Raw genomic sequence first — 57671 nt, forward strand, 5'->3', positions numbered from 1 at the left:
TTAAGCACTCAAATTCTTCAAAGCGCCCACACAGTTTGTCTTCTCAATTCTTAATGAACCTGCCCCGAAGGCGTGCTGCGTATTCTACTGATTTCAGCTCCAGTGTCAAACACTTTTTGCAATTTTTTCAAAATTTCTGCTTTTATTTTATTTCACATATATAAGGTATAAATTTTCAAAATTTAGTAAGATAAAAACAGTTGTTACGTGATTTACCGACTCCATTATGCAACCCGGTTGTATTTCTGGCTTATGAGTCCTACTCATTAACAGGTTATAGCAGAAGACGAGCACTCTGAATTTTTTAATGTAAGGGTCTCATTACCTAATTAACTTTCCCTGCGATGAAGTGGATGCATCAATCATCATAGTCATCTTTATCCAAACACCACCAAGAATTATCTTGCCTATGAAATCGGACATCCAGTCTATTGGCAATTCCTTCAACCATTTTTTGACATGCCAGCACTTTTTGGCCATTGTCTTCAATTTTGAATATCTTCACCAAGTCAAACCGATAAATTTTCCAGTCATCACCTGATTGATTGGTATGTGCATGGCATTGTTTTTCGTAGTTGTTTACTGTTCCGCTATGGAATTGTACTTTTGGCACTGGATGTTGCGTATTTCGATTTTTAATTTCGTAGTACAAAGAAAAATGAGTGATGTTTTTAATACATATGGCGTATGTGTTCAATGATAGAAACACGCCGAAGAGCATAATGAAATATCGTATTTTTGAATCCATTCATTCAACTACCATGTTTTTTATTTAATAATCACATTACGTTTTTACAATGAATAATTCAAGAAAAACTAATCCAGTTTAGAGTATCAGCCTATTTGATGCCTCAACACTAGCCCCCCACTAACCTTGGACTATTGTATTTTTTCAAACCCGTTTAAAATAAATATTTATCCGAGATCTGGCGCTCTACTTCTTTTTTTGTTACTCTTCGCAATTCAACTATGGTGGCTCTATTGGTCCCCTCGCGACGATAGATTGTGAACCCCGTCAGGCCCGGAAGGGAGCAGCGGTAACGATTGATTCGGGCGCCGAGGTGTGGCTCTTAGAGCTGCCACCCAAATTGTGAAAACCTGTATGAGCTATCTGGCACTTGCCCGTAAATGGCGACCACGCACATTTTCCCAACTGGTTGGCCAGGAACATATTAATAAAGCGCTGATTAATGCGCTGAATCAACAGCGATTGCATCATGCTTATCTATTTACTGGTACCCGCGGTGTGGGTAAAACCAGTGTTGCCCGTATTCTGGCTAAAGCACTTAACTGTGAAACGGGAATCAGTTCAACACCCTGCCTTCAATGCGATGCTTGCAACGCGATTGAACAAGGTCGGTTCATCGATCTTATAGAAATTGATGGCGCATCCAAAACACGAGTCGAAGACACTCGTGATGTACTGGACAATGTGCAGTATGCTCCAACTAATGGCCGTTTTAAAATTTACTTGATTGATGAAGTGCATATGTTATCTCAACACAGTTTCAATGCACTTCTAAAAACACTAGAAGAACCACCCGCTCATGTGAAATTTATTCTGGCAACAACTGATCCACAAAAGTTACCGGTTACCGTTTTATCCCGCTGTTTACAATTTAATTTGAAACATTTGCCTGCTGATTTGATCAGCAAGCATCTGCAGCTCATCCTAAACGATGAACATATCAATTATGAAGTTCAGGCCCTGAATATTCTTGCTCAGGCGGCACACGGGAGTATGCGTGATGCTTTGAGTCTTCTGGATCAAGCAATAACCAGTTGTAATGAGAAACTACTGGCCCATGATGTCAAGCTAATCCTCGGATACACACAACAGGACTACGCGGTCAAACTATTGGATGCTCTGGCAAAACAGGATGGCCCGACCATGCTGACGTTAAGTCAGCAGATCGCTACTGAAGGAGGGCACTTTCAATATGTTATTGATGAACTACTAAATTACCTCCATCAGATTGCCGTATACCAAAACATAGGGGATATGAATCCGTTAATTAGTCCAGCAGATGAAATCAAGAATCTGGCAAAACAATTTTCAAAGGAAGACACTCAATTATTCTATCAGATTACCCTGAAAGGACGTGAAGAAATTCATCTTGCTCCAACATTGGCAATCGGATTTAACATGACCATGTTACGCATGCTAACCTTCAGGCCGGCTCCTGCTGCAACAATTCCACCTATGGCTATTCACCACAGTAATTTGGTAGCGCAGCCTGCTCTAGCGCATCAGGCATCAATAGACGAACCAGTAGAAACAATAGAAAGAACAGAATCAGCAGAACCAATAAAACCAATAGAACCAATTGAAGATAAAAGCTCTTTGATGGAAAACTCATTACCCACTGTAAAATGCAGTGAAGCTCTTACAAAGCCAACTGAAGAAATACAACCAATGATTCCTATTGAAGCCCAAAACTGGGCCAGCATCATTCCCAGACTCAAATTATCTGGTTTTGCACTTAATGCAATCGAAAATGCTGAATTTATTACAAAAGATGATCGAGACATTATTTTGAGAGTAGCTAAAGGTCATGAGTCCTTGTTTACTCCATCAACAACCAGCCGAATTGAAGCAGCATTGTCGGATTATTATCAAAGCCCGGTTAAAATTATTCTGAATAGCAACGAAGCTGTTCAGGCTACGCCAGCACAGCAAAAAGAGAGGGCAGCGCAACAAAAGCAGCAAAAAGCAGAGGCGGCATTACACAATGACCCTCTATTTCAGCAAATTCAGCAAGAATTTTCCGCTGAATTGGTCAAAAATTCTATTGTCCCACTCAAAGATGACTTATAATAGTATACCTAACCATAAATAAACGAGGCAGTGATGGATATTAATCAAAATCTTGGTAATCTGATGAAAGAAGCGCAAAAAATGCAACAACGCATGCAAGAAGCGCAACAACAGCTAAGTCAACTGGTCGTCAGCGGTGAGTCTGGTGGTGGCATGGTTCTGGTTAAAATGAATGGTCGACATGATGTAACAGAAGTTAAAATCAAGCCAACATTGATGGATGAAGATGTTGAAATGTTGGAAGATTTAGTTGCCGCAGCAATAAATGATGCCGTGCGTAAAATTGAAAAAGCATCGAAAGAAAAAATCAGTCAATTAACTGCTGGTCTTAATATTCCTACTGATTTAATGGGTGGAGATAAAGGCGGTAAAGAGGAATAAGCCTGAATATGGATACTCTCGCTCGCCTGGTAGAGGCGCTCCGCTGTCTACCAGGTGTAGGTCCCAAATCAGCACAACGCATGGTGTTTCACCTGCTCCAAAACCAAAGACAGCGGGGTTTGCACCTCGCTTCCTGTCTAGAGCACGCCATGAACCATATCAACCATTGTCAGCGCTGTAATAATTACACCGAACACACTTTATGCTCTTTATGTCAAAATACGAACAGAGACCCGGCCTTACTGTGTGTAGTAGAAAGCCCTGCTGATGTTTCTGCCATTGAACAAAGTAATGCTTTTCAAGGTACGTATTTTGTCCTGATGGGAAAAATATCGCCTCTTGATGGTCTTGGCCCTGATGATATCGGATTGCCCAGACTTAAAAATCTGATCATACAAGAAGGAATTAAAGAAGTAATTATTGCTTTAAGCCCAAGTGTTGAAGGTCAAACAACGGTGCATTTTATACATCAATTATTGAGAAATGAACCAGTTAATATCAGCCAACTGGCACATGGCATTCCCTCAGGTGGGGAGTTGGAATTCCTGGATGGAAATACCATAGGCAGCGCCTTAAGAAATCGAGCAACGATTAATGTTTAGTGCGAACAAACCCCATACTATCCTAAAACAATGTGCCATGATGGTCATCATGTTCATCCTGGCGGGATTAGCTCATGCATCATTCCATAAAAGTTTATGGCCCAAATGGGAAGTTAATAACCCGCTCTCAACTGAAACCATCTCTCACCAAGCCTGGCAAAATTTTCTGGACAAACACGTTGTTACAAACGAAGAGCATATTAATTTGATTGATTATGCTCATCTGAGTCAACAGGATTTAAATTTACTCAAAGAATATGTCAAAGCCATGTCGATGATTGACATCGCTAATTACAACCGTCAAGAGCAACTGGCTTATTGGATCAATGTGTATAACGCCCTAACGGTACAAACAGTTGCAAACTATTATCCCATAGCGAATATTCAGGAGATTAATATTTCGCCCGGGTTATTCAGTGTAGGCCCCTGGGGAGCCAACCTACTGACCATTAATAACACACCATTGACCCTGGACGATATTAATAATCGCATTATTCGACCGGTTTGGAATGACCCACGCACTCATTATGCACTCAATAACGCGACCATTGGCGCACCCAATTTAAGCAAAAAAGCATACCAGGGAGCACAGCTGGAAGAACAATTAAATGAAGCCGCGATAACCTATATCAACTCACTGAGAGGAGTTCAGGTAATTGAGGGAAAACTGATCCTTTCCAAACTCTATGATTGGTATGAGGAGGATTATGGTGGCACTAAACAGGACGTAATAAGACATTTACTTCAGTTTGCTCAGGAGCCATTGCTCAGTCAGTTAAAACACATCAATTCAATTGATAGTTATGTTTATAATTGGCACCTGAACTACCCAGCCCTACAGACGTCATGAAGCGAGAACGCTCAGCACTCTCATACTTCGGACATTTTGTTTTATATAATCTCTGCTTTTTGGGTTTACAACTCGTTCTTATTTACTCACAATCAGAAAGCCTGGTCAGTTCTATTAAGCTTCCTCTAGCTATATACCTTGAATTCGCTGGAACTCTTTGTGTTCATGTTGCCCTTTATATTATTGTATCGTTAATTCAAACCTGGTTATTGATAGGGATTTTAAATCGCTCCTGGCATCATTTTTCAGCAGAACATTGGCTAATTGGCATATGGTCCTTATGTGCTTGTTTCATTATCAGTGCTAATGCCTACTATTTTCCTTTAAGTATATTCAGCAAATTATTTTCACCCCCTATACCTGAATCGTGCTTCAAGATTCTGTATACTCTTTCTTTGTTTTGTTTAGGTTTGTTATTACTGAACCGTCTGTTTTACCGTAGCAGTTCCTTCTTGTTAGTGCTGCCGATTCCGATCCTTGTTTATAGCAGTTTTTTTTATTTCAAAACAATGCCTGCTCCTGTGGCTATTACTCAACCCAACATCATTATTCTAGGAATAGATTCTTTAAGTCCGGAAAGCGTAAAGAAAAAAAACATGCCTTTTCTGTATCAATTACTCAACTCCAGCACTCAGTTCACCAATGCAATCAGTCCCCTCGCCCGAACCTATCCCGCATGGTGTTCCATTCTGACAGGTTTATACTCAGAACATCATCACGCAGATGAGAATCTGGTTGCAAAGACCTCCGTTAACAATCAGGCGAGCATAGTATGGAAACTGAATCAGCTGGGGTATAGCACAGTTTATGCAACGGATGATCGAAGATTTAATAGCCTCGATAAAGACTTTGGATTTCAAAAATTAATAGGCCCCAAATTAGGAGTCAACGACATTATTTTAGGATCGTTCAACGATTTTCCTCTGGGAAATTTGCTCATTAATTTTCGAATCAGTTCCTGGTTATTTCCCTACAATCATTCGAATAGAGCCAGTTTTTTTTCATATTATCCCAGTACCTTTAGTGCCAAACTGGAGAGAGAGTTGGCGCTCATGCCAAGGAATAAACCAGTCTTTCTGGCGGTTCACTTTGCTCTCCCGCATTGGCCTTATGCCTGGGCCAAATCATTACCAGATGAGGTAAACAATGAATTCAGTCTTAACAAACGTAACTCCCTATACCAAAGTGCGCTCAAACGAGTAGACAAACAATTTCATGCTTTTTATACCTATCTGGAACACAATCATTATTTCACGAACAGTCTTGTCATTATCCTGAGCGATCATGGTGAAGCCTTATATTATCCTAATTCAAGACAAACCAATTACCAGAACTATCAAAGCTCGTTGAGCAGCAGGCTGGCAGAGTATTTTAAAAATAAAACAGCAACAGAACTGGATAAAAGCGCGGGCCATGGCTCGGATATATTAAGCCCCAAACAATATCACAGCATATTGGCATTCAAGATATTTAAACAGGGCAAACAGATAACGGATACTGATAAAATCAAAACTCGAGTGGCATTAATTGACCTGGCTCCAACCATACTCTCCTTTTTGAAGGTAAGCCATAAACCCGCTGTAGATGGAATTTCACTGCTGAAATCAGTGTTAAACCCTCAGTCACCACTACCTCAGCGTACGTTTTTTATTGAAAGCGGCATGTACCCCAATCAGGATTTTTCCAAAGAAAAAGCAATTCAAATTGGACATCAAATTTATACAATAAATCCTCAAACAGGAGAACTCGAACTAAAGCCTGATGAGTTAATCAAAATAAACAGGGCCAAACTGTATGGGGTGATCAGAGGCAATTGGATTTTGGCGTTATATCCCGATGAGCAATCATATATACCAGTAATTCAAAATTTGAAGACCGGACAATGGATTGATAATTTGGATAGTGATTTTGCTAAAACAACACCTGCAGCACAATTAGCGAAAGAGATGCAAACCTTTTATGGAAAAAAACTCGCTTTTCCTGTCCCTTAAAAAAATCGCCCATATAAACCGATGAGCACAGAGTCGAGCGCTTATGCGATAAACTCCTGTCTTAATAAATTGAACGTTTAATTATTGTCTTCAATAGAATCAAATAATTTTTCTACCGAATCACTAATGGTAACAGGATCTCGCCCATAAATTGCAATAATCCTGAACACAGCATCTCGATTACGACGACGTGCCTGTACGTATTGTTTCTCCAAATCATAAACATAGGGCTCTGTTGTCACATGCCTGTTTTTTAATTCTACTCGTAAGGCTTCCATGACGCATTGCAAGGCATTAAATACAGATGCAACCGCATTTTTTTCCGATTTGGTCAAAGGTGGAAGCCAATCCAGTTTCTTATCCTGGATTATGGTAAACAAAGTATAAAGTAAGTATCTACTGTCCTTGTTTGCAAAATACCCATACAAATCAAGACAATCGGTTGTGGTTAACTGACGATACAAATAAAGCATTTCTTGATGAAAAACAGAAAATTGTTCCTCATCCGCTACTGAATCGCTCACTAAACGCTGTTGCAATACCATTACAGCATCAATTAATCGATTTGGATTAAACCAGAATTTATAAGCCCTACCCAGATCGTGTAATCGCTCACTGGTTACCTGCTCTTCATTTTCTGGAGAACATTTTACCTTTAGATTTTTAACAGCCAATTGAATGATTTCTCTATAATCTTCATCCACTTCAATAAGAATACCTTGGGGAAGATCATCGCCATGAAATAAATAATCTACTCCAGATTTTAACCCTTTCTGAAATGATACTTGATGTAATTGTTGTTGTAATCGCTCAATAAATTCATGTAAAAAACCTAATCGCATACGAACCGATACCAGCTTTTCCGGGTGAATCAACTCATTAAATAACTTATCTGGAAACAACTTATAGAAAAATATTGCATTAACCAAATTAACTAATTGCGGATCAGAGAAAAAATCAAGTGCCCGTTGTAACTCATCATGATTCCAATCACGAAACAAAACAGACTGTTCAGCACCGTACTGGGTACTGTGGTTCCAATATTCAACTAATGAAGACAACCATGACTTAAAATGAGTACAGAGAAACAATTGGTTCAATTCGTCAGAACAGCCTTTGGGCTCAATCACAGTACTACGATTGAGTGAAGAAGAGAGAGTCATTGAAACAGTACACTGATGATATAAAGAGGCGATTTCAATTATGAGTCTCGATTCTTCTTCCTGAGCAGCCATTTTGGATAATCGTGCCTTTAACTGAGAAATAATCGACATGTATTCGACCCAATTTATTGGTTTAATTTCATCACCGGCGGTATTGAACGTGTAATGGGATTGCGGATCACGCAGTTTTAAATAATCAAGGTATTTTTGAGCCAGTTGGGCACATATTATCCGTACTTCTTCATGACAATAATCCTGCTCATTAGGAACATCCAGATATTTATGGAGACGACTTTCCAAATGTTTCAGTTCATATTTGAGTTGAGCTTTGGCTCGATAATCGTCCGTAAGAAACCAATGCGACAAACCAGGTGTATTTTGAGTCATCCATTTCTCCTCAAGCATCATTCTGAAGCTCGAACTTTAACAATAGCACTGAAATAAGAAATATGTAACTCCCGGCATCGCACGGCTGTCCCATTAAAAATGTGACGTCTTTCCGAGCGTAGCGAGGAATCTCCTGCAAATTGGCACAATCTGAATTAATGCATTAATTATCATTACCCTTTAAACTCTTTGTTTTTACAAGGAATTTAATGTTGTCATCAGAAAATGCACCTGGATTTTTATATCATTTCGACACACTCGAAGATCCAAGAATTGATAGAAAGAAATTGTATCCTTTAACGGAACTATTATTTGTTGTTATCTGCGCTAACATATGTGGAGCTCAGAGTTGAGCGTGATTTTGTAACATTCGGAGAAGAACAATTAGATTATTTACGCCGATTTTTACCTTTTGAGGATGGCATTCCATCTAAAAATACATAGGCTCGTGTATTTTCGATTTTAAATCCGGATGAATTTAAGAAGTGCTTTATTTCCTGGATTCAATCATTCCAACAAGCATTGGGTAATTTGATAGCCATTGATGGCAAAACATTAAAGAAATTTAAGGATATGAGCATTAGGCGCCTGCAGAAAAAGGCTGGCTGGGGAGACTCGACTCTTGATATGATTTTAATGGCCGCATTTTAATGGAATCGTGCAATCTTGCAGGAGATTCCTCGCTACGCTCGGAAAGACGTCATTTTTTTAATGAGACAGCCGTGCCCGGCATCGCCAGAATGGCTTTTTAGCTTATTTCCTTTAAAAAATGCAAATGACTGAATTAAAATGAACTATTCTTATTAAATGCACAAAAATAATTGCAAGAAGAAGATAATCTTGCCAAAATTAGAGCATATTTTTTTTAACCTTCAGGAGCAAATTGATGTCCCAGAGCCACTGTTTGCTCGTTATTGACACTACACCAGTCAGTAATGAGCTGAAGGATTATTTTGCAAAGTTTAATCTGGACATAGTACAACAAAAAAGCCTTTATCCGATTCATATCGAGCAGGGAATGCCTGCTGCCATCTTGATTCATTGGTCTATTTTAAAAAATGAGCCAGATACGATTAAACAATTTTATAACAACTATCCGGTTCCTCTCATTATTATAAACGACTCCCCTGATGAGGAGGTTAGCATTGCCATGCTTGAAACGGGTGCGGATGATGTCATGACCAAACCGCTGTATCCCCGCGAACTGCATGCACGAATAACGGCTATAGCCCGTCGAGTCATTCGCGCCCAGCAAAAAATGGCACATGGAAAAGATGTATTAATGTTTACAAACTGGCGTCTCTACCCAGCAGCCAGACAGGTATTTGGAGAGAACAATCAGGAATTACAATTAAGCGCCGGTGAGTATGACTTGCTCTTAACTTTCGTTCAGCAACCGCAACGAGTTTTGGATCGAGAATTTTTACTTCAAATCACCAAAAACACCGATTTAACCCCATTTGATAGAAGGATTGATGTACAAATCAGTCGATTACGCCAAAAAATAGAAGTCGATGCAAAAAAACCCGCCTTGATAAAAACCATTCGCAACGGCGGCTACATGTTCACAGCTAGAGTTGTCACGCTGAAAGAGAGTGATGTCGAATAAAACTCATTAATTTGTGATAGAATACACCAAATGTAAAAAAAATATGCAAGAGAGAGCTGATGCCTGTCTATTTAGAAAAGAACATCTACGATATTAATTGTCCTGTTGTTGACTGGAACGGTCATCTTCTACCTGAGTGGTTGTTTTACATACCTAAAATAAAAGACACCTTTATATCTCCTGCCGCCCAATTCAAGCCTGTAGCCGCTCTTTCTGGCTCTCCATGGCAAACGACCACAACACCAAAGCAACAAAAACTGGCAAAAACACTAATCATTGATACCCATTTTTATATAAACGGGCTGCAAGAACAGGACTTAATTGCCCAAATTGAATGGTTCAAACTCCAAGAGATAACGGTTTATTTATGCATAGAACGAGATGGATTAAAATCACTGGTTTCATGCAATGAACCAAATCAGAATTTTGAAGCCTATATTGAGTTCCTTGGCCAATTCGATGAAACAACAGATTATGAGCAACTGACGGCCAGCAACAATCTTGTCCGAGATACAACAGCGGTACTCAATGTTGAGCGCAGTCAACAAATGTTTGCGTGCATGAATCAGCAAAAAAGACACATTGTCTCAAATCACCGCGGCTCCGATGACGGTTCGGCGACCTCCACTCCAGAATACAGATTTTACGATGAATCAGCTTATGCCATTCATATACCCTATGCGATTCTCGCACAAAACAAAGCAATGAAAGCCGCAGATTATCCCATTTGTCTGAATCCACCGGCGGACTGTGCCGATGGTAATGATTTAATCCATTTAATAACCCAATATCCCTATCTTACCCATAAACTGCTTGAACAGAATAAAGATCTGATCACCCATGAACTGGTTTCGGCGTTCTATCACAAACTGCCTGAGTTAAGAGCGGTTATTATTCCCTACTGTTATGATCTGATAGGTCAATCACCTATAATAGATATTGATTATTATATCCTTTTAAAGGATAAACTCGATCTGCACCAAATACCTCTTGAACACTTCAAATTAAATTACTCTCTGTTCAAATGGGCTTGTCCAAATCTTGAAGAGCGATTCGATGCCCTGCTGCATACTGGTTTTAACGCAAAATCATTGCTTAAAGTTTTTCCACATAGGGCGCATGAAATTTTCAGCCATTTCCCTCCAAAAGACCTTTATGACTTAAAGGATTATATTACAGCAGTGCCAGAAGATGCTGACAGTATTATTCAATCTCATCAATCGCTTCTGGTAAATGCAACAAACTCGAAGTTTTTCCTAATACAAATAAGGTATTTTTGGACTGTCTTTAAAAATGCAAAAACAACTAAAGCTCTATTAAATGATCTAATTCAACCTCATCTAGACTCCATGGATATAATCGTTGACTATCTTGCTTGCGAGCCACCGGAAGTTGAGGCTTTCCTTAAAAAGAACAACCTGTTCACTGGATTATCAAAGCACTTCATTATAAGTCTTGCTAATAAAAATCCCCAAATGGCTGCTTATCTTTTTAAATATCTAAACACCCCATTAACTTTTATTGATCTAGAATGTGTAACCAATAAAGACTTAAAACTAAGCCTTTATGAAAGATACCAACCCCAAGTGAGTTCAATCAAAGATTTGATAATTTTATTGTCACTGTATCCGGAACAATTCGATCGTCTCATAGATGAATATCAATTCTTATTAGAAAACTCAGGCTCATTTAGGGTTGATCACTTGCCCCCAAAACTCGCATTAACATTAATCCAACTTTTTCCTGATAAAGCTCAAATTAATGAAGTTAATACACCATCCATCAATCCCTTATGGCAAAAGCCTCCATTTATTAATCACATACTAAATCAAATAAGCAGAAAGAATATTGATATAAATTCATTAATCTCATATTACGACCAACTTGCCTTTCTAGGTCGAGATTTGGCAGAGCAGATTATTGCGGAGCAGATTCTTATAAGTACAGAAAAATTCTCGCTCCCGGCTCTTGATTCCAGAAAAACCAAAGGGGATATAATCCTCTTTGAAACAAGCCCCATAATAGAAATAATGGCTCAAGTGACATACTCTAGTATGCAAATGCTTGTTTATACCCCTTCATTTTCACATCCTGAACACCCCCCTCAATACAACGAGTGTACCGCATTAACCATTGGAATGCTGGAAGATGCCCTTGAAGTTGATTTGAGAAAGTTCCCTAATTTAATTTCTTTAAAAATTAATCTTTGTACTGCCAGTCCTTTTAAAATCCAACAATTCTTTGATGAACTCAACCAATATTGTCCTAAATTAACTCATTTAAGCGCTCCTGAATCCCTAGCCCCAAAATCATGTCACCTCCCTTATAAAATTAACTACCAAAAAGAAAAAAAGTTAAAAGAATCAATAACGTCCAGCATCAATATGGTCAATACAATAATGAGGGAAATTAAAGCATACTCATTGCAAGATGGCGCTTCATCATCCCATGACTTACCTCCTGTTGATAAACAAGCTATTAATTTATTTCAACGAACTGATAATTCAACAGCCAAATCCTCATCATCAATATTTGTGGCAAATAATACTCTATCTCATTCAACCCTGTCGCCCAATACAAGTCATTCGTTTATAATGGTAAAAACCGGTGAGTTACTTAATGGGCAAGGAAAAGAACCGCATCGTTTACGAACAGGAATTATTGAGCTTAATGACGATTTGAGTAGGCAACACACTCAAATCCCTGAGTTTATTTTACGCCCTCTACCTCAAAAATTAACACCTGAATTAATTAATGTATGCCGATTGGGAGATGATGGTTTTTACTATCTTCTGACGCTAAAGACATCTGCCAATCAAACTGTTCGCTTACTCTCGGCAGACGCACAAGAAGAGTTAATCGCCCTTGATTCTCAAGGTGTCGAAACAAAACTCATGAGGGGTTCTGACGATTTTTACTATGTACTATTGGATAAAGAATGTACCCTGAGTTACGTCATAAAAGCTCCTGAACCGCAAAAATCGCTAAGAAGTTATAGACATCTCAAAGCGGATGATCCTATTAAAGAGATTTTGGATAGATACTTAAATCTGCCAAACTATACACCTGAAAGTACACGATTCGAATCCAAGCGAGTTTGCGAAACCTTCCCTGAATGGTTTGAACGTCTCTATACTATTGGACAAGGAAGTTGTCAGGAACGTTGTTGTGCAGTATGGTTTCAAATAGCTAAAAATCCAATTATCAAGGATCGAGCTCGACTGGTGGATATTGAAAATAACCACGTACGACTGGAAATCAAGGATCTTGAAGGGCGATGGATACAAGTGGATTTAGGCGGAATCAGGGCAAATCACTGTTATGACAATCGCAATTCCTATAAGGCACATACTCTTTCATCTGCCCAAGATATTCAGAACCGTCATGCCTTAAATAAGAATCACATACCCAATGTTCAGGCTAGCTCATCGAGCTCCACTTCCTGTGCGCCAAGTCAATCCCACTTTTACGAACAGAAAGAGAAATGGAATTGTATTGAGACTTTTGTTCAGCTGGAAACGCTAATAAGCAACCATCAAATCCCCAAGATAGTGAGTCATTTGGATCAAGTATTTGACTACGAACAGTTCCCGGTACTATTAATTCATCAAAACCGAGAGGTGTGTGCACAACAATTTTTACATCAGGCAAAATTACACAATCGACCGGTCTTTTTTTTACATGACCCGAATCAAGTAAAAGTGGGAAAAGAGCAGATCCATCTTGAATCCGATTCGCCCACCATATCGACAGAAGATGCTCTTGATTTATTCAAAAAACGAAATCGTGGAAATCCCGACGCAACGATACTGATAGACTGGGCTGCATTTAGTCCACAACAACGAGTAGCGCTTAATAGTATTATTGATAAAAAACACAGTTTATATAACAAAAAATTAAAATTCAAAATTTACAGTCTGTGTTCTGAATTACCAAAAGACAGCTCCTTTGTATCAAGGCACCCACATTTAATCAAACCATTACTGCCCATACCTGCAGTGCATACACTTCAGGCTGCTCGACAATGTACCATTGATTTAAAAGGCTTAGGAGATTGGCAAGAAACCTTATTTGGCCCCATAATATTAAATAACAATCAATTAGAATGGCAGAAATCTGAATTTGTTTTAACCTTGGAAGAAAATGATCCTCAGCCATTATTAATGATTCTGAGTAATATTCCCACACACGCCAGGAAGGAACTGAATACTTTATTACAAAGAGCCAAGGCACAAGGTTACCTGGAGTATCACCACGCCCAAATACCCCTAACAGAACAAGTTCAGTTTAAATTAGACTGTACTGAATTTAATGTTACAAAATTTCAGCCGGTGCATTTGATAAAAAACATAGAAAGCTCACAATTACCACCAGATTTCAGGTCATCAATACCGAACTCTTTGATTTTTTATTAACCAATAAAAAAGTAGATCAAGGCCAATACCAAATAATGCCGGGCTGGCTAGAACAAGCCAAAGATAGCAGACTTACTCTGTTTATCACTTCAGAGTTATCTGACCATCAATGGTATTGTTTATTAGAGCATGCTCAATTTTATCGGGTTGAATTAACATTGCTTTGCGCCAAGGGAGTGAGCATCCCTCATAAAATAAATGTAAATCAGGGAGCGGAACCAGAAGTTAACAGAGCCATCTCCTTTGATGAGCCGTTAATTTATTTAAGCAACCAACCCAAAAAATGCGTGACAACAGAAGAACAGGCCTTGTGTTTTGCAATTGAGGATTATAATTATCAAGATCTGATAACCTGGGTTAATTATCTGTATCAAAATAACCAGTTTACTGATTTTAATGAACAGACAAGTGATGTCTTCAGTGCCCTGAAACAAGGAAGAACCGTAGTACTTTATGGTGAATTCTCCTCTTCATTACTGTATGCATTACAACCGCTTATCTTGTCGCAAACATTTCTCGATGATAAAGCATGGCCGGGTCGTTTGATTTTATCAATTGATAAAAAGTGTCGTCCTGATCTGCGTTTTTTACCACAACAATGTGTTCAATCAATAGAATTTATAGCCTCACATGAAATTAAACCCAAAATCATCTATAAAGAATTAGCCGATGACAGTACGGACTTAAGTGATTCAGAACAAAAAGCAGAGCGTTATCTGGTTGATCGATTGATTGTTCTAACTGATGCAATAAGAAATTACCCCATATGTACTATGATAGGAAAAACCGGGGTAGGGAAAACATTTTTAATCAGAGAAATTAAAAAACGTTATCCAGAGCAATACCAGGTCTATCATGAGCTGGAACATTTTGAAGAATTTGCTTTAGATGGCGGTGATAAAGTCAAAGTACTGTTTTTAGATGAAGTCAATATTGCCAACAAACACTTAACCATGTTTGAACCTTTGAAGGAAGGAGGAAATGCCCGCATCCTGTATCAAGGGCGTATTTATGAACTCACAGCAAAACACCGGATTGTATGCGCCGCCAATCCTCTTCATTATGGCGGTGGGAGAGTAAAGCAAAAACTGTTTACAGGACAGGATGTACCCGAACTTCATTTGGCAGAAATGCCCACTTATTCTATTTATGAGTACCTTTTAAAACCGATATATCATACTGTTGCACCCTATATGAATGAGCAGGATTTTAAAACCAAATGCCTGCATTTTTTAGCTCAATACAAACAAAGCCAGCTCAATAAAGAAAATAAACTCTGCATTCGAAATTTACAGGAATGGGTCATTTCTTTTGCTATGGAATTATTGAAACATCAACCTGAAACCTTTCTTAAGAAAAGGAAAATTCATATTGATGCGCATGTGACCGATATTATTATTACGGACTCAATGAATTCCTTACATAAAATCTTACGTCGTAGTATTGAAATACGAAAACAAAGATATCTTGAGCGTAGAGGCAGTATTTGGGGTTTAAACGGATGTTTAATAGAAGGCCGTCCTGGTATGGGAAAATCAGAATTAATCAGATTTCGTCTTGCCAAATCAGGATATATACAAGCAAAACCTGGAAAGGATGCGCCTGAAAACACGTTAACCTACATCAAAATTGATGCCAGCCTCTCAGATGAATCAAAAAAGGATTTTATCCGTAAAGCATTCAATCAAGGTCAAATCGTTTGGCTTGATGAAGTAAACAGCATCCTTGATGAAGGATTTGAACATTGGATGAATGCTTTTCTTTCTGGATTTGATCCAGATACCCACCTCAAAGCCCAAGTTCCAGGATTCATGCTTCTGGTAACAGCAAATAGCATTGGCATGGAAGGACGCAGCTTAATTGGGCCTGCCTTTAGAGGGCGCTTAACTCAGTTAACCATGCCCGAACCAACAATCAAAGATTTCGAGATGATCATTGAAAATAAATTACCCTGTCAGTTAGAAGAAAAACAACGCCACACTATGGCAAGCGAGTTAGTAGTGTTGATGGAAAAAAATAAAAATCTCACATTACGCGAGATTACGCCTAAACTTGAATTAATATCCCGAATTTATAGGGATAGCCCGGAAGTAGATAATGCCCTAAGCATATGATGAGCGAGATACGGTATGGTGAAACAAATACTCTTTGTCGCAATGATTATTCTGGGAGGCGTACTGCTCTTAATGTATGTCTTTCAGAGGCATTTAATTTATTTTCCGGATAGACATAAACCCAGCTTAAACACATTTCATGCCCAGGATATGGCTTTAGTTACTTTACATACTGCAGATAATTTAAAATTAAAATCCTGGTACAAGCCTGCAGAAAATAAGCAACCAACTATCTTTTATTTACATGGAAATGCAGGTCATATAGGCTACAGAATGCCCCTGGCTCGACAATTTCTTGATTCAGGCATGGGACTGCTTTTATTGGAGTATCGAGGTTATGGCGGCAATATTGGAAGTCCTACAGAACAAGGGTTTTACAAGGATGGAGAGGCCGCGTTAAATTATTTACTCCAGCAAGGGGTTCCACCTCAAAAAATCATCCTGTTTGGAGAATCCTTAGGTACTGGGGTTGCCACTAAATTAGCAACTGAGCATCAGTTTTGCGCTATTATTCTCCAATCCCCTTTTACTTCTCTTGTAAACTTGTCCCGATATCATTACCCATGGTTATTCATTAGCCCCTGGGATAAATACGAATCAATAAAACGCATTTCAAAAATTAAAGCCCCCTTACTCATTGTACATGGAACACGAGATCAGATAGTACCCTATTCTGAAGGTTTAAAACTGTATAATGAAGCGGTTGAACCTAAAAAAATACTCACAGTCCATGGCTATGATCATAATAATTTATGGAGCAGCCCAGAGTTTTCAAAAGAAATTATTCACTTTATTAAGGAGTATTGCCATCACTAAATCAAGCGGTTCTAGTCAGGTGATGGTTCACTCAATATAAATGGTCTTGCCTATCTTAATGCGTAATAAACCATTTCATAATAGTCTTTAATGGGAATGAATGAAATTCACACCAGCGCTGAATGATATAACGATCCAATTCTTGTGGGATCCCATGAATCCCATTCGTCATTTTATTTTGCAAGAACATTAATGAAGCCAAATTATGGATATAAAACTCAGGATCGATGTATTTAATAGGAGTTGGATCTTGAAGAATAAAATTCACCGGTTTTTTATTATTCAATACGTCTTCTGCGCTAAATTGATCTCCAAACTCATCATAAATCCCCATATTGGCTAATATTTTTCCTGAAAACCATTCACGTGGAAAACCACTCATAATCGACTTTCGTCCTGTGGCAGTAACAATAATATCTGCCGAGATGATCGCTTTTTTTAAATTGAGAATATCGGTCGGGTCAATTGTAGGGATATTCAATTCATGAGCCGCATTTCTTTGTTCGGCGCATAAATCAGCCACAGCAACTGGTGTGTGATTTTGAGTACAAAAATAGGCCAATCCTCTGCCTATTTTTCCAAACCCAAAAATGAGCCAAGACAACTTCGCAGGATTAATGTTCTTTTCCTGAGCAACAGCCAAATTAATGCTTTCCGCACATCCAAACACTGTCTCCAGCTGCTTCGTCAGAGTAAGATCAATACTGATAACAGGAAAATCAAGTGATTGACAACGATAAAACTGATCACCAGATCCTGTTAACTCAACAGCCCCTATATTAGGCTTTCCCAAGGCCTGATAAAGCTCTGCTCCACAATCAAAATAAACATCAAAATGCTCTCCTAGCATCGTACTCATGTCCTCGACATAACGAACTCCGGCTAAACCCAAAGAGAAAACAACATTCGGATCAGCCAACATAAACGAAGAGGGATTAGTCACTGTAACCTCAGCGCCAGCGGCAAGCAAACACGCTATTTTTAATACCGTATTAGTAACAAGAGGGACATGATGAATCACCCTCAATCCATTCAATGGGCGGGTACTCATCCAAAGTCCAAGTTGCTCGTGCATAAAAGGGGCTGTTAATTGTGGGTAAGCCAGAAAATATTTTGTGAGCTCGGGATGCATATTATCTAGCATAAGGGAGAAGTTGATCTATAGTAAATAATTCATTCTCCCCACACAACAGAATAAAATATATATTCCATTCAATTTGGCTTAGACAACACATAGTGTAAACCTGGCGCGAGTTACCCAACAACAAAATCCTCACCTACGCCCGGGATTCTTGTCCATTCACAAACGGCGCCATGATAACTTAAAGCAGTAATATCCGGTTGCGCAGGGCCTTTTGCAGTAATCACAAAGACACAAGCTCTGGACTCAAAAGACGGGGCCTGTTTTACAGCAGTAAGCGTGTAAGCAATGTCAAAATCAGCATCTTTGGAAAACCCAAACCCATAGACAAATGCAGACTCTGGACCAAGTTCCGTGCTGTGAATTGAATTGCATAAGGAATCAGAAAAAGAACCCTCCTGGCTTATAGATTGTAAAGTAAGTTTCCATTGCCCGTCTTTGGAAGCCACATTATGCCAGGTATGAATGCCAGGACAGTAAGGTGATGCATTAATTTGCCCGGCAAATAGAAGCATCAGTGTAACCAGTATTTTTTTCATCCTTTATTCCCTTATAACCCATTCAATTTAGTATCCGAGGGAACACTATAAGTCTAAAATAATGTTCAATGCAATGAAAAAATTACTGATTTAAATCATTCACCGCATCAAGAACTGTTTCAAGATTACCCGACATTTCGCTTGTAAATCCCTGATGATTTATCAAATCCAATTGCGTCATAGAAGGAGTTGACTAATACCATAACTATTTTCGCTTTTTACCAATTTTAACCATTTTCACTGTTTTAATTGTATTATCACTGACTCGCAAAATTTCGATCCGATAATTTTCTATGGTTAAGCAGGACTCTGAAGGCGGGATATATCCCAAATATTCTATGATTAAGCCACTTAAAGTTCTTGGACCTATAGAAGGCAAACTCCAACTCATCATCCTGTTTAAATGTCTAAGCGTTAAACTCGCATCTACAATCACTGTTCCATCATCCTGAGGAATAATATCCCGGCTCAATGCAGCAATATCCGTTGTAAATTCACCAACAATTTCTTCAAGGATGTCCTCCATGGTAACCAGCCCCAGGATGTCACCATACTCATCAACGACAAAACAACTTCTTCGTTTCATTTTCCTGAAATTTAAAATTTGCACATTCAAAGGAGTCGCTTCGGGAATATAATAAGGAGTATCCGCTGAATTTAATAAGCTATCCAGATCCAATTTATCTTCTAACGCCAGATTCAATACATTTCTCGCATGGATCATCCCAACAAGATTATCGATGGAACCACGATATATAGGTAATCGAGTGTGTTGTGCCGTTTCTAGTTGTTCCAAAAGTTGCAACCAGGGTTGATCCAGATCAATTCCAACAATATCAGCCTTGGGTACCATAATGTCTTCAACAGTCGCCTGTTCAAGATCGAGCAGACTAATCAACATACTTTTATGCTCTACAGGCAATAGCCCTCCTGCTTCATGCACTACTGAACGCAACTCTTCACCAGTTAACGCTTCCTTTTGAATGCGATTTATTGATATTCCAAAAATACGCAATATTCCATTTGAAAAAAAACTGATCACCTGTACCAAAGGAGCAAAAAGCCATTGCAAAATGTATAAGAACAATGAAGAAGAAAAAGCGACTTGCTGGGGATATATCGCTGCTAAAGTTTTCGGTGTCATTTCCGAAAATACCAGAATAATTAAAGTAAGGAGAATGGTAGCGGCAGCTACACCAGCATCACCATAATAACGCTGTCCAATAAGAGTGGCGATTGTCGATGCGACGATGTTCGCCAGAGTATTGCCAATCAATACGACACTTAATAATTTGTCGGGCCTGGCCAGCATTTGATTGACTCGAATGGCTTGCTTATTTCTCTTTTTTACCAAATGCCTCAATTTATACCGGTTAATGGACATCATCCCTATTTCAGAACCAGAAAAAAAAGCAGAAAGAATAATCAATGAAACCAGCATGATTAATAAAGAGGATATATGGATTTGCACTGGGTTTCCTTAAGCTATAGCGCTGAATTAAGAATTCACATAAATAATCGTAAGATTATTTTAGGCGATTTGCAGGTATAGTCCAAGGAATATAAACAAACGAAACAGAAGGCGTCATTAATAATGAATCAGCAGTTAGATGTTGAGTGTGCATCCTTTAAATGGATTTGACAAACAGGTCGACTGCCGCTCACAAAAACGAAGCACAAATATAGATTGCGCATCGAAGCACGAAAGTCAACCTGTTTGTCCAGGATAATATAACAGGATTGGCTGGTTTTATTTTTTAGCCTGATTAAAACGCTCTACACTGGATATTATTTCTTTGCGAGCGTCCTCTGGTCCAACCCAGCCATCGATTTTAACCCATTTACCTTCTTCCAAATCTTTATAATGATTGAAAAAATGCTCCAATGACAAGAGCAAATGCTTGGGTAAATCGTTATAGGTCGCTATGGATTGATACATTTTACTCAGCTTGGTGGTTGGCACAGCCAGTAATTTAGCATCAACGCCCGATTCATCGGTCATCTTTAACATTCCGACAACACGACATGGAATTACCGCTCCACTGATTAATGGAACCGGTGTCACCACCAGAACGTCTACTGGATCCCCATCCTCAGAAAGAGTATTCGGAATATATCCATAATTTGTTGGATAAAACATGGCTGTAGACATAAATCGATCAACAAAAAGAGCTCCAGTCTCCTTATCCACTTCATATTTAACCGGTTCACCGTGCATAGGAATTTCGATAATTACATTAATTTCATTTGGCACATCACGACCGCTTTTAATCTCCATTAAACTCATTTATGGACCCTTATACTAAGAAAAACCGCTATTATGCGAAAAATCGCACCAAAAGGCAAAGACAAGCTGTCGCAATCTAATAAAGGAAATGTATAATATCATTTTTACCCGTTTGATTGATGACCTATGAATTGCTTGTTTTGTAAAATTGCTCAGGGAGAAATTCCGGCCACAGTTTTATTTGAAGACAATGAAATTATCGCTTTTAGGGATATTAGACCACAAGCACCCACTCATATATTAATTATACCCAAAAAACATATTGCCACTATTAATGACACCAGCGAAGACGATGAGCAACTGCTTGGAAAAATGGTGTTAAAGGCAAAAAAATTGGCCGAAAGTGAAGGGCTTAGCGAAGTGGGTTATCGATTAGTATTTAATATAAATTCTGGTGGCGGGCAGGAGGTTTACCACATTCATTTACATTTACTGGGCGGACGTCAAATGACTTGGCCGCCAGGTTAGGAGTTCTTGCTATGGAACAACTGTATAAAAAACTAATAGAAGAAGTTGGTGAAGACGTACAACGGGAGGGATTGGTAGATACTCCCGCGCGTGCAGCTAATGCGATGCGTTATTTAACCAAAGGCTATCATGAAAGCTTGGACGACATAATAAATAATGCGCTGTTTGACTCAGACATGAGTGAAATGGTCATAGTAAAGGATATTGAGCTCTATTCGTTATGCGAACACCACTTATTACCGTTCATTGGTAAATGTCATGTTGGATATCTACCCAGTGGAAAAGTTATTGGCCTGTCCAAAATTGCGCGTATCGTTGACTTTTATGCGCGACGCTTACAAATTCAGGAACGAATGACAGGTGAAATAGCCCATTGTATTGAAGACATCACTGGAGCTCGTGGGGTAGCTGTCGTAATCGAAGCCAAACATCTATGTATGATGATGCGTGGTGTAGAAAAGCAAAATTCGGTCATGACCACATCCGTGATGCTGGGTGAAATGCAGCATAACTCAAACTCTCGTATGGAGTTTTTGAATCTGGTTCGATAATGGTTCACTTAGCTTGATACATTGGTTGAACTCTATTCTGAGGTAGATGCCACTACCTCAATTAAGTTAAATACGTTATACAACGTCCATCAACATGGCTTCAACAAAAAAGCCCGCAAAACAATCGAATTGCGGGCTTATTTTTTATTTAATCACTGCTTTAATCGGTGTTTATCATTCGAACAAGGAATGTTTCTATCGCCTCAACACATCAAACTGAGGCGATAGTTCATAATCACTCTTCTTCTGAATTACCGTTTACATCGACTACTTCATCCTGCTCTTCAGCAACAACAGGAGCTGGAGTAGCTGCTTCAGTTTTTGCTTCTGATTGAGGCTTATCTTTCCATTCCAGTTTTACACGGCCTTGTTTATCAACTCCGGCAACAAAAACTTCAATATCCTGACCTTCTTTAAGAACATCCTCAACCTTTTGTGATCTGTCATTACATATTTGAGAAATATGCAGCAATCCATCCTTACCAGGAAGCAGATTGATAAAGGCTCCAAAATCAACGATTTTACTTACTTTACCCTGATAGGTTTGTCCAACCTCTACTTCGGCGATTAGCGCCTTAATTTGGCGTTGGGCCTCTTCTAATGCCATCATATCAGGTGAAAACAGTTGCACCACGCCACTGTCATCTATATCAATAGAAACACCTGTGCTTTCAATCAAACCCTTGATGGTTGCGCCGCCTTTACCAATAATAGTACGAATTTTATCTTCAGCTACTTTCATTGTGGTAATTCTTGGAGCATGTTGCGATAATTCATCTCTGTGCTCTGACAAGGCATTGTTCATTACACCCAAAATATGGGTACGGCCTGCAAGTGCCTGATCCAGAGCTTGTTCCATTATTTCATTGGTAATCCCGGTAATCTTGATATCCATTTGCAATGCGGTAATACCTTTATCAGTTCCAGCCACTTTAAAATCCATATCGCCTAGATGATCTTCATCACCAAGGATATCGGTCAAAACAGCAAAACGATCACCTTCTTTTATTAAGCCCATTGCAACACCAGCTACGGGAGCCTTTAAAGGCACACCAGCATCCATTAACGCAAGGCTGGTACCACAAACTGTAGCCATAGAACTGGAACCATTCGATTCAGTAATTTCAGAAACGATACGCAGAACATAAGGAAAATCTGCTGGGTCTGGCAATACAGCCATTAAAGCACGTTTAGCCAGCCGTCCATGCCCAATTTCACGGCGCTTGGGACTACCGACCTGACCTGTTTCCCCTACAGAGTAAGGAGGGAAATTGTAATGCAGCATAAATCGATCTCTGGTTTCGCCTGTTATTCCATCAAGAATTTGCGCATCCCGATCATTACCTAAAGTTGCAACAACAATTGCCTGTGTTTCACCACGAGTAAATAGACAGGAACCATGAGTTCGATCCAGGAATTTTGTGCGCACAGAAATAGGACGAACTGTTTTATGATCACGGCCATCAATTCGTGGCTCACCATCAAGGATACGATTACGTACTATGGTACGTTCCAAATCGCCAAACATCTCTTCGATAACAGAAGCTGACAGTTCATCATTACCCGCCATCAAAGCGGTAACAGTTTGCTCTTTTAGTTCAGCAAGCCGTTGATAGCGCTGTTGCTTATCTCTCAGTAAATAGGCAGCCTCAACTTCATTTCGTGCCACATCGGCAACACGTGCCTGCAATGCGGTGTCAATTTCTGCAGGGTTCCAATCCCAACGAGCTTTACCTGCTTCGCCAGCCAGTTCTTCAATCGCCTTGATAACATTTTTCATCATCTCATGGCCGTACATAATTGCACCACGCATGATGTCTTCACTTAGTTCTTTAGCTTCTGATTCAACCATAAGGATGGCGTCTTTAGTTCCAGCGACAACCAGGTCAAGTTGCGATTGTTCAAGAGATTTTCTGCTTGGATTTAATAAATAAATACCATCTTTATATCCCACTCGCGCAGCACCAATTGGCCCATTAAAAGGTACGCCTGATAATGCAAGAGCTGCAGAAGCACCAATCATTGCGATAATATCGGAAGATACTTCTGGATTCAGAGATAGAACAGTAGCAATAATCTGTATTTCATTGCGGAAGTTATCTGGAAACAAAGGTCGGATTGGTCTGTCGATTAATCGTGAAATTAAAGTTTCATTATCACTGGGTCTGCCTTCACGTTTTTGGAAGCCTCCCGGTATTTTTCCAACTGCATAAAATTTTTCTTGATAGTTCACTGTCAAAGGAAAAAATCCGTTGTTTTCAGCTCCATCCTTCTTGCCAACCACAGTAACCAATACCTGCGTTCCGTTCATGCTTGCCAGTACAGCACCATCAGCTTGTCGTGCTACTTCACCGGTTTCCAGCACTAAGGTATGTTCACCAAATGCGATCTCTTTTGTAATTTTAGCCACGTAATGTCCCCATTAAGTAATAATAACGAAAAAAAAGGCGCAGAAAACTGCGCCTTTTTAAACGATTGTATTTATTTGATATGTCTCATAAGAGACAATAATCCTATCAATCAATAAGAATCTCTCAATCCCAAACTTTGTATCAATGTTTGATAGCGCGATAGATCATTTCGCTTCAAATATTTTAAAAGTTTACGGCGCTTATTCACTAACTCTTGCAGTCCGCGTCTGGAATGAAAATCTTTTTTATTTTCTTTAAAATGATCAGTCAAATATTTGATTCTGCCAGTAATTAAAGAAACCTGTACTTCAGGCGAACCGGTATCTTTATCGGCACGCTTATATTGATTAACAATTTCTGCTTTTTCCGCGCTATTTAGCGACATTATACACTCCTGGAACTGCTAAGTATTCATTTAAAGGCGGACATTCTACCAAGGCAAACAAAACGAAACAAGTGTTAGAAATTAAATTGTGCAAATAATTTCAAGTTTATTCCAAAACAAACATCAATTAATGTTCTAATTGAACGTTTGATGTAAAGGAAAGTAATCGTTTTGCTTTTAAATCACCATTAGCAAGTTGTTCGCCCAAGCCTATAAATTGCGCCCGCTCATCATAAAGACGTACGCAATCCCCCCTATCATCCTCGATTTTATTATGTATAACTCGTCCTTGACGAATCGTGATGACTTCATCATCAGAAAGAGTTATTGACGTCAAATAATCGATCGCTTTATCCATAGGAATTAAGCAATCGCGTAACTCGTCATGAGACATGATCAGTACTTCATCGATAGAATACATGGGCATATTTTCAAACCCTGATGTGTACAGTCTATGCAAACGAGTTACATGCGCACCTACTTCAAGGCTGTCACCAATATCTTCAACAAGATTGCGAATATAAGTTCCTTTACTGCATTGAACAGTTAATGAAAATTGTGTTCCGTCAAAGTTGTTTAAATGCAGTTGGCTGATGACAATTTCTCGTGGTTGACGCTCTATTTCTATCCCTTCTCTGGCGAATCGATATAAAGGAGTCCCATTGTGTTTTAGGGCAGAAAACATTGAAGGAGTCTGCCGAATAGCTCCTTTATACTGCGCAAGTATAGCTGACAACTGGTCTTCAGTAATACAAAAATCGTCTACCTGAGCAATCACTTGCCCGGTAGAGTCGGAGGTATTAGTCTTTATTCCTAATACACCGGTTGTTTCATAACACTTATCTGCATCAAGCAGATATTGACAAATTTTAGTTGCTTCGCCAAAACAGATGGGTAACATGCCTGTAGCTAATGGATCCAGACTCCCTGTATGACCGGCTTTTTTAGCTCCAAATATACGCTTCACTTTTTGAAGAGCGCTATTTGAGGTAATTCCTTCAGGCTTATTTAATAAAAAAATTCCATTTATTGCCGTTGGCCCCTCAGTGGTTTTCATCTTCATCTGAAACCGGAGGATTAACTTCATCAATTAAACGGCTTAATCGTTCACCATATTCAATTGATTCATCATAGATAAAATGAAGTTGCGGAACAGTACGTAAAGTAATGCTACGAGCCAAGGCACTACGTAAATAGCTAGCCGCAGCGTTCAAAATAGTGGTGGCAAGATCTTTATCGACATCAAAAATAGTGAAGTATACTTTAGCATGCCCCAAATCAGCAGCAACTTTAACTGCTGAAATGGTTATAAAGCCTTTCAAACGTGGGTCTCGAACTTCCAGAGGAATAATTTGAGCCAACTTACGCTGGATCATCTCAGCAATTCTATCAGTTCGTTTAAAATTATTACTCATTTATAGATCACGCTTTATTTCAACTGTTTCATACACTTCTATCAGATCACCAGGTTTAACATCATTGTAATTTTTCACGCCTATTCCACATTCAAATCCTTGACGTACTTCTACGACATCATCTTTAAATCGTCTGAGAGATTCAAGTGTACCTTCATAGATCACAACGTTTGACCTTAACACACGAATTGGATTGTTTCGCTTGATAGAGCCTTCAATGACCATACAACCAGCAATTGCGCCAATTTTAGGTGATTTGAACACATCCCTTACTTCAGCGGTACCAATTATTTCCTCTTTAAATTGAGGTGCAAGCATTCCAGTCAGAGCACCTTTGATTTGATCAACGATGTCATAAATAACACTATAATAATGCAGTGATACTGACTCTTGCTCAGCCAACCTCTTGGCGCTGGCATCTGCTCTTACGTTAAATCCAATAAGAATAGCATTTGAAGCAATAGCCAAATGTACATCAGATTCTGTAATTCCACCCACACCGTTGGAAATCACTTCTACTTTGACTTCATCATTCGACAGTTTCACCAGAGCATCAGAAATCGCTTCAATAGAACCCTGTACATCCGCTTTTAACACAATGTTCAGAACTTTTGACTCAGTAGCTGTCATATTCTCCATAATGCCTTCTATAGAAGATTTTTGGCGTCTTGCCAATTTGACATCACGGAATTTTCCTTGGCGGAATAGTGCTACTTCTCGAGCCTTTTTCTCATCAGGAACTACAACGGCTTCATCTCCAGCATGTGGTATGGCTGATAAACCTAAAACTTCAACTGGTATTGAAGGACCAGCACTATCCACCATATCACCATTGTCACCAACCAAAGCACGCACGCGACCGTATTGAAAACCTGCTAATAAAATATCGCCTTTGTGCAAGGTACCACTTTGAACCAATACAGTCGCAACAGGCCCTCTTCCCTTATCAAGGCGGGATTCAATAACAACGCCTTTAGCGGCACCATCGGTTAGTGCGGTCAGTTCCAGGACTTCTGATTGTAAAAGAATTGCATCAAGTAAATCATCAACACCCATACCTGTTTTTGCAGAGATACTCACAAACATAGTGTCTCCACCCCATGCCTCAGGAATGACTTCATGCACTGCCAGTTCATTCATCACTTTCTCAGGATCTGCATCTGGCTTATCCATTTTATTGATTGCAACAATAATTGGAACTTTTGCCGCTTTCGCATGTTGAATCGCTTCTATAGTCTGTGGTTTCGCACCATCATCAGCAGCGACTATCAGTACAACAATATCTGTTGCCTGAGCACCACGAGCCCGCATTGCGGTAAACGCGGCATGACCAGGTGTATCCAGGAAGGTAATATCACCTTTAGGTGTACTTACGTGGTATGCACCAATGTGCTGAGTAATACCTCCAGCTTCTCCGGCAGCAACTTTTGTACGTCGAATATAATCAAGCAACGATGTTTTACCATGATCCACGTGTCCCATAATAGTTACAACAGGAGCTCTGGACTCTGTTGTACTTCCTTTGGATATTGCTTCACCAAGACCAACTTCAATTGCGTCTTCTTTTATGACAATAGCTTTATGCCCCATTTCCTCAACCACGATCACTGCAGTTTCCTGGTCAATAACCTGATTAATTGTTGCCATTGCACCCAGGGTCATCATGATTTTAATTACTTCAGCAACTTTGACAGACATACGTTTAGCCAATTCGCCAACAGTAATTGTCTCAGGGATAAGGACCTCTCTAATAATGGGAGCAGTGGGAAGAGCAAATCCGTGAGTTAAAGATTCTTCAGCTTCTCGGTATTTTTCAGATTTTTCTGAGCCTTTACGTTTTTTAAATTTACTGCGACCGCCGCGTCGATGTGCATCTTGTTCATCATCTTCACGATCAAAAGTCTGATATTTAGGTTTCTTTTTCGCTTTCTTGAATTCGGCGGATTCTGATTCTGTACTGGCAATTTCAGGATGTTTCTTTTTACCAGCTTTGTCTACTTTGGGCTCTTCCTTTTTAGATGCTATCTGAACTTCTTCAATAATTGGTTCAACATCAAGCGCATCAGAAGCAAGCTGTTCTTCAGTGGCATTAGACTCAGTTATAGTTTCAGGTAATGATTCTTCTGTAGGTTCCTGCTCTGATTCAGAAGTTTCGGGTTGAACTGAAGCAGTGGTTTCACTCGATTCGATAATTTCTTCTGTATCCACTATTGGGTTTTCTGTAATTTCAGTGGCAGTAATCTGCTCTTCCTCAAGCTTATGAACCTCAGGCTCATGAATTGCCTCTTCAACCTCAGGTTGTTCAACAATACTGCTGCGTTTAACAAAGGTCTTTTTTTTGCGAACTTCGATATTCACTGTTTTCCCACTGTGAGCATCATGGCCAACAGTCACTTGGGTCAAACTTTTTCGTCTTAAGGTTATTCGCTCAGGAGCAGCACTTGTATCACGTGCAGAGCTACCCTTTAAATGATTCAGTAAAATTCGCTTTTGATCTTCATTCACAGTCTGTTGATCATCATTAAAAGATAACCCTGCTTCCTGTAACTGGTTCAATAAGCGCTCAACCGGGATACCAACGACTTGAGCTAATTGTTTAACCGTCACATCCGCCATATTTTAATCCCCTTTCAGCAGTTTTAATATAACTGCAAATATTCTAATACTACTTTCACCAAATTGGTGTATTTATTTTCAGAAACCATCTATCTATTGAAACCATGGTTCTCTGGCTTTCATTATTAATGCACCAGCTTGTTCTTCACTGATTCCTTCAATTTCTAACAACTCATCGACTGATTGTTCCGCAAGCTCTTCCATTGAAGTAATGCCTTTACTGGCTAATTTATTCGCTAATTCGTCCGTCATACCGTCCATAGAGAGCAAGGAATCATCAGGTGATCCAGAAAGACCTTTTCCTGAAGTAAGAGCCATAGCAAGTAATGTATCATTCGCTCGGTTTCTTAACTCCTCAACTATTTCCTCATCAAATTCTTCAATTGCTAACAACTCATCCTTAGGAACATAAGCCACTTCTTCGAGTGAAGAAAATCCATGAGCAACCAAAAGGGCTGCAATTTCTTCATCGATTTCCAATGCTGAAGTGAAGAGTTTAACAATTTTGCTGGACTCTTCCTGATTTTTATTTTCAAACTCATCTGTTGTCATTACATTGAGAGTCCAACCAGTCAATTGGCTAGCTAATCGAACGTTTTGCCCATTTCGACCAATCGCTTGAGACAGTTGATCTTTCTCTACTGCCAAATCCATAGTGTGGCTGTCTTCATCAACAACGATAGAAGTAATATCCGCTGGTGCCATGGCATTGATTACGAGCTGTGCAGGATTATCATCCCATAATATAATGTCAACACGCTCGCCACCTAACTCACTAGATACAGCTTGAACTCTGGCACCCCGCATACCAACACAGGCACCAATAGGATCGATACGACCGTCATTCGTTTTAACTGCAATTTTAGCCCTATTTCCTGGATCACGAGCAGCAGCTTTCACGTCAATAATGTTCTCACCAATCTCGGGTACTTCGATGCGAAATAATTCGACTAACATTTCATTGCGTGTACGACTCACAAATAATTGTGGTCCTCGAGCCTGAGGTGTAATTTCATATAAATAAGCTCGAACACGATCATTGGGTCTAAACATTTCGTGAGGTAGCATTTCAGATCGTGGCAAGAAGGCTTCAGCCTTACCGCCTAAATCGATAATGATATTGTCACGGGTGACTTTTTTAACTGTTCCATATACTAATTGACCCAATTTACTACGAAATTGATCAATCACCAACTCACGTTCAGCTTCTCTAACCTTCTGCATTATGACTTGACGAGCTGTCTGTGCTTCAATACGTCCAAACTCTATAGAAGGAATCAACTCCTCAATCCGTGTTCCAATCTCAGCGGCAGGATTTCGTTCTTTGGCTTGTTCCAGTGTTAATTGATGGTCTGGATATTCTAGTTCGCTTTCTTCAACAACATCCCAATATCTGAATGTTTCATACTCACCTGTTCTTGGATCCAGCTTAATACGAACGCCAATATCCAATCCAAAAATTTTCCGAGTAGCAGACTCCAATGCGGCCTGAATGGCAAGTATAATAACTTCTTTACTAACGCCTCTTTCGTTTGATAACGCCTCAGCAACTAATAACAATTCTTTGCTCATTGTTCGCCTCTCTAGACTGTCAAATTTGCTTTCACAATATTTGAAAATAGTATTTCATGATGTTCATTGTTAATATCCAGTACTACTGAACTCTCTGAAGCGGAGACAATAGTTCCTAACAACTTGCGCTTACCATTTACCGGCTTAAACGTCTTCAACTGTACAGGTTGTCCTGTATAACGCTCATACTGCCAAGCACTAAATAAAGGTCTCGGAATACCTGGAGATGAGATTTCCAAACTATAATTTCCAGGTATAGGATCTTCAACATCGAGAAGCGCACTAATGTGTTTGCTCACTTCCTGACAATCCTCAATTCCAATTCCATCTGGCTTATCTATGTAAATTCTTAATAAAGAATGTTTACCTTGAGATAGATATTCACATCCCCAAAGTTCATATCCCATAGCACGAACAGTAGGTGCTAATAAGTGTACCAATTCATCTTGCATCATAGTATTTACAAACAAAAAAAGGGCGCACACGCCCAAGTCTGTATAACGACTTAGATTCGCACGGTACCCTATGAAACATAATAAAAAACCCCATAAATGGGGTTCTAATAAAGTGGTAGCGGGGGCAGGATTTGAACCTACGACCTTCGGGTTATGAGCCCGACGAGCTACCAGGCTGCTCCACCCCGCGTCAACTGAGGCCAAGTATACTGTGACTTGGCATTCTTAGCAAGTACTTTCGCTAAAGAAATCAAATTAATTAACAAAAGCATTAATACACGCAGCAATTAATGCCCCAGGAAATATTCCCAAATACAACAAAGAAAGACAATTTATAGAAAATATAAATGTGTTTCCTTTACTTATAGTAATTTGATCGTTGTGAACCGGTTGATCAAAATACATGATTTTAACAATGCGCAGATAATAATAGGCACCGATTACTGTAAACAGCAAGCCAAGTACTGCCACCCAGGTTAACTGAACATCGACCAGGGCTTTTAAAACGAGTAATTTTGTAAAAAATCCAACGGTTGGGGGTACACCCGCCATAGAGAACATAACAAGCAACATCATAAATGCCAACCATGGATTACGTTTGTTTAACCCCTTTAGATCATCAATACTATCAATTTCCATGCCTTGCCTGGACATCAATACAATTATACCGAATGCACCAGCTGACATTAACGAATATATAAGGATATAGTACAACGCTGCAGAGTAACCTGCTGCATTAGCTGCCAATACACCAAATAAAGCATAGCCAATATGCGAAATTGCAGAATAAGCGAATAAGCGTTTGATACTAGTTTGTATTACTGCAAATAAATTACCTAGGCCAGCTGAGAGCAAGGACATGACCAGAATAATTTGTTGCCATTGAACTGTTATATCAACCAGACCAATTGTTAACAATCTGAACGCCATTCCCAATGCAGCAATTTTAGGAGCGGTACTAATAAATAGAGTTACAGAACTAGGTGCTCCTTGATAAACATCTGGGGCCCACATATGAAAGGGAACTGCTGCCAATTTAAATCCAACACCTGCCAGGATGAAAACCACAGCAAAAGCCATTATTGTATTTTGTTGTTGCCAATTGGCCGCCACAGCATTGGCTACATCTAACAAATCCAATTTACCTGTTGCACCATAAACTAAAGAAATACCATAAAGCAGCATTCCAGATGCAATAGCTCCCATAACGAAATATTTCATTGCAGCTTCGGATGCATCACTGTTGGTTCTTCTGATGGCTGTCATTGCATAAAGCGGCAAGGACATTAATTCAAGTCCGAGATATATGGTCAACAATGAGTGAGCTGAAACGAGAATCATCATACCCAGAGTAGAAAATAAACCCAAAATATAATAATCACCCGAGGGGATTTTGCGCTCGTCGATGTAATTTCTGGAATAAATAAAACTTAATAGAACCGTTATATAAATAAATAACTTCATCAGGTGACCCACGTCATCACTGATAAATAAATTATTGAAAATTAATAATTTAAAACTTCCCAGATACAGATAGCTCACACTGGCAGATAAAATTAAACCAGCACATGCAATGTAAAATGCGATGTCTGAATGTTTGTGGCGAACAAATAAATCAGCAAGCAAAGCAAGGCATGCGGTGACCAACACGATCATTTCAGGGAGTGCTACATGGAGATTTTCAAGTATTGCTATCATATTGTTTAACCTTGCGTTGTTACAATTTTGATTTATCGGCTAATGCCAATGTATGACTGACTGTTTGATGGACATATTCCAACATGGGTTTAGGATAAACCCCCATGGCAATAACCATCAAAGCAAGTAGAACATAAGCGCTTAACTCGAAACCTGATATATCTTTTAAGGCAGCAACCTTTTCATTGGCTACAGGACCGAAAATTACTCTTTTATACATCCACAAAGTATAAGCAGCTCCTATAATGAGCGTTAAAGCAGCCCAAAACGCAACCCAAAAACCTGCTTTTATACTGCCTAAGATAACCATAAACTCGCCAACAAAGCCGGAAGTACCAGGTAATCCGGCATTTGCCATAGCAAAAAGCATAAAAAATGATGCGAAAATTGGCATGGTATTCACTATTCCACCTAAATCAGCCAGTTTTCTTGTGTGCATTCGCTCGTAAATATACCCTACTCCAGCAAACATAGCGCTTGAAACAAAAGCATGAGAAATCATTACCACTATAGCGCCTTCAAGAACCAAACCGGCACTACTTAATCCAGAGCTGTTTGCTATAGCAAATATGGCGAAGCAACCTAAAGTTACAAAGCCCATATGGGATATTGACGAATAGGCAATGAGTCTCTTCATGTCTTTTTGAATGATTGCTATTAATCCAATGTAGACGACTGCAATCAATGACAATACAACCATTAATGTTGCATATTTACTGCATGCATCTGGAACTATAGGCAAAGAGAATCTGATGAATCCATATGCACCAAGCTTTAAAAGAATTGCCGCAAGTATTACTGAACCTCCTGCCGGTGCCTCGGTATGTGCATCAGGCAACCAGGTATGAACAGGGAACATCGGTATTTTGATGGCAAAACCAAGAAAAAATGCAATGAAAATTAAAGTTTGCGCAGTCATTGATAATTTGATTGCATAAAAGGTTTCGATTTTGAACGACCCGGCTATGTAACCCATATATAAAAAACTGGCCAACATTAAAACAGACCCAAGGAATGTATACAGGAAAAACTTGATTGCTGCATAAACGCGATTTTCTGAACCCCATATACCAATAATTAAATACATTGGAATTAAAGTTGCTTCCCAGAATATGTAAAAAAGTATTGAATCCATGGCTGAAAAGACACCAACCAGAAGTCCCTGCATGATTAAGAATGCAGACATGTACTGAGATACTCTTTTTGTGATGCTGTCCCAAGTTGCCAAAATAACAATCAGATTGGTAAATATGCTTAAAGCAATCAATAATAAGGATAAACCGTCGACACCGAGACTGTAATTAATACCCAGGGAAGGCATCCAGGAAATTTCTTCAGTAAATTGCATGCTGAAGGATTGAAGATCAAATCCATTAATCAGCGGAACGCATAATATGAGACATAATATCACTGTAAATAATGATAAATAACGCGCTACATTCGGATTGCTGTCGTCGCCAGTAAGGAGAACAAAAACTCCGCCTAATATAGGCAACCAAATTAATAAATTAAGCAAATGATGCATACCTTCACCTTATCTTCACTGTCATTTAGCTAAGAAACATAATCACATATGGCCTAGGAGATACATTAAGTATTTCCTTTGAGCTGGTTTAATCATGTTTAAGCGCTTTCGAAGCAAACTTCACCTGGATAGTTTTATAAGCTAATCCAGGGAAGTTTGATTTCATATTAGCCGAGTATCAACCAGCACAGAAAACCCAATAACCCAAATACCATAACTGTTGCGTAATGATATAGATATCCACTTTGAATCGCACGCCCTTTTGCTGAACACCATCGAACAAAACGACTACTACCATTTACAACCAGGCCATCAATCAATTTCTGATCGCCAACAGCGTAAAGTACGCGTCCCAGCCCTTTTGATCCTTTAACAATAAAGAAATCGTTAAATCGATCAAATCCGTATTTATTTACCAATATTGTGTACAGGAAAGATAAATGGCGTGAACAATATCCCGGAATTGAAGGAACAGCTATATAGCAAATCCAGGCGATTAGTGCACCAGCCACGGAGATCCAAAGTGTTAAAGAATGAACTGAATGAAGTGCACTTTCAAATGGTGATGTCACTTCCCTTCCTAATTCCAGTAACACATCATGTTCCGGCAGCGTAAATATTGAGGAGCTTAATAAAGTGGGATTATCAAACAGCATAGGCATATATAATACATAACCTAATATAATGGAGGGTATAGCCAGCAGAACCAGAGGAACCCATACTACCCAAGGTGATTCATGTACATGACTCAAGGTATGAGCATCCATTCTTGGTTTTCCGTGGAAGGTCATAAAGAGAGATCTAAAGGTATAAAGCGCTGTAACCATAGCTCCAACGGTTACACAAAAATAGGCGTAACTGCTACCGGGTATTTGTGATAGCTGTGCCGCTTCGATAATTGTATCTTTGGAGTAAAAGCCTGAAAATGGTGGAAAAGCACAAAGTGCCAAGCTGCCAATTACAAAAGTAACATAAGTTATAGGCATTTTATTCCATAAACCACCCATTTTACGCATGTCTTGCTCGTGATGCATTCCAATAATTACAGAACCAGCACCGAGAAAGAGTAATGCTTTAAAACAAGCGTGAGTGAGGAGGTGAAACATCCCGGCACTATAAGCAGAGACGCCCATAGCAACCATCATATAACCCAACTGAGACAAAGTAGAATATGCAACCACTCTTTTTATATCATTCATCACCAATGCGAGAATTCCAGTAAATAAGGCTCCTGTAGCTCCTATGACCAGTATCACACTCAATGCAGTTGTCGACAGTTCCATTAACGGAGAAACTCTTGCTACCATAAACACACCTGCAGTAACCATCGTTGCAGCATGGATCAAAGCTGAAATTGGCGTTGGGCCCTCCATTGATTCAGGTAACCATACGTGAAGAGGGACTTGAGCAGATTTACCCATAGCACCGACATAAAGAAATATGCAAATCACCGTAATCAATGACCAGTCATGACCACTAAACAGTTGAATATTCTGACTAGCGAGGTAGCTGGCACTTTTAAATACTGTCTCGTAATCCAAACTTCCAGTATAGGCAAATACCAGTGCAATACCCAGCACAAATCCAAAATCGCCTACTCTGTTGACTAAAAATGCTTTAAGACTGCCTTCGAGAGCAGATTCTTTTTGATACCAGAACCCAATCAGCAAATAAGATACTAATCCGACGCCTTCCCAACCAAAGAACAACTGAAGAAAATTGTTTGAAGAAACCAACATTAACATCATAAAGGTAAATAATGAAATATAGCTAAAAAAGCGTTGGTAACCATCGTCATCCGCCATATAACCAATACTGTAGATATGCACCAGCAAAGAAACAAAATTGACGATAACCAACATCACAACACTTAGTGGATCAATTAAAAATCCTATGCTGAATTCATAAGGGATTAACAAACCACCGCTAGCCCAATTGTAAAGCACTGAATTTGTAGTTGGGATAAACCCTGAAAAGATACCCCAAGCTATGTAGATGGATAGCAAAAGCGATATTGAAACACCCAGGATTGTTACACTCTGGGCACCCACTCTTCCAATCTGATTACGAAAGAAACCGGCAATTGCTGATCCTGCCAGAGGAGCTAAAACAATTATTAGACAAAGTTGTTGTATACTCACAATGTTAACCTTTTAAATGATTCATCTTATCTACGTCTATATTGCCACGATTTCTATACAGCAACATAACTATGGCCAAACCAATAGCTGCTTCTGCTGCAGCTACTGTTAAAATAAAGAAGACAAAAACCTGACCGCCCAATTCATTGTAATAATGGGAAAATGCAACAAAATTGGTGTTAACTGACAATAACATTAATTCAACGCATACAAGAAGCAAAATGATATTTTTGCGATTCAACATGATGCCAACAAGGCTTAAACCAAATAAAATCGCACCTAATATCAGATAATTAATAACCGGTATCATAAAGGATTCCCCAATTTCATTTCTCTGATTTCATACTGATTAACTGAACTCGATCATTTCTGCGAGTCATAATCTGCTGTGTAATATTTTGTTTTTTAGATCGAACTGTTGTTCTATGTACTAACGTTATCGCTGAGATTATGGCCACTAGCAGTAGTACAGCTGCCAATTCAAATGCCAGAAAATAATCTGTATACAAAACCAAGCCCAGGGCTTCAGTATTCGATACGTTACTTTGCGGCTTTATTGTATTTTCATCACCAGGAGCAACAATGAGTTGAGAGCCATCAACTGTTACTTCCTGTTGAATCTGAATTGTCGATTTAAATGAATCTGTTGGTACAGCTACCAGTAGAATTCCAACTAACAGTGCAACGACTATTAACCCAAATGGCAAATATCGTAGAAAATGACTGGTCATACTTTCAACGTCAATGTTAAGCATCATTACTACGAATAAAAATAAGGTCATTACTGCGCCAACATAAACAAGCACCAGGATGAGTGCAAGAAACTCAGCTTCCATCAATATCCATAGCACCGAGCTGGCAAAAAATGTTAATACCAGAAATAAAACACATCGAACCGGATTATTCTGACTAATAACCATAAGCGCAGAACCTACAGCTAAAGCAGCAAAAATATAAAAAATTACCTGCAGTAATAATTCATTCATAGATCACCCCGTTATCGGTACTTTTCATCAGCAGTACGATCTGCTGCAAGTTTCGGTTCCATTAAATCACCCAATGCCAATAACTTTTCTTTGGTCATGATGTTCTGGCCACGTTCACTGATATGGTAGTGATGAACAGGGGTCACTACTATAGAATCAACCGGGCATGATTCCTCACATAATCCACAATTAATGCACTTGAACATATCAATATCATAACGAGTGGTGCGCCGTGACCCGTCCTCGCGTTGTTCTGACTCAATTGTAATAGCTAACGCAGGGCATACCGCTTCACACAATTTGCATGCGATACAGCGTTCTTCACCATTGGGATAGCGACGCAATGCCAAAACACCTCTAAAACGCGGGGAAATTGGTGTGAATTCTTCAGGAAACTGAATAGTAGTTTTCTTCTTAAAGAAGTATTTCCCTGTTAACTTTAAACCAGATAAAAGTTCCCACAGAAGAAAACTGCGTACATAATGTCGAATATATTGATATGCTTTTTTCATCGGCTTCTCTATTAACCATTAAAACCAGGGTTTGAAGTGAGTGACAACCATTAATGCTGTAACTATTACCCAAACTATGGTGACAGGGATGAGTACTTTCCATCCTAAACGCATGAGCTGATCGTACCGATATCGAGGAAACGTTGCTCTAATCCATAAATATACAAAAAGGAAGAAGCTTATCTTAAGTAATAACCAGACAAAGCCAGGAACTACATAAAATAGGTCATCCAGAAAAGAAACACCATCAAAAGGGGACATCCATCCACCCATGAACAAAAGCGCCATTACAGTAGAAATTAAAATCATACTGGCGTATTCAGATAGGAAAAAGATCGCGAAACCGATTCCCGAATATTCAACATGGAATCCAGCCACAATTTCAGATTCACCTTCCGCCAAGTCAAATGGTGCTCGGTTGGTTTCTGCAATACCTGCAATCCAAAAAACCAAAAATAGAGGTAGTAGAGGAATAAACCACCAATGCAGTATACCGCCTTTCTGTGAGAGTACGATATCCGTGATATTCATACTGCCTGCAGCCAGTAAAACACCCACAAAGGCAAATCCCATAGCGATTTCATAGGACACTGTTTGAGCAGTACTTCTTAACGCTCCGAACATAGCGTATTTGGAATTAGATCCCCAACCTGCTATAAGTACCCCGTAGACACCCAGCGAACTCATTGCGAAAAGGTATAACACCCCGGCATTGATATTGGCCAATACTACGCCTTCCTCAAAGGGAATTACGGCCCAACCAGCAAGTGACGGTGCGAGAGCAAAAAGTGGAGCAATCACAAATAAATATTTATTTGATTTTGTTGGAACGATAATTTCCTTCGTTATCAACTTAATCAAGTCGGCAAAGGGTTGGAGTAAGCCTTTTAATCCAACTCTGTTTGGACCTATCCGTACTTGAATATATCCTATAACCTTGCGTTCTGCATAAGTAAGATAAGCAACACATAGCAGTAGCGGCACTACTATTACCAGTATTTTAATGATGATCCAAATTAATATGCTAATATTTTGAAGCATTTTAGTACCTATCTAGCGCTTAATAGTTATTGCAGCAAATGAATGACCCAAATCTACAGTCTCAGGCATCGCGTTTGCTACCCATACAACATCCGCCGCAATGCGCTCGTCACGTTTAAGCGGCAATGTTATCTCAATATCTCCCTGAGATACAGTAGCAATATCGTCTAATTTCAATCTATCTGCTGTTGCAGGGTTAATCCTTATACAGGCTGATTCAGAAGCAGCACATAATTGCAGCTCTTTTGCGTTTCGTACAATTGCATCAATCCGATATAGAGGCCATTCACCTACGCGAACAAGCGATTGGTTTATAACAGGAAGTGACTCTGGATAATATGGAGTGTAATCATGCTCCATCGTCATTGCAGCGCACTCTTTTACTTCAGATAAAATTTCCTCTGTTGAAGTATATTCAAAATCCTTGCAATGCAATAAGTTACCCAGCACTCTTAATACCTTCCAGGCTGGACGTGATTCTTCAAAAGGTAATAAAGCACCCTTTACGGTTTGCCATGTATTATCTACATTAATGTAAGTCCCGGATGTTTCTGCAAATGGGGCTATTGGTAGAATTACATCAGCATAATCAAGCATTGAATCGTGTTGATACGCTGATAACATCACTACAAACTCAGCAGCGAGCATGGATTGTCTGGCACCATAGGGATTGGCAAAATCAAATCCAGGCTCCACAGCCATTAAAAAATATCCCTTCAATTTGGCATTTAATGCTTCGTGTACATTCATGCCTGGCTCGGCAACAGACTTCCCTGCTACTGTTCTGTGTGGCAACATTCCCGCCATGCAGGCGCCAGCAGAATTAGCGCCAGTGGTTAACCTAAGAACTTTAGCGCCACTTAATTGTTTAATCACAGCAATCAAGGTGCGTATTATTGATGCATCGGGATGATTTTCACAAATCGCTCCAGTGACAATACATGCATTCTCTTCTTTTAATAAAGCCGCTACAGTGTTGGAAAAATGATCTGCTTCAAGGCCAATTAATAGTTTTTGTACTTCCTCAGGCAAGTTTTTAACATTTGGTGTCAATGCAAGAGCCAGTCTGGCCAGTTGCATTGGCATTTCTAATGGAGAAATAACTGTTTTGCCTTCCAACTCGAAACGATAATCATAATCAACAGGATTAATTGCATGGATTTTTGCTCCATTTCGATAAGCCTTTCTTACGCGTACTCCTGCCAGTGGAACTTCTCTGTCGATATTACATCCGACAAGTAATATTGCATTTTGATGCTCAATATCAGCATAAGGAATAGAACTGCCTGGAGTAGTGCTTTGGTTATCCTGATCTCGGAAATCAATTTGTTGAAGTCTGTGATCAATATTATGCACACCAATTTCACGCATTAATTTTTGTAAAAGATACATTTCTTCTAATGTTGACGAACTGGATGCGAAGGCAGCCATTTGTTCAGCACCATTTTGTTTAATTACGCGGCTAATACCATCGGCAGTAAATTTCAAAGCGGTTTCCCAATCAACTGTTTCCCATTGACCGTTACGCTTAATTTGTGGCTTGCCTGCACGTGATGTGCTTTTTAATCCCAGATAGCTGAATCTGTCTCTATCGGATAACCATGTTTCATTAATGCCTTCATTTTCTTTGGGTACTGCGCGCATCAAAACATTGTTTCGAGTATGCAGATATATATTAGAACCCAGACAATCATGAGGAGCAATGCTATCATGCTGGGTTAATTCCCATGACCTTGCAGTAAATCGATATGGTTTAGACGTTAATGCACCTACCGGACATAAATCGATGATGTTTCCAGAGACCTCTGAGGTCATGCTATGCTTTACATAGGTACCGATTTGCATGTGTTCACCACGACCAGTAGCGCCCAGTTCTCTGACCCCTGCTACCTCATCACCAAATCGAACACAACGCGTGCAATGTATACAACGAGTCATTTCAGTAGAGATCAACGTACCTAAATCATCATCCTCAACTGAACGCTTACTCTCAGTATATTCAGAGTGGTCATCACCAAAGCCCATGGAAACATCTTGTAATTCGCACTCGCCACCCTGATCGCAAATCGGGCAATCCAGCGGGTGATTTATTAATAAAAACTCCATAACTACTTTCTGGGAATGCAAGGCTTGTTCGGATTTAGTATATACTTTCATACCGTTCGTTATCGGAGTGGCGCAAGCAGGTACCGGCTTTCTGCCATTTTCAACTTCAACCAAACACATACGGCAGTTAGCCGCCACTGACAGTTTTTTATGATAGCAAAAACGAGGAATATGAATACCCGCTTCATCTGCTACTTCAATGATCATTTTACCGTTTTCGACTTCAAATGTTTTACCGTCAATTTCAATAGTAGCCATGGTCTAACCTTCTCAATTATGCTGCAACGATCGAGCGTTTATGCTTAATGAAATAATCAAATTCATTATAAAAATGTTTAATGAAACTTTGCACTGGCCAGGCAGCAGCCTCGCCCAAAGCACATATGGTTCGTCCTTCAATGTTATTAGCAACATTGACCAGTTTTTCAATATCCCCCGGCTCACCATGGCCGTGTCTGATTCGATGTAATAATCGAACCAACCAGCCTGTACCTTCACGACAAGGTGTACACTGACCGCAAGATTCTTCCATATAAAATTCTGAAATGCGATATAAAGCATCCACCATACACGTTGTTTCATCCATAATGATTACGGCTCCAGAACCAAGTCCTGAGCCCGCTTTCTGGATGCTGTCGTAATCCATATCCAGTCCAAGCATTACATCACCAGGCAAAACTGGCATGGAAGTTCCGCCAGGAATAACTGCTTTAATTTTACGATTTTCCAAAACCCCACCGGCCAAATCAAGAAGAGTCTTAAATGGTGTACCCAACGGGATCTCAAAATTGCCTGGTTTGTTTATATGTCCACTCACACTAAAACATTTTGTTCCGCCATTGTTCGGCTTGCCCAGTTTAAGGAACCACTCGCCACCTTTTTCTATAATAACCGGGACGGAGGCAAACGTTTCGGTGTTATTAATCGTAGTGGGTTTACCATACAAACCATAATTAGCTGGGAATGGGGGCTTAAATCGTGGTTGACCTTTTTTGCCTTCTAATGAATTAAGAAGCGCTGTTTCTTCACCACATATATAAGCACCAGCACCTAAATGGTTGAACAGATCAAAATCGACCCCAGAGCCCATAATATTTTTGCCGAGTAATCCAGCGGCATATGCTTCTTTTAATGCCTGCTCGGTGCGCTCATAGGGTAACCAAAATTCACCTCGAATATAGTTATATCCAACAGTTGCGCCCATAACGTATCCAGCAATGGCCATACCTTCTATAAGTTGATGGGGATTTAAACTTAAAATTTCTCTATCTTTACAAGTACCGGGTTCCCCTTCGTCCGAATTACACACGACGTATTTTTGTACGGGAGAATTACGGTTCATAAAACTCCATTTGAGTCCTGTTGGGAAACCTGCTCCACCTCGTCCGCGCAGTGCAGACGTTTTTAACTCATCTATGATTAATTGAGGAGAGGTTTGTTCTTTTAATATCTTACGCCACGCACTATATCCACCAACACTTTCATAAGTAGATAGAGTCCATGGCTCTGGTAAATGAACTGTTCGATAACAAACCTGATTTAATTCAACCATGTCAAGCACCTCTATCTCTTATTGGTATTGTTCCAACACCGCATCAATTGATTCCGCAGTGAGATTTTCATGATAATCTTTATCGACCTGCATCATTGGTGCATTAACACAGGCTCCCAAACACTCTACTGACCTTAAGGTAAAACGCCCATCATCAGTTGTTTCACCCAGTTTAATACCCAGTTTTTTCTCTAAATGCTCTACCACACCCGCAGAGTCTCTTAATAAACAGGAAATATTGGTGCAAACATTAACCAAATGCTTTCCTACTGGTTTATGTTCATACATCGTGTAAAAACTGGCAACTTCGTACACAGCAATTGGAGCCATATCAAGATACTCTGCTACTGCATCCATTAACTCTGGTGTCAAATGCCCATGCTCTTCCTGTACTATACGCAAAGCACTCATTACTGCAGATTGCTTCTGATCAGCTGGGTATTTCTCAATCCATTCATTAATTTCATGCATACGTTTTGCCGGCATAAATTGGTGTAATATTTTTTCTGAAGTATCAGACATATCTAAACCTTTATCTTGTTTGTTTTTACACTGCCTTTTCAGGCAAGTACTGGATCTCAATTAGCGATCTATCTCACCAAATACTATATCCTGGCTTGCCAGAACAGCCACACCATCTGCAAGCATATGGCCTCTTACCATCTCATCAAAACTGGATAAATGAGCAAAACCCGGTGCACGAATTTTCATACGGTACGGTTTATTTGCACCATCAGAGATCATATAAATACCAAACTCACCTTTTGGCGCTTCCACCGCAGAGTAGACTTCGCCGCGTGGCAAACAAAAACCTTCAGTAAATAATTTGAAGTGGTGAATTAAGGACTCCATATCGTGCTTCATTTCAACACGACGGGGTGGGGTGATTTTATGGTCATCAATTTTCACTGGGCCTGGATGCTTTCTAAGCCATTCAATACATTGCCTGATAATACGGTTTGATTGCCGTAGCTCTTCAATACGTACCAGATAACGATCGTAACAATCACCCTTCTTACCTACGGGAATATCAAAGTCAACTTTATCGTAAGCAGCATAACTCTGCTTTTTACGTAAATCCCAAGCCACACCTGAACCCCGTAGCATTGGACCGGTAAAACCCCATTGCAATGCATCTTCTGGCGAGACTACACCAATATCAACTGTACGTTGTTTCCATATTCGGTTATCGGTTAAAAGTGTTTCATATTCATCGACGCAATGAGGGAATCGCTCAGTAAATGCCCAGAGAAAATCCAAAAGACTGCCTTCCCTGTTTTGATTCATTTTTTCTACTTCACGTTCATTATGCCAGCGTGAAGGTTTATATTTAGGCATTGAATCAGGTAGATCTCTTGCTACACCACCAGGACGATAATAGGTCGCGTGCATACGGGCTCCTGAAACTGCCTCATAACAATCGAACAGATCTTCACGCTCTCTGAAACAGTACAAGAACACAGTCATTGCACCGAGGTCAATTGCAATTGCTCCGACCCAAAGCAAATGGTTGAGTATTCTAGTGACCTCATCAAACATGGTGCGAATGTATTGCGCGCGGATAGGGGCTTCTATACCCAATAATTTTTCAATTGATCTGACGTAAGCGTGTTCATTACACATCATGGACACATAGTCCAGGCGATCCATATAGCCGATGCTCTGCAAATAGGGTTTTGTTTCAGCTAATTTCTCTGTTGCCCTATGAAGCAGGCCAATATGAGGATCAGCACGAACTATAGTTTCACCTTCCAGTTCAAGCACCAAACGCAAAACACCATGCGCTGCAGGGTGTTGAGGGCCAAAATTTAAAGTATAATTCTTTAATTCAATCATTTGCCATCACCCTCATTACCTGTGTAACGATTATCATTACGAATTACTTTAGGCACCCCAATTCTGGGCACAATATCTACGGGAGCATAGATGACCTTTTGCAACTTTGCATCATAGCGCATCTCAACATGACCACTCAGAGGAAAATCTTTACGAAACGGATGACCAATAAAGCCATAGTCAGTCAATATACGTCTAAGATCTGGATGGCCTTCAAAAAGAATACCAAACAAATCATATGCTTCACGTTCAAACCAGTTGGCACTTTTCCAAAGGTGATGTACTGATGGAACTATTAAATGTGCTTCGTCTATAAACAGCTTGACTCGTAAACGGTGATTTTTTGTTGTGGAAAGAAGATGGTATACAACCGCAAATCTGGGTTTATCGAGTGCATATGCTCTCGCTTCTTGACGCTCTACACCTCTTGAAAATCCATTTTCGGTAGCAGAATCGGTCTCCCAGTCATACTCACCGTAGAGTAAATAATCAACACCACAAATATCTATAAGCTGATCAAAAGAAAAGGATTCTCTATCTCGCAGTTCAAGCATTATGGGTAATAAATTGCTTTCATTACATTCAATGGTCACTTCATTATGCGCAACATTTATATTGCTTATGTGACCTGCTAATTCAGCATTGAGCTGTTCAACCAAAAAATCGTTTTTAGTCATCTGATTTGCACCTTTGATGCTCTTAAGCTTCTATTATTTGTTTACGTCTGATTTTATTCTGTAATTGAATGATGCCATAGAGAAGTGCTTCGGCAGTTGGTGGACAACCAGGCACATAAACATCTACCGGAACGATACGATCACATCCACGCACTACAGAGTAAGAGTAATGATAGTATCCGCCGCCATTAGCGCAGGAACCCATTGAAATGACCCAGCGTGGCTCAGGCATTTGGTCGTACACTTTACGTAAAGCTGGAGCCATTTTGTTGCATAAAGTACCCGCTACAATCATTACATCCGATTGACGTGGACTTGGGCGAAAGATTATCCCAAATCGGTCAAGATCGTAACGCGCAGCACCAACATGCATCATTTCCACAGCACAACATGCCAAACCAAAAGTCATAGGCCACATTGAACCACTACGAGCCCATCCAACAAGTTTATCGACCGAAGTCGTTATAAAGCCATTTTTTTGCAATTCTGCAACCGCCATAGCTAGCCTCTAAGCAGTTAATTAATAATAAACTCAATAATTGTTTGAACATTTACGAGATAAAGTTACTCCCACTCTAAAGCACCTCGTTTCCACTCGTAAATAAATCCAATAACTAATAAGCCAAGAAATAGCATCATACCTGCAAAGCCAAACCAGCCAATCTTGCGCAGAGCTAAAGCCCATGGAAAAAAGAAGGCGGTTTCCAAATCAAATATGATGAACAATATAGCAACCAGATAAAAACGCACATCGAAGGGAATATGCGAACTTTCAAATGCGCCAAAGCCACATTCGTAAGGAGCGTTCTTGGCATCGTCGGGGCTTCTCTTTGAAAATAAAGAGCCAGCGCCTATCATCGCCAGGCCTAATCCTAAGCCAACGATAATAAAAACGAGAACGGGTAAATATTGAGATAGCATCAGTTCACCTTGCTCGGATTATAAATGGTGCCGAAGGCCGGACTCGAACCGGCACGGCTTACGCCACCGCCCCCTCAAGACGGCGTGTCTACCAATTCCACCACTTCGGCATGTCTTGTCAAACTGTCCGTTATGTTACCCTCGATTTTCTGAAAAAACCATCACTTTAGACGCAAGACTCAATATAAACACTGAGGGTTGTCTCAGGATGAAAATTTCCATAATCCGTTCAGGCCTTCATAATGGAACATTATATTTCTTATTTTTTTACATCTGTACTACTATCAACCGGAACTGGTACTGAGCTTACTGGTACAGTTGTCTGTTGAGGGATAGCTTGCTGCTCTGCTTTTTGGTATTGCGTAGAAACCAAATAGGACAACATTAAGCTAGTGACAAAAAATGCCATCGCCAAACCACCGGTTAATTTAAATAAAAAGCCTCCGGTACCCTGACTTCCAAATAAAGTATTTGACGCCCCAGAACCAAAAGCTGCGCCAATATCAGCGCCTTTACCATGTTGTATCAGTACTAAGCCTATCAAGACTACAGCAACCACTACATGAATCATTAATATCAATTGATACATTTCACAATTTCCACAAACTGTTTCGCGTTCAACGATGCGCCCCCTACCAAACCACCATCGATATCTGGCATGGCAAATAATGCCTTGGCATTATTTTCGTTCACACTGCCTCCATAGAGAAGTGTTAAACGCTCAGCATCACTATTATTTACATCGGCAACCACTTCTCTTATGAACTGATGTACCTCTTGTGCCTGTTCTGGCGTTGCCGTGTTACCCGTGCCTATAGCCCAAACAGGTTCGTAAGCAATTACACAATCTGAAAAACATTGTTTATTATTTTCGCTTACAGCATGCAATTGTCTGGCAATTACTTGCTCTGTTTGTCCTTTTTCACGCTCAATAAGCGTTTCACCTACACAAAGAACAGGTATCATACCATGATCTTTTACATGGTGGAATTTTTGTGCGACAAAATTTTCATCTTCATGAAAATATTGTCTTCGTTCAGAGTGTCCCACCAAAACATATCTACAGCCAAACTCTTTTATCATCGGCGCTGACAGTTCACCAGTATAAGCTCCGGCATCCTTTGGGTAAACATTTTGTGCGCCTGTTTTAATAGGTGATTCACCTAATATCTCTTTAATCAAGGAAAGGTAGATGCTTGGAGGCATAATCACCGTCTCTACACAGGAATCCGATGTAATCTGATCTTTCAACTGGTTAGTCAATTGAACCACCAGCTCCAGGCGACCATTCATTTTCCAATTTCCAGCAACTATTTTACGTCTCATAGCCCCTCCCTATTTCAGGTTCGGACTATACCCAAACTTGGCTCAGATGTGTAGCATTATTCTGTGTTTTTTTTAGTATTGTTTATCTACAATTTTTACATAAAATGTGAATATCCTACTTGCTTAGTCCCGTTATTTCGTTAGAATCCTAAAGACTGTACAAGGAGGGTATACCAATGAATGAGATCATACTGCAATTATTGAATGAATTTTCTGCTTTAAAACAACCAATTGATCCGCTGATATTAAAAAACCTCTTCGACAAGACTCTGTTTTTAACAGAGGAACCATCCGCTGAATTTATGGAACATTTCAATGTACTTAAACGGTTGCATGAACTGGCTGTTGAGTACAACACATACAACAACCAATTAGCTGATCTGGAGCATACAATTCAAACTCATGCTGAATTATGTCAGCAAATCGAAATGACACAAAGTCAAATAACTGATTTACAAAAACGTATTCACCAACTGAAAAGTACCTTATTACCAATTTATAAGGATATTGAACTCAAAGCCAATGAGTTTACTTTAGCTTCTGATCCATTAGCCGTAATCAAAACAAAAACATCTTTTGTTGAAAAGAAAACAAAAGTAGCTGAATTTTCATCGAAATTGGTCAATATACGCACTGAAATTGATAATCGTATTGGCAAAGCCAAGCTAGTCATCAACAAATCCAAATTTGATACACTCGCAGCTGAACTGAAGGAACTCGATATCACTTGCTCACAAACCCAATCGACTCAATACATTCAAGATATCATCAGCAATGTTTCCTCTGAAACAGAATTTTTTTCAACCATGCAGAAAACCGCTCTCTTTCTTCAAAAGAAATTTTCTGAGCGGCTTTCCAATGAGAACCTGCCGCTACGTATTAGAGAGCTTGAACAGGAACAAGAAGAACTGACTGAACACAAACATGATATTGAAACTCAATTAGCTAATAATGCATTAGATGAAGAGGTAAAAAATCAATTAATTCAACAATTTACTTCCAGTACTGATAGAAGCGCCTTGATATATTCATATCGGAAAAAAATGGACTCGTTCTTAAATTATTTTGATCCCGTAGCATGGACTCTGTGGGGAATAAACCTTGTTACGCTACAAGATGGTAATAGAAAACACGATGAGGAACAACGCACTATCTCTCTTTCAGTTAAATTCCTTGAATTACTAACCAAGAAAAGCGAAACAGAAAACAAGCAGCTTAACATTACAAAAAGTATTACCGCACTTCAAGCTGAAAAAAATAAAGCACAACTTGTTGATCCACCCCAACTTCATGATACTCCATCCAATTCGATCAACACCCTGGAGCGTTCTGTGTTGGTTTCTGAAGCATTGCAGATATTATATGACCTGCCACCCTCATCCTATACGGCAACTATGGACCTCAATGAAAATTCACCGGACATGCATTTTTTAGAGACCATCATCCTGAATATTCCTGCTATATCGTATACTCTTGAAAGAAAAGCTACCGCGTTAACTAAGCTTAATGAATTATTTCTTATATTAAATGAGATTAATCGATTAAGAGCAGACTTTAATTTAATCTCTGATCACGATATTCTATTACCCACCATCCAAGATGCAAAAAATGAAGAGAAGACTTTTCCAGCTCTAGAAGCACAAAAAGATGAATATACAAAGCTCATAGGACTATGCGAGTCTTATCTTCAGGACGCCGAGACTTATGACAAACTGGCTCAACAGCTCACCCAAACTGTCGAATTGCTGAAGCAACTAAAATCCCATTTAAAAAGACCACCAAAAGAAGGTGTACTGGAGTCCATATCAAATCATCTAACTACCTTAAAAGATGTGATTTCCCTTAAATTAAATCAATTGATTGAATTACCAGCACCAGCAACCATAAACCTCAAAGCTGCAGAATCCAAAGAAACCCATTGGGATTCAAACCGCTCTGATAATTCGACAATATCGCAAGAAGATCCTGTTCATAGCGACTCACCACAGCCACCTATTTCAATTAATGTATTTTCGACTACTGCTCAAGAACAATTGGAACCAAAACAGAGGTTGAGCGAGGAATCTGAACCTTCAACGATAACACTTCCAGAAACTGGCCAATCAGACACAAAATCACCTGAATTGGGACTATTTCCAGAAGAGTCATCTGATGAATCGTTGTCGTGTTCATCTGAAGATGCAGATTCTGATTGGACATCTGAACTCGACTCACCATCTAACTCTGATGAAGATCAAGAATACACTGACTCATCCAGCGATTATGAAAGTAATGATTCTGATCTCCTTGATGAACGCCCCCCTGCATTTTCAAATTTATCACCGCCACAGTCCCCTCCAAATCCAGTAGGTTATTATCTGGATGCTCCTTCTGATGAAGACCATACTGGCTCAGTAAGCTCTGATAAGGAATCACCTGACAATGAAACGGATTTAGTGGAACATGTAGTTCCACCTCGAAGCCAGATTATTGATCCTAAACCTAGCTTTCTGGTTGTAAATCTTGCTGAAAATTCAGATCAACAAAGCCCGAGACAAGACTGTCAGCAATCGTTAGATCATCACATTGCCTTTGCTGCCCCACTAAGTCCTATATCGGAAAATGAATACAGCACCTCCAGTACATCAGACAAATCCAGTTGCTCAGCTGAAGATTTAACTTCTGAAGATCATGAAGATTATTCTCTGCAGAATCATAATCTTCTTAATACCATCAAATGGCATCATGAGATTCTGGGTTATCTGAACCGATTACCTGAGGTGATGCAAAAATGGTATAAAGAACTCTATCTCGAAATAAAAATTCAGCTTAATAATGAATTAAATTGCTACAAAGCGGCACATATTGTGCGCGATATTTTATTTGAAGTGGAACATATGAATAACACCGATGTACTGAATGCCTATATGCGTCTGTGTCCTCAACCCTCGCAAGGCATTGGAGCCTTACTTGCAATAAAACCTTCATTATTCATAACAGATGAACCCTATAATGAATCAGATATTATGATGGATTGTCCAAAAGAATTAAAAAAACATTATGATCATTATTCCAGATTAAAAAAAGAATACCCCATTGAAGCTGAATTATTCTTACAGGCGGTACGTTCGGTACATATGATGCAACTCTATGTAAAATTACCCAATCGAACTATTACAGCGGATCAGATCCCTTCGCTAGCAACAGATCCTCGTTACGACTCCTTAAAACGCCATAGGGGGTTTATGAAAGTCTGGGAGTTTTTAGAAGATCTTTACAGATTTATTTTGGGCAAAATTCAAAATCAATCAGTATATGAATATACTAAAAAACCGTGTTTATTTAATACTAAATCACATCGATTAATTAAGGAAGCAGATGAAATGATGCATGATCTGCTTCCATTAAACACACCTTAAACAGGAGTTTGTGAGCTATTCGCTTCTCGATCAATGAGGCTGATGTCGTCACATAATTGTTGAGCGTACTGCTTTACGATTGACTCATCAGCTCCTTCAACCATGACTCTGAGTAACGGTTCAGTGCCTGACGGCCTCAGTAAAACACGGCCTTGACCTTTCAACGTACCTTCAAGCGACTGAACCGCTTTTATAACCTGCGGATTTGATGCCAACATTGCAGCGCGATCTGTTTTCAAATTAACCAGAGATTGAGGCAGCAAAGTAATTCCCTGAGTCAACTCCTCTAAGGTTTTATCTTGTTTCATCATAATGGATAAAACCTGGAGTGCAGCAACTATTCCATCACCAGTTGTCGTCTTGTCGAGGCACACAATATGCCCCGATGTTTCGCCGCCAATCTTCCATTCATTTTCACGTAGTGCTTCTAATACGTATCGATCACCAACTTTAGAGCGAACAAAAGGAATATTTAGTGCCGACAGAGCCAATTCCAAGCCATAATTACTCATCAAAGTACCGACAACTCCTCCATGCAAAACATTTCTTTGCTGTCGATCTTTAGCAATAATATAGAGAATTTGATCTCCATTGATTAAATTACCTTTGGCATCCACTAAAATCAGCCTGTCACCATCGCCATCTAACGCAATACCAATATCAGCACCAGTGCTTAGAACCTTGTTTTGCAATAATTCAGGTGAAGTAGAACCACATTTCTCATTAATATTAAAACCATCTGGCCTATCCCCAATAGCAACAACAGAAGCACCCAATTCAGAAAAAACGTTGGGCGCGATGTGATAAGTCGCTCCATTAGCACAATCGACAACAATTTTTAACCCGGATAATCGTGACATAGAAGGTATCGTTGATTTGCAGAATTCAATGTATCGGCCTGCAGCATCATTAATTCTGGTTGCTTTACCCAGGTTAACCGAAGGCACTGTCTGCAACTGCTTCTCAAGTTCGGCCTCGATCAGAAGCTCAACACTGTCAGGAAGTTTTCCACCATCAGCAGAGAAAAACTTAATTCCATTATCTTCAAATAAATTATGTGAGGCACTAATAACAATTCCTGCATTCGCTCTTAGAGTCTGCGTCAAATAAGCAATTCCTGGAGTTGGCATAGGTCCCAATAGTGCTACATCGACACCAGCGGCAGACAGTCCGGCTTCCAGAGCGGACTCAAGCATGTATCCCGATACACGCGTATCTTTACCTATTACCACTTTCTTGCGATGTCCATTGCCAAGCACCCGGCCAACCGCCCACCCCAGCTTTAATACGAACTCCGGATTAATACTCGATAAGCCCACGTGCCCTCGTATGCCATCAGTACCAAAATATTTACGTTGACTCATCCTTACCTACCTTTTAATTAATTCAACCAAAACAGTGTTTAGACCATTCATCATCGTACTAAAATCCTACAGCATTAATGAACAAAATGTGTTCATTTCTTTCGAACCGAATCCTGTATTGCATTCACTGGATAGTCAAATCAGAATCATCTATACACGTTGTACACAATATAAATTTATTCAGCCAGCCTGACATACTGCATCAATCATGTGTAAAGCCTGCTGTGTTTCATTAACATCATGTGTTCTTAAAATCCCGACACCGTTCAGTGCAGCATAAACAGAAAGGGAGAGACTGCCAATCAATCTCTGATTTACTTCTTTTCCAAGAACCGCCCCTATTGTGCTTTTACGTGAGACACCTAAAAGTACAGGTCTATTTAAGTGAGTAAACTCATTGATCCGTTTCATCAAATGAAGGTTATTTTCTACTCGCTTACCAAAACCAAATCCTGGGTCAATAATTAACCGTTTTCTATTAATTCCTGCTTTCTCACAGGCATTAATACGTTCTAAAAAAAATTGTGTTAACTCAGACATCACTCCGAGAGGATATTGCGGATTATCTTGCATGTTTTGAGGGTCACCCTGCATATGCATCAAACAAACAGGGACGTTCAATTGAGCTGCCATCTCAAGTGCTCCCTCTTTTCTTAACGCATAGATATCATTAATGATATTCGCTCCGGCGCCCACTGCAGCATTCATTACCTGAGGCTTATAAGTATCAATCGATATACAAACATCCGAGTATTTTCTAATTTGGTTAATTACAGGCAGTACTCTTGATAATTCTTCATCAAGAGAAACGTAGGTTGCGCCAGGTTTTGTTGACTCACCACCAATGTCAATTATATCTGCGCCTTGGGCAATTAAATTAAAAGCATGCTCGCAAGCTCTATCCATAGATAAAAAGTTTCCGCCATCAGAAAATGAGTCTGAAGTAACATTCAATATCCCCATAATGAGTGGCTTTTGGAAACTGGTGGGAAAATTCGGCTGGCTTTTTTCTTCAAGCCAGCCTATAAATTGTTCTGGTGTCACCCGAGTACCTCTGTTAACAGCTTAAACATAACAAATCAATGCTCTTCAGCTGGATTTTCTATGGTTTCACCATTAACTGGTTTTGCAGTTGTGTCGTTGGATGCTTCTGTTTTTTCTAGAGGTTTTGATGCACCCCAGCCAGCTGGTGGCGAAGGTTCTTTTCCAGACATGATTTCTTTAATCTGATCCGCATCAATAGTCTCATACTTAATTAAACTCTCAGCCATCAGATGCAATTTATCCATATTAGCAACCAGAATTTCTTTCGCTCTTTGATAATTTCTATCAATAATAGCCCGAACTTCATCATCAATTTGCTGTGCGGTCCGATCTGACATTTCTTTATGTTTGTTCATTGATCGACCTAAAAATACTTCTTCCTCTTCTTCTCCAAAAGTTAGAGGCCCTAAGGTTGACAGTCCCCAGGTAGTAACCATTTTACGAGCTATTTCAGTTGAACGCATAATGTCATTTGAGGCACCTGTGGTTACACTTTCGAGGCCAAAAATAAGCTCTTCAGCAATTCGTCCGCCAAATAAACTGGATAACTGACTTTCCAAACGACGTTTACTATGACTGTATCTGTCTTGTTCTGGCAAGAACATCGTTACCCCCAGGGCTCTTCCGCGAGGAATGATAGAGACCTTATACACGGGATCATGCTCAGGCACTGACAAACCTACTATGGCATGTCCGGCTTCATGATACGCAGTAAGCTTTTTCTCATTGTCATCCATCACCATGGAGCGCCTTTCAGTACCCATCATGATTTTATCTTTTGCTTTTTCAAGCTCGATCATACCCACTTTACGCTTGTTTGCACGAGCAGCAAAGAGAGCGGCTTCATTCACCAGGTTGGATAAATCAGCACCGGAGAAACCTGGAGTCCCTCTGGCAATATCCATGACTTCAACACTGTTATCTACAGGTACTTTTTGCAAATGAACTCTTAATATTTGTTCACGACCCCTGATATCAGGCAAAGGCACAACAACCTGTCGGTCAAAACGTCCGGGACGCAACAGAGCAGGATCCAGGACATCCGGACGGTTAGTCGCGGCAACAACAATAACTCCTTCACTGCCTTCAAAACCATCCATTTCAACTAAAAGTTGGTTAAGCGTTTGCTCGCGTTCATCATGTCCACCACCAAGGCCCGCCCCTCTATGCCGACCCACTGCATCAATTTCGTCGATGAAGATAATACATGGAGCATGCTTTTTGGCTTGTTCAAACATATCTCGGACACGAGATGCGCCTACACCCACAAACATTTCCACGAAATCGGAGCCGGAAATAGTAAAGAAAGGAACTTTTGCTTCCCCTGCTACAGCCCTGGCAAGCAAGGTTTTACCAGTACCAGGAGAGCCAACCAGGAGAACGCCTCGAGGAATTCGTCCCCCCAGGCTTTGAAATTTGGTAGGGTCACGTAAGAAGTCAACCAACTCTTTAACCTCTTCCTTTGCTTCATCGACACCTGCCACATCAGCAAAGGTAACTTTGACCTGGTCTTCACCAAGCAATCGTGCTCGTGACCGACCAAACGACATAGCACCACGACCACCGCCGCCTTGCATTTGTCGCATAAAAAATATCCAGACACCAATTAAAAGCAGCATGGGGAACCAGTTGATAAACAGATGCAAGAGGAAACTCTCTTGTTGCTTTTCCTGGCCGCTAACATCCACTTTGCCTTTTAACAGTTCGCCTAAAAGTGCGTTATCCTGCATTGGCATATAAGTGACAAAGCGTTTATTATTTTTTGTCATCCCTTTGATGATCTTGTTATCTTCAATAGTAACTGAGTTCACCATGCCTTGATCGACTTCTTTCAAAAACTGGCTGTAAGAAACTTTCTCAGCAACAGAGTTTCGAGGACCAAAATTACTGAAAACAGAGACTAGCACAATCGCTATAATCAGCCATAAAAATAAATTCTTAACCATGTCGTTCAAAGTATTAACCTCATTAGTTACTTACAGCTTTGTTATGAGAACGATAATATAACCCTTGTAAATGAAGTTGCTTGTAATGGCGCATCTTTATCCTTCAAGAGATATATATAAAGCTACTATAAATTATAGCCCTTTGCCAGCAAATAGGTTTCTTTTGAACGAGATCTTGAAGCTGATGGTTTACGAATAACCACTCGCTCAAAAGATGCTCGCGCTTGTTTCACTAATTCATCAAACCCTGAACCATGAAAAATTTTAACTAACATAGAGCCACCCGGTTTTAACATTTTTTCTGCAAAATCAAAAGCCAGCTCTACTAAATACATGGCGCGAGGTATATCTATAGCCGAACTTCCACTCATATTTGGGGCCATATCTGATAATAACAAGTCCACACTACGTTCTGGAATTAAATTAATTAATTCCTGTAATACGATATCTTCCCTAAAATCACCCTGAATAAAAGTTACGTCGGGCAATGAATCCATAGGGAGTATATCTAAAGCAACAATATGACCTTTACCATTTAATCGTTCAGATACGTACTGCGTCCAGCCCCCGGGTGCCGCACCTAAATCAACAACGGTCATTCCTGGCTTCAGCAGCAGTTCCTTTTCATCCACTTCTTTCAGTTTATAAACAGCGCGGCTTCTGTAGCCCTCTGCCTGTGCTTTTTTAACATAAACGTCATCAAAATGCTCTTGCAACCAACGTTTACTGCTTTTAGTACGACTCATAAATTTCAAATATTATACTGGATTATCCTATGATACTGAATTTTACTACCTTTTCCCAGCAAAACGTGCAATAATTTGCCATTTTATCGATCAGGAACAACATAGTGGATACTTCGTTCAAACAATCACTTAAAGCACAGGCCCATCATTTGAAACCTGTAATACTTCTGGGAGCCAAAGGATTAACCGAAGCAGTTATTGCTGAAACCAATATTGCCTTGCTATCCCATGAATTAATCAAAGTTAAAATTAATGGCGCAGAAAAGGAAGACCGGTTGGAAATGGCGCACGAATTATGCCAACAATTGCAAGCTGAATTAGTACAGATGATTGGCAATACGGTCATTCTCTACCGTAAAAATGAAGAAAAGCGCAAATAAATCAGCTTAGTGGATTGCCAAACTCCTGAAGATATAATGCCCCTAATCGATACGACGCGTAATCGGTAATGTGTCCTGCGTCACGATAAACTGGAATCCCCTCAAGATCTGCTGTACAGCGATTATCGGGGCATTGAACTTTTTTGGGATCAATAATAATCAACTGAGGATATTTCATTTTCATCTCATCAAAAACCGCATTAATCCACTGTTCTTTCTCTGAGCTGTAAAAATTAAATTTACATTGTTCAGGATTATAAGATTGATGCAATTTTATGTGCCTGTAAAAACAAGCCAAGGCATTATTTTTCATGATTGCAGTCGATTTGATTAAAACAGGTTTGGCCCCAGAATTCGTTATTACATCCAAAGCATTGTCTAAAGCAACTTTAAACCGTTGCCTCGACAGCGCCTCAGAACGCGTGTCGCCAATCTGGTTAATGATGCTTTTAGTCAGGTAATTACTCCAGATTTGCCCGATTATGACGTAATCATAATGATTGTTACGAATTTTGCGATAATATTTTTGAGTCTGATCAAAACATTCCTGATAGACACTGTTTTTAAATGTCCACCAATCATAAAGAAAAATACCTGGTAATGTGAGGCACGAGGATGTACCTTCGGCCTGAATGGCTATCCCCGCATTTTTTCCCAATGTATCTATTAATCCCCAATAGTGGTTGGAAAAAGAATCTCCTATCATCAAAGCTGATTTGCTCTCTGCTTTTTTAGCACCCAATTTGCACACACGATCATAATCCGTGTATTTGTTACTAATACATAAGGGTCTTTGGGCACTGTTATAATCTTCCAATTGCTTATAAATATGTACCAACTCCTGATTAAAACGCTGCGGAAATCCCGATTGATACTTAATGACTGCTGAATTTAAATGGGTAAACGCAATAGGCAACAACAATAGAATAATAACAGTATAGTGAAACTGAATCTTATGATAACGCCTGGCAGGTTTTTCAATATAACGCCATGAGATGTAACCCAAAGCAAAGGTAAGCAGGTAGGCTAAAAACAATACCAGAGGCGTCTCGACACTGCCTTGATATCTTAAAAATGAAAACACAACCCAGTGCCAAAGATACAAGGAATAGGACAATACACCTATAAAAACCAAAGGCCTTGCTGAAAGAACTTTTACTAAAAAATGCTCCGAATTATACTGGCCCAAAGCAATCAAGAAGCCGGTTGCCAGACAGACCAAAAAGGCGTAACCATTAGGATATCCAAGAATTATCTGGTCAAGACTGGCCACATAAAAAATGATACTCAAAGAGAGTAGTCCCGCTATTGACAGGACATAATGATTTAAATTGGCACGATGCAAAGGCATTAACGCAATACAAGAACCTAATAAAAATTCAAAAATTCTACTGGAAAACAGGTAATAGGTTTGCGCTGGAATATCATGAGACTGTCGCAGGGTCATCACAAAACAAATAATGGTCAGAACCAAAACAACTCGAAT

General features: G+C 39.7%; 47 protein-coding genes, 2 tRNA genes, 1 other RNA gene and 2 pseudogenes (1 of these 52 running past the window's edge). 15 read left to right on the forward strand and 37 right to left on the reverse strand.

Going from position 1 to position 57671, the window contains the following annotated elements:
• Positions 1-358: 358 nt before the first annotated feature.
• A complete protein-coding gene (locus tag ELY21_RS11810; RefSeq protein ID WP_127109754.1) occupies positions 359-748 on the reverse strand; it encodes a hypothetical protein in 390 nt (129 codons plus the stop codon).
• A 231-nt stretch (positions 749-979) separates the two neighbouring features.
• Here ELY21_RS11810 and ffs point away from each other — a divergent pair.
• The 6 genes from ffs to ELY21_RS11840 all read left to right on the forward strand — a co-directional run bounded on the left by ffs (position 980) and on the right by ELY21_RS11840 (position 6642).
• Positions 980-1076: signal recognition particle sRNA small type (gene ffs / locus ELY21_RS11815), an RNA gene on the forward strand.
• Positions 1077-1102: 26 nt separating this feature from the next.
• Complete coding sequence (gene dnaX / locus ELY21_RS11820) at positions 1103-2818, forward strand: DNA polymerase III subunit gamma/tau (protein WP_127109833.1); 1716 nt, start codon at positions 1103-1105, stop codon at positions 2816-2818.
• 33 nt (positions 2819-2851) lie between these two features.
• Positions 2852-3199 (forward strand): YbaB/EbfC family nucleoid-associated protein, encoded by a 348-nt coding sequence (locus ELY21_RS11825; RefSeq protein WP_028382686.1) that lies wholly within the window; start codon positions 2852-2854, stop codon positions 3197-3199.
• A gap of 8 nt (positions 3200-3207) precedes the next feature.
• Positions 3208-3801 (forward strand): recombination mediator RecR, encoded by a 594-nt coding sequence (recR, locus tag ELY21_RS11830; protein WP_028382687.1) that lies wholly within the window; start codon positions 3208-3210, stop codon positions 3799-3801.
• Positions 3802-3850: 49 nt separating this feature from the next.
• The gene (locus ELY21_RS11835) at positions 3851-4651 is read left to right on the forward strand and encodes a DUF547 domain-containing protein (protein ID WP_233588709.1); all 801 of its coding nucleotides are present in this window, start codon (positions 3851-3853) and stop codon (positions 4649-4651) included.
• Positions 4648-6642 carry a sulfatase-like hydrolase/transferase gene (locus ELY21_RS11840; protein WP_127109759.1) on the forward strand — a complete coding sequence of 665 codons (1995 nt, stop codon included), beginning with the start codon at positions 4648-4650 and terminating at the stop codon, positions 6640-6642. Before ELY21_RS11835 ends, ELY21_RS11840 begins: the two co-directional genes overlap by 4 nt.
• A gap of 77 nt (positions 6643-6719) precedes the next feature.
• Here the strand turns inward: ELY21_RS11840 and ELY21_RS11845 are convergent, their stop codons facing one another.
• A complete protein-coding gene (locus ELY21_RS11845; protein ID WP_127109761.1) occupies positions 6720-8192 on the reverse strand; it encodes a hypothetical protein in 1473 nt (490 codons plus the stop codon).
• A gap of 209 nt (positions 8193-8401) precedes the next feature.
• Between ELY21_RS11845 and ELY21_RS11850 the strand changes: the two genes are divergently transcribed.
• The 5 genes from ELY21_RS11850 to ELY21_RS11870 all read left to right on the forward strand — a co-directional run bounded on the left by ELY21_RS11850 (position 8402) and on the right by ELY21_RS11870 (position 17146).
• Entirely contained in the window at positions 8402-8545 is a 144-nt protein-coding gene (locus tag ELY21_RS11850; protein ID WP_127109763.1) for a transposase family protein, read from the forward strand.
• A gap of 533 nt (positions 8546-9078) precedes the next feature.
• Entirely contained in the window at positions 9079-9801 is a 723-nt protein-coding gene (locus ELY21_RS11855) for a winged helix-turn-helix domain-containing protein (protein ID WP_199741707.1), read from the forward strand.
• Positions 9802-9860: 59 nt separating this feature from the next.
• Positions 9861-14216 carry a hypothetical protein gene (locus tag ELY21_RS11860; protein ID WP_127109767.1) on the forward strand — a complete coding sequence of 1452 codons (4356 nt, stop codon included), beginning with the start codon at positions 9861-9863 and terminating at the stop codon, positions 14214-14216.
• 35 nt (positions 14217-14251) lie between these two features.
• Entirely contained in the window at positions 14252-16330 is a 2079-nt protein-coding gene (locus tag ELY21_RS11865; RefSeq protein ID WP_127109769.1) for a hypothetical protein, read from the forward strand.
• A gap of 15 nt (positions 16331-16345) precedes the next feature.
• Positions 16346-17146 carry an alpha/beta hydrolase gene (locus tag ELY21_RS11870; RefSeq protein ID WP_127109771.1) on the forward strand — a complete coding sequence of 267 codons (801 nt, stop codon included), beginning with the start codon at positions 16346-16348 and terminating at the stop codon, positions 17144-17146.
• A gap of 55 nt (positions 17147-17201) precedes the next feature.
• Here the strand turns inward: ELY21_RS11870 and ELY21_RS11875 are convergent, their stop codons facing one another.
• The 4 genes from ELY21_RS11875 to ppa all read right to left on the reverse strand — a co-directional run bounded on the left by ELY21_RS11875 (position 17202) and on the right by ppa (position 21113).
• Complete coding sequence (locus tag ELY21_RS11875; RefSeq protein WP_127109835.1) at positions 17202-18278, reverse strand: adenosylhomocysteinase; 1077 nt, start codon at positions 18276-18278, stop codon at positions 17202-17204.
• Positions 18279-18400: 122 nt separating this feature from the next.
• On the reverse strand, positions 18401-18826 hold the full coding sequence (locus tag ELY21_RS11880; protein ID WP_127109773.1) for a hypothetical protein: 426 nt from the start codon (positions 18824-18826) through the stop codon (positions 18401-18403).
• Between the two features lie 205 nt (positions 18827-19031).
• Positions 19032-20297 carry an HlyC/CorC family transporter gene (locus ELY21_RS11885; protein WP_127109775.1) on the reverse strand — a complete coding sequence of 422 codons (1266 nt, stop codon included), beginning with the start codon at positions 20295-20297 and terminating at the stop codon, positions 19032-19034.
• A gap of 279 nt (positions 20298-20576) precedes the next feature.
• Positions 20577-21113: an inorganic diphosphatase gene (ppa, locus tag ELY21_RS11890; RefSeq protein ID WP_127109777.1), complete on the reverse strand. Its 537-nt coding sequence runs from the start codon at positions 21111-21113 to the stop codon at positions 20577-20579.
• 126 nt (positions 21114-21239) lie between these two features.
• Here ppa and ELY21_RS11895 point away from each other — a divergent pair, with 126 nt between their 5' ends.
• On the forward strand, positions 21240-21581 hold the full coding sequence (locus ELY21_RS11895; protein WP_127109779.1) for a histidine triad nucleotide-binding protein: 342 nt from the start codon (positions 21240-21242) through the stop codon (positions 21579-21581).
• Positions 21582-21592: 11 nt separating this feature from the next.
• A complete protein-coding gene (gene folE, locus ELY21_RS11900; RefSeq protein WP_199741708.1) occupies positions 21593-22132 on the forward strand; it encodes a GTP cyclohydrolase I FolE in 540 nt (179 codons plus the stop codon).
• A gap of 235 nt (positions 22133-22367) precedes the next feature.
• Here the strand turns inward: folE and pnp are convergent, their stop codons facing one another.
• The 26 genes and pseudogenes from pnp to tpiA form a co-directional block, all read right to left on the reverse strand.
• Positions 22368-24542 (reverse strand): polyribonucleotide nucleotidyltransferase, encoded by a 2175-nt coding sequence (pnp, locus tag ELY21_RS11905; protein ID WP_127109783.1) that lies wholly within the window; start codon positions 24540-24542, stop codon positions 22368-22370.
• Between the two features lie 110 nt (positions 24543-24652).
• Positions 24653-24928, reverse strand: a complete 276-nt coding sequence (rpsO, locus tag ELY21_RS11910) for a 30S ribosomal protein S15 (RefSeq protein ID WP_127109785.1) — start codon at positions 24926-24928, stop codon at positions 24653-24655.
• A gap of 127 nt (positions 24929-25055) precedes the next feature.
• Entirely contained in the window at positions 25056-25985 is a 930-nt protein-coding gene (truB, locus tag ELY21_RS11915) for a tRNA pseudouridine(55) synthase TruB (RefSeq protein WP_127109787.1), read from the reverse strand.
• Positions 25972-26343, reverse strand: coding sequence for a 30S ribosome-binding factor RbfA (gene rbfA, locus ELY21_RS11920; RefSeq protein WP_127109789.1), 372 nt, complete (start codon positions 26341-26343; stop codon positions 25972-25974). The genes truB and rbfA overlap by 14 nt, the downstream gene beginning before the upstream one ends.
• A pseudogene (gene infB, locus ELY21_RS11925) lies at positions 26344-28371 on the reverse strand (translation initiation factor IF-2); the annotation flags it as partial.
• Between the two features lie 248 nt (positions 28372-28619).
• Positions 28620-28959: pseudogene (locus tag ELY21_RS16040) on the reverse strand (translation initiation factor IF-2 associated domain-containing protein); the annotation flags it as partial.
• 93 nt (positions 28960-29052) lie between these two features.
• A complete protein-coding gene (nusA, locus tag ELY21_RS11930) occupies positions 29053-30531 on the reverse strand; it encodes a transcription termination factor NusA (protein WP_028382704.1) in 1479 nt (492 codons plus the stop codon).
• 11 nt (positions 30532-30542) lie between these two features.
• Positions 30543-30986 carry a ribosome maturation factor RimP gene (gene rimP / locus ELY21_RS11935; RefSeq protein ID WP_127109794.1) on the reverse strand — a complete coding sequence of 148 codons (444 nt, stop codon included), beginning with the start codon at positions 30984-30986 and terminating at the stop codon, positions 30543-30545.
• Positions 30987-31099: 113 nt separating this feature from the next.
• Positions 31100-31176 (reverse strand) — tRNA-Met (locus tag ELY21_RS11940).
• A 65-nt stretch (positions 31177-31241) separates the two neighbouring features.
• A complete protein-coding gene (nuoN, locus tag ELY21_RS11945) occupies positions 31242-32684 on the reverse strand; it encodes an NADH-quinone oxidoreductase subunit NuoN (protein ID WP_028382706.1) in 1443 nt (480 codons plus the stop codon).
• Between the two features lie 19 nt (positions 32685-32703).
• The gene (locus ELY21_RS11950; RefSeq protein ID WP_127109796.1) at positions 32704-34209 is read right to left on the reverse strand and encodes a NuoM family protein; all 1506 of its coding nucleotides are present in this window, start codon (positions 34207-34209) and stop codon (positions 32704-32706) included.
• A gap of 167 nt (positions 34210-34376) precedes the next feature.
• Positions 34377-36350 (reverse strand): NADH-quinone oxidoreductase subunit L, encoded by a 1974-nt coding sequence (gene nuoL / locus ELY21_RS11955; RefSeq protein ID WP_127109798.1) that lies wholly within the window; start codon positions 36348-36350, stop codon positions 34377-34379.
• A gap of 4 nt (positions 36351-36354) precedes the next feature.
• The gene (gene nuoK / locus ELY21_RS11960) at positions 36355-36660 is read right to left on the reverse strand and encodes an NADH-quinone oxidoreductase subunit NuoK (RefSeq protein ID WP_028382709.1); all 306 of its coding nucleotides are present in this window, start codon (positions 36658-36660) and stop codon (positions 36355-36357) included.
• Between the two features lie 16 nt (positions 36661-36676).
• Entirely contained in the window at positions 36677-37336 is a 660-nt protein-coding gene (locus ELY21_RS11965; protein ID WP_127109800.1) for an NADH-quinone oxidoreductase subunit J, read from the reverse strand.
• An 11-nt stretch (positions 37337-37347) separates the two neighbouring features.
• Positions 37348-37848, reverse strand: a complete 501-nt coding sequence (nuoI, locus tag ELY21_RS11970) for an NADH-quinone oxidoreductase subunit NuoI (RefSeq protein WP_028382711.1) — start codon at positions 37846-37848, stop codon at positions 37348-37350.
• Between the two features lie 18 nt (positions 37849-37866).
• A complete protein-coding gene (nuoH, locus tag ELY21_RS11975) occupies positions 37867-38889 on the reverse strand; it encodes an NADH-quinone oxidoreductase subunit NuoH (protein WP_127109802.1) in 1023 nt (340 codons plus the stop codon).
• 12 nt (positions 38890-38901) lie between these two features.
• Positions 38902-41253, reverse strand: coding sequence for an NADH-quinone oxidoreductase subunit NuoG (gene nuoG, locus ELY21_RS11980; protein WP_127109804.1), 2352 nt, complete (start codon positions 41251-41253; stop codon positions 38902-38904).
• Between the two features lie 16 nt (positions 41254-41269).
• Entirely contained in the window at positions 41270-42547 is a 1278-nt protein-coding gene (nuoF, locus tag ELY21_RS11985) for an NADH-quinone oxidoreductase subunit NuoF (RefSeq protein ID WP_127109806.1), read from the reverse strand.
• Positions 42548-42565: 18 nt separating this feature from the next.
• On the reverse strand, positions 42566-43069 hold the full coding sequence (nuoE, locus tag ELY21_RS11990; RefSeq protein WP_028382715.1) for an NADH-quinone oxidoreductase subunit NuoE: 504 nt from the start codon (positions 43067-43069) through the stop codon (positions 42566-42568).
• Positions 43070-43129: 60 nt separating this feature from the next.
• A complete protein-coding gene (locus ELY21_RS11995) occupies positions 43130-44383 on the reverse strand; it encodes an NADH-quinone oxidoreductase subunit D (protein WP_028382716.1) in 1254 nt (417 codons plus the stop codon).
• Positions 44380-45060 (reverse strand): NADH-quinone oxidoreductase subunit C, encoded by a 681-nt coding sequence (locus tag ELY21_RS12000; protein WP_127109809.1) that lies wholly within the window; start codon positions 45058-45060, stop codon positions 44380-44382. Before ELY21_RS12000 ends, ELY21_RS11995 begins: the two co-directional genes overlap by 4 nt.
• A gap of 22 nt (positions 45061-45082) precedes the next feature.
• Positions 45083-45559 (reverse strand): NADH-quinone oxidoreductase subunit B family protein, encoded by a 477-nt coding sequence (locus ELY21_RS12005; RefSeq protein ID WP_028382718.1) that lies wholly within the window; start codon positions 45557-45559, stop codon positions 45083-45085.
• Between the two features lie 65 nt (positions 45560-45624).
• On the reverse strand, positions 45625-45981 hold the full coding sequence (locus tag ELY21_RS12010; protein ID WP_028382719.1) for an NADH-quinone oxidoreductase subunit A: 357 nt from the start codon (positions 45979-45981) through the stop codon (positions 45625-45627).
• A 25-nt stretch (positions 45982-46006) separates the two neighbouring features.
• Positions 46007-46091: transfer RNA gene (locus tag ELY21_RS12015), tRNA-Leu, on the reverse strand.
• Between the two features lie 149 nt (positions 46092-46240).
• Positions 46241-46570 carry a preprotein translocase subunit SecG gene (gene secG / locus ELY21_RS12020; RefSeq protein ID WP_028382720.1) on the reverse strand — a complete coding sequence of 110 codons (330 nt, stop codon included), beginning with the start codon at positions 46568-46570 and terminating at the stop codon, positions 46241-46243.
• Positions 46558-47307 carry a triose-phosphate isomerase gene (tpiA, locus tag ELY21_RS12025; protein WP_028382721.1) on the reverse strand — a complete coding sequence of 250 codons (750 nt, stop codon included), beginning with the start codon at positions 47305-47307 and terminating at the stop codon, positions 46558-46560. The genes secG and tpiA overlap by 13 nt, the downstream gene beginning before the upstream one ends.
• 176 nt (positions 47308-47483) lie before the next feature.
• On the opposite strand from tpiA, the gene ELY21_RS12030 reads away from it, so the two are divergent.
• The gene (locus tag ELY21_RS12030; RefSeq protein ID WP_127109811.1) at positions 47484-50705 is read left to right on the forward strand and encodes a hypothetical protein; all 3222 of its coding nucleotides are present in this window, start codon (positions 47484-47486) and stop codon (positions 50703-50705) included.
• Here ELY21_RS12030 and glmM read toward each other — a convergent pair.
• The 4 genes from glmM to rlmE all read right to left on the reverse strand — a co-directional run bounded on the left by glmM (position 50702) and on the right by rlmE (position 55805).
• Positions 50702-52069: a phosphoglucosamine mutase gene (gene glmM, locus ELY21_RS12035; protein ID WP_127109813.1), complete on the reverse strand. Its 1368-nt coding sequence runs from the start codon at positions 52067-52069 to the stop codon at positions 50702-50704. The two genes, ELY21_RS12030 and glmM, sit on opposite strands and share 4 nt — an antisense overlap.
• A gap of 180 nt (positions 52070-52249) precedes the next feature.
• Positions 52250-53113, reverse strand: a complete 864-nt coding sequence (gene folP, locus ELY21_RS12040; protein WP_127109815.1) for a dihydropteroate synthase — start codon at positions 53111-53113, stop codon at positions 52250-52252.
• A gap of 35 nt (positions 53114-53148) precedes the next feature.
• Positions 53149-55059, reverse strand: a complete 1911-nt coding sequence (ftsH, locus tag ELY21_RS12045; protein ID WP_035921101.1) for an ATP-dependent zinc metalloprotease FtsH — start codon at positions 55057-55059, stop codon at positions 53149-53151.
• Between the two features lie 125 nt (positions 55060-55184).
• Entirely contained in the window at positions 55185-55805 is a 621-nt protein-coding gene (rlmE, locus tag ELY21_RS12050) for a 23S rRNA (uridine(2552)-2'-O)-methyltransferase RlmE (RefSeq protein WP_028382726.1), read from the reverse strand.
• A gap of 104 nt (positions 55806-55909) precedes the next feature.
• Between rlmE and yhbY the strand changes: the two genes are divergently transcribed.
• Positions 55910-56185, forward strand: coding sequence for a ribosome assembly RNA-binding protein YhbY (gene yhbY, locus ELY21_RS12055; RefSeq protein WP_028382727.1), 276 nt, complete (start codon positions 55910-55912; stop codon positions 56183-56185).
• A 1-nt stretch (position 56186) separates the two neighbouring features.
• Here yhbY and ELY21_RS12060 read toward each other — a convergent pair whose 3' ends face one another.
• Positions 56187-57671, reverse strand: the 3' portion of a protein-coding gene (locus ELY21_RS12060) for an acyltransferase family protein (protein WP_127109817.1). The gene runs 492 nt beyond the window's last position; 1485 of the gene's 1977 nt are visible here — the last part of the coding sequence; its start codon lies off the right edge, out of view; its stop codon occupies positions 56187-56189.

The organism is Legionella sp. km535 (assembly GCF_003990085.1).
Lineage (GTDB): Bacteria > Pseudomonadota > Gammaproteobacteria > Legionellales > Legionellaceae > Legionella > Legionella moravica.

Excerpts from the sequence above, each read along its gene's own strand:
- folE (WP_199741708.1), top strand. The coding sequence starts at position 21,593 with ATGGAACAACTGTATAAAAAACTAATAGAAGAAGTTGGTGAAGACGTA.
- ELY21_RS11855 (WP_199741707.1), top strand. The coding sequence starts at position 9,079 with ATGTCCCAGAGCCACTGTTTGCTCGTTATTGACACTACACCAGTCAGT.
- recR (WP_028382687.1), top strand. The coding sequence starts at position 3,208 with ATGGATACTCTCGCTCGCCTGGTAGAGGCGCTCCGCTGTCTACCAGGT.
- ftsH (WP_035921101.1), bottom strand. The coding sequence starts at position 55,059 with ATGGTTAAGAATTTATTTTTATGGCTGATTATAGCGATTGTGCTAGTC.
- ELY21_RS12005 (WP_028382718.1), bottom strand. The coding sequence starts at position 45,559 with ATGGCGGTTGCAGAATTGCAAAAAAATGGCTTTATAACGACTTCGGTC.
- rimP (WP_127109794.1), bottom strand. The coding sequence starts at position 30,986 with ATGATGCAAGATGAATTGGTACACTTATTAGCACCTACTGTTCGTGCT.
- dnaX (WP_127109833.1), top strand. The coding sequence starts at position 1,103 with ATGAGCTATCTGGCACTTGCCCGTAAATGGCGACCACGCACATTTTCC.
- rbfA (WP_127109789.1), bottom strand. The coding sequence starts at position 26,343 with ATGAGTAATAATTTTAAACGAACTGATAGAATTGCTGAGATGATCCAG.
- ELY21_RS11865 (WP_127109769.1), top strand. The coding sequence starts at position 14,252 with ATGCCGGGCTGGCTAGAACAAGCCAAAGATAGCAGACTTACTCTGTTT.
- ELY21_RS11840 (WP_127109759.1), top strand. The coding sequence starts at position 4,648 with ATGAAGCGAGAACGCTCAGCACTCTCATACTTCGGACATTTTGTTTTA.
- truB (WP_127109787.1), bottom strand. The coding sequence starts at position 25,985 with ATGAAAACCACTGAGGGGCCAACGGCAATAAATGGAATTTTTTTATTA.
- ELY21_RS11850 (WP_127109763.1), top strand. The coding sequence starts at position 8,402 with ATGTTGTCATCAGAAAATGCACCTGGATTTTTATATCATTTCGACACA.
- nuoH (WP_127109802.1), bottom strand. The coding sequence starts at position 38,889 with ATGCTTCAAAATATTAGCATATTAATTTGGATCATCATTAAAATACTG.
- glmM (WP_127109813.1), bottom strand. The coding sequence starts at position 52,069 with ATGAGTCAACGTAAATATTTTGGTACTGATGGCATACGAGGGCACGTG.
- ELY21_RS11810 (WP_127109754.1), bottom strand. The coding sequence starts at position 748 with ATGGATTCAAAAATACGATATTTCATTATGCTCTTCGGCGTGTTTCTA.
- rlmE (WP_028382726.1), bottom strand. The coding sequence starts at position 55,805 with ATGAGTCGTACTAAAAGCAGTAAACGTTGGTTGCAAGAGCATTTTGAT.
- ELY21_RS11870 (WP_127109771.1), top strand. The coding sequence starts at position 16,346 with ATGGTGAAACAAATACTCTTTGTCGCAATGATTATTCTGGGAGGCGTA.
- ELY21_RS11995 (WP_028382716.1), bottom strand. The coding sequence starts at position 44,383 with ATGATTGAATTAAAGAATTATACTTTAAATTTTGGCCCTCAACACCCT.
- ELY21_RS12010 (WP_028382719.1), bottom strand. The coding sequence starts at position 45,981 with ATGCTATCTCAATATTTACCCGTTCTCGTTTTTATTATCGTTGGCTTA.
- ELY21_RS11845 (WP_127109761.1), bottom strand. The coding sequence starts at position 8,192 with ATGACTCAAAATACACCTGGTTTGTCGCATTGGTTTCTTACGGACGAT.
- ppa (WP_127109777.1), bottom strand. The coding sequence starts at position 21,113 with ATGAGTTTAATGGAGATTAAAAGCGGTCGTGATGTGCCAAATGAAATT.
- nuoE (WP_028382715.1), bottom strand. The coding sequence starts at position 43,069 with ATGTCTGATACTTCAGAAAAAATATTACACCAATTTATGCCGGCAAAA.
- ELY21_RS11950 (WP_127109796.1), bottom strand. The coding sequence starts at position 34,209 with ATGCATCATTTGCTTAATTTATTAATTTGGTTGCCTATATTAGGCGGA.
- secG (WP_028382720.1), bottom strand. The coding sequence starts at position 46,570 with ATGTATCAATTGATATTAATGATTCATGTAGTGGTTGCTGTAGTCTTG.
- ELY21_RS11880 (WP_127109773.1), bottom strand. The coding sequence starts at position 18,826 with ATGAAAAAAATACTGGTTACACTGATGCTTCTATTTGCCGGGCAAATT.
- nuoN (WP_028382706.1), bottom strand. The coding sequence starts at position 32,684 with ATGATAGCAATACTTGAAAATCTCCATGTAGCACTCCCTGAAATGATC.
- nuoK (WP_028382709.1), bottom strand. The coding sequence starts at position 36,660 with ATGATACCGGTTATTAATTATCTGATATTAGGTGCGATTTTATTTGGT.
- ELY21_RS11965 (WP_127109800.1), bottom strand. The coding sequence starts at position 37,336 with ATGAATGAATTATTACTGCAGGTAATTTTTTATATTTTTGCTGCTTTA.
- nuoI (WP_028382711.1), bottom strand. The coding sequence starts at position 37,848 with ATGAAAAAAGCATATCAATATATTCGACATTATGTACGCAGTTTTCTT.
- nuoF (WP_127109806.1), bottom strand. The coding sequence starts at position 42,547 with ATGGTTGAATTAAATCAGGTTTGTTATCGAACAGTTCATTTACCAGAG.
- ELY21_RS11875 (WP_127109835.1), bottom strand. The coding sequence starts at position 18,278 with ATGCATCCCGAGCTCACAAAATATTTTCTGGCTTACCCACAATTAACA.
- tpiA (WP_028382721.1), bottom strand. The coding sequence starts at position 47,307 with ATGAGACGTAAAATAGTTGCTGGAAATTGGAAAATGAATGGTCGCCTG.
- ELY21_RS11825 (WP_028382686.1), top strand. The coding sequence starts at position 2,852 with ATGGATATTAATCAAAATCTTGGTAATCTGATGAAAGAAGCGCAAAAA.
- ELY21_RS11835 (WP_233588709.1), top strand. The coding sequence starts at position 3,851 with ATGTTCATCCTGGCGGGATTAGCTCATGCATCATTCCATAAAAGTTTA.
- nusA (WP_028382704.1), bottom strand. The coding sequence starts at position 30,531 with ATGAGCAAAGAATTGTTATTAGTTGCTGAGGCGTTATCAAACGAAAGA.
- ELY21_RS11895 (WP_127109779.1), top strand. The coding sequence starts at position 21,240 with ATGAATTGCTTGTTTTGTAAAATTGCTCAGGGAGAAATTCCGGCCACA.
- ELY21_RS11860 (WP_127109767.1), top strand. The coding sequence starts at position 9,861 with ATGCCTGTCTATTTAGAAAAGAACATCTACGATATTAATTGTCCTGTT.
- ELY21_RS12000 (WP_127109809.1), bottom strand. The coding sequence starts at position 45,060 with ATGACTAAAAACGATTTTTTGGTTGAACAGCTCAATGCTGAATTAGCA.
- rpsO (WP_127109785.1), bottom strand. The coding sequence starts at position 24,928 with ATGTCGCTAAATAGCGCGGAAAAAGCAGAAATTGTTAATCAATATAAG.
- nuoG (WP_127109804.1), bottom strand. The coding sequence starts at position 41,253 with ATGGCTACTATTGAAATTGACGGTAAAACATTTGAAGTCGAAAACGGT.
- ELY21_RS12030 (WP_127109811.1), top strand. The coding sequence starts at position 47,484 with ATGAATGAGATCATACTGCAATTATTGAATGAATTTTCTGCTTTAAAA.